Below are 57,671 nucleotides of genomic sequence, written 5' to 3'. Positions count from 1 at the left end.
TGCAATATGATAACGACACGAAAGACTTCGAAAAAGAGAAAGAACAAGTCGTAAAAGATTTACAAAAGATGTCTGGAAAAGGCGAATGGAAAAACCAAGATTTCGGAGCGAGTGGCGGTAGTAACGAAATTAAACTATACGTTTACGGAGATAGCTCGGAAGACATTAAGCCTGTCGTAAAAGATATTCAAAATATCATGAAGAAAAATAAAGACTTAAAGGATGTAGACTCTAGTATTGCAAAAACGTATGCAGAGTACACTTTAGTTGCAGATCAAGAAAAACTAAGTAAGATGGGTCTAACGGCTGCACAAATTGGAATGGGACTTTCTAATCAACATGATCGCCCTGTTCTAACAACAATTAAAAAAGACGGTAAAGATGTCAATGTATATGTAGAAGCTGAAAAACAAAATTATGAAACAATCGACGACTTAACAAATCGAAAGATTACAACACCACTTGGTAATGAAGTGGCTGTGAAAGATGTGATGACTGTAAAAGAAGGAGAAACTTCGAATACAGTGAAACACCGCGATGGCCGTGTTTATGTGGAAGTAAGTGCAAAACTAACATCTGATGATGTTTCAAAAGCATCTGCTGCAGTCCAAAAAGAAGTAGATAAAATGGATCTTCCTTCTGGCGTGGATGTTTCTATGGGCGGCGTTTCAAAAGATATTGAAGAATCATTCAAGCAACTTGGCTTAGCGATGTTAGCTGCGATTGCCATTGTATACTTCGTTCTTGTCGTTACATTTGGCGGTGCTCTTGCACCATTCGCAATTTTATTCTCGCTACCATTTACAATTATCGGAGCTCTTGTTGCCTTACTAATCTCTGGCGAAACGTTAAGTGTCTCTGCAATGATTGGTGCGCTTATGTTAATCGGTATCGTTGTAACAAACGCAATCGTGCTTATCGACCGCGTTATTCATAAAGAAAATGAAGGTCTATCAACACGTGAAGCTTTATTAGAAGCTGGTGCAACACGCCTGCGTCCTATCTTAATGACCGCAATCGCAACAATCGGGGCCCTTATCCCGCTTGCATTAGGATTTGAAGGTAGCGGCTTAATTTCTAAAGGACTTGGTGTAACAGTAATCGGTGGATTAACAAGTTCAACGTTATTAACACTTCTTATTGTTCCAATCGTTTATGAAGCATTAAGCAAATTTAAAAAGAAAAAAGCAAAATAACAAAAAAATAACCTCGCTAACTGCGAGGTTATTTTTTATTTCCAAACAAGATTAGGAAATCACCATAGCCTTCTTTTTCTAATTCCTCTTTTGGAATAAATCGAAGAGCTGCAGAATTAATACAGTAACGAAGGCCATTTGGTCCTGGACCATCCGGAAATACATGCCCAAGATGTGAATCCCCTTCCTTACTTCTCACTTCTGTACGAGTCATATTATGACTCACATCCATTTTTTCTTTCAAACTTGCTGCCATAACTGGTTTTGTAAAACTAGGCCATCCACATCCACTATCAAATTTATCTATAGAAGTAAACAACGGTTCACCTGAAACGATGTCTACATAAAGACCTTCCTGTTGATGGTTCCAATACTCATTTCGAAATGGTGGTTCTGTGCCATTTTCCTGTGTTACATAAAATTGCATCTCATTTAGTTTTTCTTTTAAATGAGCATTATCTTTCGGCCAATGTTGTTTGATAAAAACATCTCGTCCCGAACCTTTACGATATAACTCATAGCGGAATGTATTTTTCTTATGATATCCTTGATGATATTCTTCAGCTGGATAAAATGTAGCAGCTGGCAATATTTTTGTCGCAATTGGCTTTGAAAAGCGGCCACTCTTTGCAAGCTCTTCTTTTGAAGCCTCTGCCTTCTTATGTTGTTCTTCATTATGATAGAAAATCACCGTTTCGTAAGACTGTCCACGGTCGTGGAATTGTCCTCCTATATCAGTCGGATCAATTTGTCTCCAATATATATTTAATAACTCTTCATACGGCATTTTATTTGCGTCAAATGTAATTTGTACTACCTCATAATGTCCCGTCGTTTCCGAACATACTTCTTTATACGTTGGATTCTCTTTATGACCACCTGTATAGCCAGAAACAACCTTTATAATCCCTTCCATCTCTTCAAATGGCGAAACCATACACCAGAAGCACCCTCCAGCAAATGTAGCTAATTCTACCTTTTCATTTACAGCCATTCTTTCACCCCTATTCTATATTCTCCTTACAGTATGGCATAAGAAACATAATGTTATAAAAGAAAAAGCATCGAACACCGATGCTTTTTCTTTACTTCACTTTATTTTGTTCCAACATCCTTCTCCATTTCATCACTTGTCACATCTAAGACATCTAATAAGAAGATGAAGATTGGAATACCGATAATCAGTCCCCATACACCTAAGAAGTGTTCTGAGAAAATTAATACCATAAACGTATAGAAAATCGGTAAATTTGTTTTTTGCGACATAAACTTTGGATTTAATACGTAACTTTCAAGCGCATGAATCACTGTTACGATAATTAAAATATAAACAACGTACATAATACCGCCGATATTGTAAGCAATCATACAAAGTGGGAATAACGAAATGATCACCCCGGCTACTGGAATTAAACCAAGTAAGAAAATCATTAACGCTAAACCTAGTAATTGTGGGAATCCTAATATCCATAGTGCAATAACGGATAAAACACAGTTAACAACTGCGATTAAAAATTGTGCTTCGATTACTTTTCCGAATGAACGTGCAAATTTCTTACCGAAGTACTCAATTTCAGTATAGAAAATTGCAAGTCGGCTTTCTTTAAATTTTGCAGTAAAAGCAACGATACGAGCTTTTTCCAATAAGAAAAATAAACTTAAAATTAAAGAAAGTAACACTTGAAGGCCAAATTTCCCAACATTCGTAATCGATTTATACAGAATGTCAACGCCTTGTCCTACATACTTCGAAAGTTCCATATGATTGACAGCATTAACTGCATACTTAATTAATTCACTATCTGGTGGGTTTCTTAAAAATACGTTAAATTGATAAATCAATTGTGAAATTTGTATCGTTAATACTGGTAAATATTTAAATAGCGTAATAGCAATTCCACCAATTAACATGACATATAGAAATGCTATGATGAGCTTTCGATTAATGGGCATAAAGTGGTCTAATTTGCGGGAAATAAACTTTTGGAATCGATCCATTAAATACGTGAGAATAAACGTAATTAATATTAAATTCAACATACTTTGTAGCCCGTATAACACGAGAGCAAGTATTACTAATACGAGTAACCTCTGAAATCCTTTGCTTTGAAACAGGTTTTTTATTTGCATAATCGACGAGTACTCTCTCCTGTCCTATAAAGTAAAACGTTAATAAGTAGATTTTTCTCTCTTTTCTACTTTTAATTATTCATTCATATTAAGATTTTTATAAGCTCATTATACGCCTACATTAGCAGGTCTATAGTAGCTTACTTCTTATTTTACAATACAATGACCTAATTCAAAATGTATTCTACACAGTATTAATGAAGATTTAAGGAAACTTACATTTTGTTTAAATAGGTCTTACCACTACTGTAACATAAAAAGCAAGCTATCAGTAGAAATCTGTCCTACAAATAGCTTGCTTTTCTCATTTTTTAAGTAAGTTTTACTATCCAATAAATGGCATAAACATCGGTATGACAACTACGGTTACAACCCCAACTACTGTTACAGCAATACTTGCCATAGCTGCCTCTACCTCACCCATTTCAATTCCTACTGCCACTCCTAATGCGTGACCTGCTGTTCCAAGTGCCAGACCTTTCGCAATCGGATGCTTCACTCTAAATGTTTTTAAGAATAATGCTCCTAATGCGTATACGATAACTGCGTTAAAAATAACTGCAAACGATGTAATTGCTGGAATGCCACCAATACTTTCAGAGATTGGTAACGCAATTGCTGTTGTTGCTGCTTGTGGTAACATTGAATTCATTACTGCTGTATCTAAACCAATTGCTTTTGCAACAATGAACACGACAATTACTGAACAAATAGATCCAACTACGATAGCCGATAAAATTTGCCACCAATATTTTTTCAACTTATCAACTTGTTTATATAATGGAATAGCAAAGGCGATTGTTGCTGGTTCTAAGAAGAAGCTAATCATTTTGCCGCCAGTATTATATTCTTCAAAAGTAAAGTTACCTACTTTTAGAAAGACAATCCCTAATACCATCGCTACGAATAATGGTGTGAATAAGAAAAATCCTTTTGAATGCTTAAATAATAATGTTCCGATTCCGTATGCGATTAATGAAACGACGATTCCGAAGTATGGAGTCATTGTGCTTGCCATGTTCATTACCTCCTAACAATATATACTAAATTGGTTACGCAACTTTTCCGTGCTTGCGTCCTTTATTTACTACTTTCAATTCTTTCGTATCTTTTGTTTCTTTGTCATCTTTTCCTAAAATGAATTGTGCAAATAACCCTGTTACAGCTAGTAAAATAATTGTTGCGACAACAATTACAGTTAAAATTTGTACAAAATATTGTCCCATCACACCAAGAGAATTAATAACTGAAATACCTGATGGAACGAAAAGGAATCCGATAATACCTGTTAAAGCTGTTCCGAGTGATTCAACTTGCTCCAATTTAATAACTTTTAAACATAATAAGCTAAATAAAATGACTAATCCGATTACCGATGAGGGCATCGGAATTGGTAAATGTGTTGCAATAATATTAGAAACTAACATAATAGCTGAAAATATGAATGCTTGTGATAAGAAACTATATACTTTTTTCGTACTCATTTTGGCCACCTCTTTCGATTTGGTACCTTTATTGTATAAGATACAAACAAAACTGTAAGCGTTTACACAACAGAACGTCAAATATACAAAATTAGTTACAAAAATAGGCATATGAAATACAAAAAGCTACTTCTTAAATACGAAGCAGCTTTTTGAGTTCTTTTGCATATGTACGGCTAACAGGTACTTTTGATCCTTCTTTCATAATTAAATTATAAGTAGAATTGAACCATGGTTGTATTTCTGTAATATGATTAATATTTGCAACAAAACTGCGATGGACACGCATAAAACTTGCTTGCGGCAACTTCTTTTCCAAAATTACAAGTGTATCATGTGTCACATATGTTTCTCTCGTCGTTTTTACTGTCACTTTTCCGTCCACAAGTCCTACGTATATAATGTCTTCAATATTCACAAGTACAATCGATTCTTCAATTGGTAATGCTAATTTATGCATCTCGGTCGTTACATCTACACTCTTTACTTCTTGTTTCGTTTCTAATTTTATTTGTTTTTGCTTTTTATATTTCTTTAATGTCTGTACAATACGTTCTTCATCAAATGGCTTTAAAATGTAGTCTAACGCATCTACTTCAAATGCTTGCAATGCATATTGATCATAGGCAGTAGCAAACACAATTGCAGGTGGATTTTTCATCTTCTTTAATATATTTGCGATTTCAAATCCGTTATCATCCGATAACTGAATGTCTAAAAAAACAATATCTGGTTTGTTTTTCATTAGCTCTTCTAATGCGTCCTCTACGCAATCCGCCTCACCAATTATCTCAACTTCTTTCGTTCTCTCTAATAAATACTTTAGTTCGTCACGTGCTAACATTTCGTCGTCAACTACTAATACCTTTAACAATCCGCTCTTCCTCCCCTACCTTTTTTGGAATAACAAAAGTAATCTCTGTCCCCTCATTTAATTCACTTTCGATATGAAGCATCGTTTCTTTCCCAAATAACCCGATTAGACGTTCATTAATATTATATAAAGCGGTTCCAGTCCCTTTCTTTGACGGAACTACCATCTTTCCTAATTGTTCTAAACGTTCTTCCTCAATTCCTTGTCCATTGTCTTTTACTTCAAAGTGAACCATGCCCTCTTTTTCAAAAACATGCACTTCCACTTCGCATACTGGTTGTTTCTTCGGAAAAGCATGGCGCAATGCATTTTCAACTAATAGCTGAAGTACAAATGGTGGAACTAAAGTCGTCTTTAACTCTTCCTCAATGTACATCTTCACCTCATACTTATTTGGGAAACGCGCTTGTTCTAATGATAAATATGCATGTACATGGTTTAATTCCTGTTCTAGCGGAATTAACAACTGACGTGCCCCTTGCAAATTACAACGAAAATACACGCTAAGCTGTAATAATAACTTCCTTGCTTTTTCTACATCTGTTCGGCATAAAGCTGATACTGTATTAATCGCATTAAATAAAAAGTGCGGGTTAATTTGTGCTTGTAATGCCTTTATCTCTGCATCTTGTAATAATTTGCTTTGCAACTCAGCTTCACCTAATTCAAGCTGCGTGGAAAATATTTTTGCTAATCCTTCTGCTAGTTGCTCTTCAACACGACTTAACTGGTTAGAGTTCTTGAAATACAGTTTTAATGTCCCTATCGTATTTTCATGTGAAGTTAATGGAATAACAATAGCTGCTTGCAGAGGGCAGCCTTCATGTTGGCAATTAATAATCTCACGTGATTTCGCTTTCATTATTTTCCCTGTATGTAAAACCTCTTTCGATAAACCTGTTATTAAACTGTGTGAAGGAATATGATGATCTGATGCTAATCCAACGTGAGCTAATATTTTCTCTGTATCTGTTAAGGATACCGCATCCGTTCCCGTAAAACGGTGAATAATTTGTGCCACATGTTTACAAGACTCTTCTGTTAATCCTTGGCGAAAATATGGCAATGTCTTATCAGCAATTCGTAATACTTTATGTGTTTGCAGAGCTTTCGCGTTTTCTTCCTGACGCAAAATAGCTTGTATCATAGAAAGTAAAATAAAACTCCCGAAACTATTTACAAGGATCATCGGTATCGCAATTGTTTTCACAATACTAATTCCATCCTCTACAATTAATAGGATCATGATCATTTCTAAAGAAACGATAAACACACTTAAAAACGCTGAAAATTTAGGCGTAATTGTACGATTATATTTTTTAAAAATGTATCCAATATATCCCGTTATAACTCCCGCTAAAATTGACGAGATTGCACAACTTAGCGCTGTCGTTCCACCAAGCATATAACGATGAATACCCGCAATCGATCCTACTCCAATTCCAACGATAGGTCCGCCAAGTAATCCACTAATTCCAACACCCATAATACGTGTATTCGCAATTGTACTCGATGAAGAAACACCTTGTAGCCAATTTTCATTCATAATTGTATTCCCTGCTATTTCAATTCCAGTGTAATTGCTTACAATTGTAAACACTGAAAAAATACCGATAAGCTTAAACTTATCTACATATCCATCTTGTCTATGAAGAAGGCGCCTGAATGTTTTAATATGAGAGAGTAAAAATCCTAAAATAACAATAAGACCAACGCGTTCAATCATCATAAGTACTAAATTTAGCATCTTTGATTCATTCCTTTTTTATATTCGTTAGTTTTATTATGGGAAGATAATGAAGTGGGCGTCAAGAAGAATGACATACCTTTTGAAATATTTTACACATAACAATTCCTTCTTTATTTGACAATCTAATAGAAGAGTGCTAAAAATAAAGTAATATAATACAGTCCTTTAACCCAACCCCGTGAGGTTGAGAAGGAAGTCGGAATATACTATACGTATGGCCTTTTTTAGGAATACGTATGCTTTTTTGGCCTTCTCATCATATCAGGTGAGAAGGCCTTTTGTTATTCTTCCATAGCGACTGTAGAAGAAAATAAGGAGGAGTAATGATGAACGTCACTACTGATGTACAATCAACAACAGAGGAGACGAAAGAGAAAAGATATAAAACATTATTTGGTTCTGCGCTAGGATATGCGGCAGAAGGTTTAGATATGTTGCTCTTATCTTTCGTACTTGTCTACATTTTAAAAGAATTTCATTTAAGCCCTGTTGAAGGTGGAAACTTAACATTAGCTACCACAATAGGAATGCTAATCGGATCTTATTTATTTGGATTTATTGCTGATTTATTTGGGCGTATCCGTACGATGGCCTTCACAATCTTACTATTTTCACTAGCAACCGCACTCATTTATTTCGCAACAGATTATTGGCAATTATTAATTCTGCGCTTTTTAGTTGGAATGGGAGTTGGTGGTGAATTTGGAATTGGAATGGCCATCGTAACTGAAACATGGTCTAAAGAAATGCGCGCTAAGGCAACATCAGTTGTTGCACTTGGATGGCAATTTGGCGTACTAGTCGCTTCACTCCTTCCAGCATTTATCGTCCCGCATTTCGGATGGAGAGCTGTTTTCTTATTTGGACTCATTCCAGCTCTACTAGCTGTCTATGTCCGCAAAAGTTTAAGTGAACCGAAAATATGGGAACAAAAACAACGATACAAAAAAGAATTGTTACAAAAAGAAGCTGAAGGTAATTTAACAACTACTGAAGCAGAACAACTCAAGCAAATAAAAAAGTTCCCACTTCGAAAGTTATTTGCAAATAAAAAGGTAACGATAACAACAATTGGTCTTATTATTATGTCATTCATCCAGAACTTCGGCTATTATGGAATTTTCACATGGATGCCAACTATTTTAGCGAATAAATATAACTACACATTAGCAAAAGCGAGCGGTTGGATGTTCATCTCTACAATCGGCATGCTAATTGGAATTGCAACTTTTGGTATTCTAGCCGATAAAATTGGTCGCCGTAAAACTTTTACAATCTATTATGTCGGTGGTACTATATACTGTCTCATTTACTTCTTCTTATTCACAGACTCAACATTATTGTTATGGGGAAGTGCATTGCTTGGATTCTTTGCAAATGGCATGATGGGAGGATTCGGAGCAATTTTAGCTGAAAACTATCCTGCTGAAGCTCGCTCGACAGCAGAAAACTTTATTTTCGGTACAGGACGTGGGTTAGCTGGATTTGGACCTGTTATTATCGGATTACTTGCTGCAGGTGGTAATTTAATGGGCGCACTATCTCTCATCTTCATTATCTATCCAATAGGTTTAGTTACAATGCTATTATGTGTCCCAGAGACGAAAGATAAAGTATTAGAATAGCTTAAAACTATACGAAATGTTTGTTCGAGTACTATCCCCTTCAGGGAAAGTAGTTGGGTAAATAGAAAAGAGGAAGCATCTCAAATAAAATGCTTCCTCTTTTTATATAAAATAATCTGCTTTATTATAAAATAAAACATACAATCATTTTGTTTATTCTTTATTTTGATTTACTAGCTTTTTGAAACAAGAAGGAAGTTTTATCTTCTTCTTTTACAATACCTTGTTTTAATGCTAATTCCCCTGCAACTTTAGGCGCTAACCATAACATTGGGAATAACAGAATGGATACAGGAACAGCCGTCACTACAATGAAGGATTGTAAGGCGTTAATACTTCCCTCACCCATGTATAAAAGAATCGCTGCAACTGCGCCCATAATAAGCGACCAAAAAACTCGCAAACTAATTCTAGGATCTCCATCTCCAGTCACTGCCATTGAAATGGAATAAGCCATTGAATCTCCTGTTGTCACTACAAATAAAATTGTTAATAAAAGAAACGCAGGTCCAATAATATTAGAAAGTGGCAATTGCTGCGTAATTGCAATCATAGCCGCCGGCATACCCGACTCACTTAATGCCACCGAGATAGAACCAGGATTCATTAACTCATAAAACACACCTGATCCCCCTAGTATAGTAAACCAAAATGTTGTAATAATGGGTGCAATAATTCCAATTGCAACGATGATTTCTCGGATTGTTCTTCCTCTTGAAATTCGGCTCACTAAAATTGCCATCATTGGTCCATATCCAATAAACCATCCCCAGAAAAAGATTGTCCACGATCCTAACCAACCTGTATCCCCACGATATGTGCTCATTGGAATAAATTCATTTATATAAAACCCAAACGAAGAAACAAATGAATCGATAATAAATCCACCTGGTCCAAACAGTAATACAAATACCATTAATAGAACTGCTAACCTAACATTTAAATTACTTATAATTTGAATCCCTTTATCAATTCCTGTTACCGCAGATATAGTAGAAACAGCTACTACACAAACAATAATAGCTAATTGAGTAGTAAACACATCAGGAATGTCAAACAATGCTTGTAATCCATAACTTGCTTGTAGTCCTAAAAATCCAATTGGACCAATTGTCCCTGCAGCTACCGCAATAATTGCAAACACATCGATCATTGTTCCAAGCCAACTCTTTCGCAATTTCTCTCCAAAAATAGGATATAAAAGCGTTCGAGGTTTTAGCGGCATGCCTTTATGATAATGTCCGTACATCATAACTACCGCACTAATTGTACCTAAAATCGTCCAAGCCAGGAAACCCCAGTGCATATAACTTTGTGCTAAAGCAGGCATTACCGCTTCTTTCGTTCCAGCAGATATACCTTCATGTATTGGTGGCACCGTCATCAAGTGGTACATCGGCTCTGCCGCTGCCCAAAAAACGCCACCTCCGGCAAGTAATGTAGACATAATAATAGCGAGCCACTTTGTCGTACTAATCTCAGGTTTTTCTAGCCCCCCAAGTTTAACTCTCCCATATTTCGAGAACGCCATACACATAGCCACAACAAATGTACCAATTAATAAAACTTGCCAAAAGGCACCAAAATATTTAATTGAAGCCGCAAAACTGCTATTAATGACTCCCTCTACGTAACTTTTATTTAAAATAACTGCAATTACAAATAATAAAAGTGAGCCACCACTAATAAGAAATACAGGCCAATCCGTTTTCCGACTCTTCATCCTCATTTACACTTCCTCCTTCCTCAGCAATCTAAAAAAACAACTTTATTATGTTGTATCGTTTACACCCAAAACACAATAATTATATAAGTATAATAATTTATCGATTTTCTACACACTTATGTTGTCCCTAAAAATATGCTAAATCCCTTATTTAAAAGAAAATTTCTATTCCTATTACATAAAACAGCAAAACAAAAGACCTTATATTTCTATAAGGTCTTCGAAACAGAAATTTGATTATAACATAAGGAACTCCTTGGTTCAAAAAGACCCTTCCAAAAATAACCGATAGTAAAGGCTTCCATTTGCTACGTAACAGTAATTAAAAAAAATTATATTTTGCAGAAGAAACCCCTATACTAAATATCATTTATGAAAGAAATTCGGCTTCAAAATTTCATTTAGATACGGTTTATGATAAATATGAGTAGTAGCTGGCGACAACGGCGGAATGAGCCACACCCAATTCCCTGTTACAACCCGTCCACAAGCAGCTTCTTGCTTCTCAAACTGCTGAAATTGTTGTGCAGCCGTATGGTGATCCACAATACTAACTCCTTGTTTTTTAAAGGAATGTAATACAGCAATATTCAACTCAATTAGTGCCTTGTCTTTCCATAACGTACCGTTCCTCGATGTATCTAACTCCATCATCTCTGCAACTGCCGGAAGTAAATTATAACGATCATGATCCGCTAAGTTACGCGCACCAATTTCCGTTCCCATATACCATCCATTGAACGGAGCAGCTGTATAGGAAATACCACCAATTTCTAAGCGCATATCTGAAATCATTGGAACCCCATACCATTTTACTCCAAGCGACGAAATCGGGTATTCTGGATGTTCAATTGGTACTTCTTTCACTTCTTCTTTCGGAATTTCTTTATATATAGGTGCCTTCCCATCTATGGAAAATACAAGTGGCAATACATCGAAATTCGTACCTTCTCCCTGCCAGCCAAGTTCCTGACAAAAATCCGTAAATGTAGTGGAATGGGAGTCACCGATTACTCCCCTTTCTGTTTTATATCCTGCATATCGAATCAATTGGTGATTATAAATTCGTATATTATTTTCTTCACCTTGATATTGCTTAAAAATTGTAATTGTTGGTTTCACTTTTCCGTCGTTCGTTGCATATTTAATATGATGAATTAATGCATTATATACACCTTCCTCATCATCTACTTCACGTGCATCTAATATGTGCATCTTACTCCAAAATAGTCTTCCGATACACCGATTACTATTGCGCCATGCCATTCGCGATCCATGAACAAGTTCTTCAAATGTATGCTCATACGTCCCCGTCTTCTCTATCTCAACTTGAATTTCTTTCACGCGCTCTTCTATGAATTGTTCTTTATTCAGCTCTTTATAGCAAATCGTAATAAAATGACTCGCTTCCTCGATTAATTGTTTCGTTTTACTCATAAACGATCTCCTTCTATTTCAACAAAACGTTACTACTTTACAGTATAAGCAAAAAGGATAGTAGTCACAAATAAAAGTCGAAGTGTTACTTTTATTGTAATATTTTTCAGAAAATTAAAGACATTGCTATTGACTTACATAAAAAATAAGTGTATTTTTGACTCAGGTAAAATATTTTTACCTATACCAACTTTTAATACGAAAGGAGGGAATGTTATGTCTTCATTTCAATTGCCAAAACTTTCATATGACTATGATGGGCTAGAACCATATATCGATAGCAACACACTTTCTATTCATCATGGGAAGCACCATGCGACATACGTAAGTAATTTGAATGCCGCTTTAGAAAACTATACGGAATTACATAATAAATCTTTAGAAGAATTACTATGTAATTTAGAAATTTTACCAAAGGAAATTGTTACAGCTGTCAGAAATAACGGTGGTGGACATTATTGTCATAGTCTTTTTTGGGAAGTAATGAGCCCACGAGGTGGCGGCGAGCCTAATGGAGACGTTGCAAAAGTAATTGATTATTACTTCAATACCTTTGACAACTTAAAAGATCAACTATCCAAAGCAGCAATTAGCCGTTTTGGAAGTGGATATGGATGGCTTGTCCTTGATGGTGAAGAACTTACTGTTATGAGTACACCCAATCAAGATACACCTTTGCAAGAAGGTAAGATTCCATTACTCGTCATCGATGTATGGGAACATGCCTATTATTTAAAGTATCAAAATCGCCGTCCAGAATTTGTTACCAATTGGTGGCATACCGTGAACTGGGACCGGGTAAATGAAAAGTATTTACAAGCAATTCAATCACAAAAACATTAGTCGTACGTATAAGGTAAATTTAGTAATGTAAAATTAGTATTGTCGAAATCCTCCAGAATCCCCCGGATTGCCACCGGGGGATTTATGATTATTTCATTGCATGTATGTAATAACGTAATACTTTTTCTATTTCTATTTTCAACTCTCGGAACGAGAATCCTAATTCATTAGCTTTTCCATTATGTAATGTACAATTAATCACTTCATTATAAGGCGCTACATTATCTCCTACTTCTTGAACGAGTGCTTTTATTCCCGTGTTTTCTTCTATGAAATGAATAACTTCTCGAGTAGAAACTGCCCCGTTGCTACAAGCATTAATTGGCCCTTCTATGTCCTTCATCCCGCACCAAGCTAAAAATTCTCCTGCTTCTTCTTCATGTATAAATGACAACTCTCCATCTAGATGATTCACGGCGACAAATTTTTGCCTCATAATATGTTCAACGTAAAATTGTAACCTTTTCGTATAATCGTTTTCTCCAATAACAACTGGAAAACGCACTGCAACAACTGGGAATGTTGCCTGTTGAAATACAACTGCTTCGACTAATCGCTTACCTTCACTATAACTGAAGTCAGTTCTATCTCCATACGCGATTTCATACTCGTACGGATTAAAGTCCTCTTCTAACAAGCCTAGTGCTGGCTCATAAACAGCCATTGAAGATGTCATAATGTATTTCTTCGTTTTTCCTCGTAACACTTCACATATTATCTTCGCTGCATTCGAGCTATAGCATAAATTATCGTATACGATATCATAACTTTTATCTTCTAGACGCTCTGCTAATTGTTTTTCGTCTTCTCTATCTACAACAAATCTTTTTACTGCACAGCCAAAAGAATCTTCCGTAATTCCTCTCGTCGCAATCGTTACATCGTGTCCATCTTGCAAAAGTGCTTCTACTAAATGTTTACCAAAAAATCTTGTTCCCCCTAGTACCAATACTTTTTTCAACTTCATCATCCCCATTGTGATAAATTGTAAAATACTACCTCTCTATTATAAATGCTAATATATAAAAAGCATGGAATTAGTTTAACGATTCCATGCTTTTCTACAGAAAATATATTAACGTACTCGATATTTATAAATACAATAACAGAAGTATAAAATAGAAATTACGGATACATAAACCCATAGCTCATATACGAATCCCTCTCCCCATACTCCCATAAAATAAAAGAGTGAAGGCAACGTCAATGTTACCCATGATTGTACGAAGGCAATCCTTCCAAGATATTGATTGATATTCTTTTTTTGTGTATTTAATACAAAGAATAAATACCAAAGTAATGCCCACATAAACCACGTTAACGCATTAACAACATCGTGGAATTGAACAAATGAAACAACCATATAAAATAGAGCAATGATTGCTACCCAAATACAAAACCACCCTAGACCGCTACTATCCATTCCTTTTATAAAGGTAACACCTACATATAAATAGGTTAATCCAAATAAGAAAGTAGCTGCATATGAATACACTGTCCAATTGCTTTGGTCAGAAATCATGATTAAATAGAACGGGATAATAATTTGTAGTGCACCCACAAATAAATTAAAAACACCCGCACTTTTCATCTCTGCTTTTCCTAATATAACAAGACTATTTAAAAACAAAGCTGCACCCGAAAGTAATAATCCTACATAACCCATATATTCTCATGTGAAAACCTTACATTTCCACACTGTCCCTCCCCATCTTGTAAAAATTATATTATTCCTTATTCTCCTTCTTACTTCCAACTCCATACAAAGTTCTTTCGAAAATAAGTCAGACTTCCTACCTTAAAAAACGATAAAAAAATCCCTTTGATACATGTCATACAGTAATCATGTCCATCGCAATGTATCACATAATAAAAACGCTTTCAATAATGCGTAATGCAATTAGAAAGCTAATAGGATTATTTGATTATAAACGCACTTTACCAATGATACAAGTATTGGAATATTATTCAACATTACATTTTTTATTTCTATAAAAAATTAATAGAATGATACTTTTTCCCTATTTCATTCTATCAATGATCTGCATAGAATATTGTAAAATCATATTAAATTAGAAAGGTCTGATATTTATGCCTCCTCATTATCCACATCAAGCTGTTATTCATTCAACAGGTGTATTAACAAGAGAGCCTGCAACAGTTTCAGCAGTAATAAACATTGTAAATTTAGATGCATATTATGCACACTATATAAATATAGAGGTTTGGGATTGGTCTAACTATTCTAGTCCTGTAAAATTACCTGTATTTATTGGTGAAGATACAGTTGTAGAATTTCCATACCTTTTACAAGGCAACAATCTAGCAGTATTTTATGCTAATTTAGATGAAGCTATTAATTTGTATGAAATTCGTATTTCTTATCCTACTCACTCCAATATTATTGCAAATTGTTTCGGACGAAGCGTACCGCCTTATACAAGCCAAGAAGGTAATACGGTGTATCATAAACAACTTGTTCGCATTCATTAATAGTTCTTTCCTCTATCTAAAATTGATATAGAACAAATTGCTGTTCAAACGCTATGATCAGTAATATGTTCTCTTTCCTAAAGTGAACATATTACTGATCTCAAGTAGTATAATAAAGAATACAATTTATTATATACATAAAATATCCTACAAAATAATAAGAGAATACTTTACTAACTACCTTAAATCATTTGATAGCCATTTTTATTATTTACTTGCCATCTCCAAGAATCTACACACATCTCTTCTAACCCATATTCCGCTTCCCATCCTAATTCTCGTTTCGCTTTAGATACATCAGCAAAACATATTGCTACATCACCAGGACGACGCCCTATCACTTTATAAGGTATTTTTTCACCCGAAACCTTCTCAAAAGCCTTTACCATCTCCAATACACTATACCCTTTACCTGTGCCAAGATTATATGCCTCGATTCCTTTCGTCTCAAGTACTTTCTCAAGTGCCTTCACATGTCCTTTTGCAAGGTCAACAACGTGAATATAATCACGGACACCTGTCCCATCTTTTGTTGGATAATCGTTTCCGAATATATTTAACTCCTTTAACTTACCTACCGCCACCTGCGTTACATATGGCATTAAATTATTCGGAATCCCATTTGGATCTTCTCCAATACGGCCACTTTTATGTGCTCCAAATGGATTGAAATAACGGAGTAACGCAACACTCCATTCATCATCAGCTTTTGCTACATCACGCATAATTTGCTCAATCATTAGTTTTGTTTGCCCATACGGATTTGTCACACTCAGCGGAAATTCTTCTGTAATTGGTGATGTTTTTGGAATTCCATATACAGTTGCAGATGAACTAAAAATAAATTTTTTAACATTATGTTTCTGCATCACATCACATAGTACGATTGTACTTATTATATTATTATAATAATATGCAAGAGGAATTGTAGTCGATTCCCCCACTGCTTTAAATCCAGCAAAATGTATAACCGCTTCAATATTATTTTTCAAAAAAATCTCATTCATTTTTTCACGATTTAAAACACTTTCTTTATAAAATTCAAATTGTTTCCCTGTTATTTCTTTTACTCGGTTTAAAGACTCGATTGAACTATTTGAAAGATTATCTACGACTATAATTTTATAATTATTATTTAATAATTCTATACATGTATGACTACCAATATATCCTGCTCCACCCGTTATAAGTATCGCCATATATAGTCCCCCACTGATTATTAATTATAAAATTTTATAACCTCAATACACATCTATCCTACCACGAATAGACTGATAATTCTAAAAATATTTTTAATTATTATTTATAAAAAAAGAGCCACATAACCTTTAAGTTATGCAACTCTTCAACATACATATGTGTCTATATCTTTTTTTATTAATCAAGAAGAATAAAAATCACTTGGAAATTTTATATTGTTAAATTACGTAGCAATATACACTTAAAAAGTGGGCAAGGCTTCCCAATAACACGAACACGTGAAAAATTTCATGATGCCCCATATGTTTAAACTCTAACCACTTTAGCTTTGTTCCATAAATAAATCCACCAATTGTATAAAAAATGCCTCCAAGCACTAAGAGCACTATACCTCCTGCACTTAAGTTAGCAGCTAACGGTGCAAAGAACAGAACAATTAACCAGCCCATTGTAATATAAATTGCTGTTGATAACCATCTCGGGCAACTAAACCAAAACATTTTAAAAACAATACCACAAACGGCAGTTGCATAGACTAAACAAAATAATAATAAACCGTTTGCGGAATGTAATGTAATTAAACAAAATGGTGCATATGTACCTGCAATCAATATAAAAATCATAGAGTGATCGAGCTTCCTAAAGAAATAAATAACACGTTCACTGGCTACAACACTATGATATACAGCTGATGCTGTATACAGAACCATCATTCCGATCCCAAACAACATAACAGCTGTAATTGCCGCAAAAGATGGCATCTTAACAGAAACTTTTACAAGCATAGCTAATAATGCAACAAATGATAATACAGCTCCTCCCAAGTGGGTAAAAGCATTAACCGGTTCTCTTATATACGCATTCATATAAACACCCCTCATATAATTACATGTAGTTTTGATAACTACATGTAATTATATACGCATTATTATTAGAGGTCAACATTTACAATTCATTTGTTTCGTAATACCATATTTAGAGATAAACTAAACATTATGCTCCACTAAGTTATAAAAGTGAGGGGTTCTACGTGGAAAATATAAATAAATTGCTTGAAACATTACATTTAGAAAAAAATATTACACTCGAGGATATTCCAAATGTCGACTTGTATGTAGACCAGGTTGTCCAACTATTTGAAAATACTTATGCGGATACAACAAGAACTGATGATGAAAAAGTATTAACAAAAACAATGATTAACAATTATGCAAAAGGGAAATTGTTTATTCCAATCAAAAATAAAAAATACTCAAAAGAGCATATGATTTTAATCAGCTTAATTTATCAATTAAAAGGGGCTCTTTCCATTAATGACATAAAAAGCTCCTTAGAAAATATAAATGAATCCTTATTAAGCGATGATTCATTCGAATTAAATATGCTATATAAAGATTATCTTTCTCTTACCGAAAACAACGTCCAAAGCTTTAAACAAGAAGTAAATAACCGTATTTCAGAAGTAAGTGAGATTTCTTCCTTAGAAGATCAAAACTTAGAGAAGTTTTTATTACTAACATCATTCGTGTCGATGAGTAATATGTATAGACGCTTAGCTGAGAAGTTAATTGACGATTTAAAAGAATCCTAATAACCATAAAACGCTACCTACTTTTAGGTAGCGTTTTATTAACTTCAACTATCTGAATGATTGTAGTATTTTAGAAATTATGCTTCTAAGTATCTTCTCATCTTTGATTTTTCTATTGGAATTTTACTCTTTCAATAAAAAAAGTACATTCTGCATATTAGCAAAATGTACCTCCCCTAAAATTATAATTTTTACTGCTTCTTTATTAACAATTCAAAGCGATCATAATACTCTTTTACTAATAATTTACACATAGCATAAAAAATGAAAACATTAATAATAACAATAAACATTCCCATATTTGTATTAAAGCCCGCGTACAGAACCATTACTATATTTAAAAAGATTGTTAACGTTAATCCTAAAGCTATTCCTGTCCACTTCATTTCATATAGTAGTAAAAAGATGACAAATACTAACGCTGGGAAAGCGTATCTCTCATGTATTTGCGTAGGTAACATAAAGAACGCAAAACTTATAAAGGTCGCAGCTTTTAATAGAACCGCTGTATTCATGTGACGATGGAAAAAGATATACAGACAAGTCAACGCTGCCGCAATAGACAAGAGTATTAATCCAACTGTTTTCAATGTAATATGCGGTAAAATTTGAATCGTATCCACTGTATTAGGATCCGTACCAATTGCGTAATACCAAATGTTCATAGCAAATACAGTTACTGTTGGGAACGTACCTACCGCATTTAAATATGCTTGTTTTAACATCGTGATAAATGTTCCATACGCTGCGAAATAAAGACCGAATAGTAATAAAGGAATACAGAACCCGATTACAAATTTGGTTAATTGCTTGCCTTCTTTTTTTTCCCAAATGATTTTTAAGAAATACATAGCAAAAACAGGGGCAATTACGATTGATTGAAATTTAGCTAGTAGTGCTATAGCGTAAATAGCACCAGACCAAGTTGGCTTAGACATTAATAATAAAATTGAACTAACCATCAATATGCTATGTAGCATATCTACTTGCCCCCAAATAGTTCCATCCACTATAACGGCTGGACTAAAGGCAAAAAATGTTACTAATGCTGCTCTCATAATCGAATTGTCTATTCTTTTAGAAACTATAGCAAAAATAATAATAGCTACTACTTCAAATACAATGGACGGGATTCGAATTAAAACACCCGCAGCTTCCACATGTATATTTAAAAATGACAATATATCTCCATAAATACCTAAAAGAGCTAAGAAAAATGGCGGATAGTTTACTAAATCCCCATGTGCATACACATCACCTAGTCCATATTTACCTACAGTATTCATCCAATCCACGAAAAATAGTTGATCTCGTTCGTATCCTTCTAAATGAAATGCTAAATATATACGTAATAAAAGAGAAGCAAAAATTGCTAAGAACAAATAAAAATGAAGCCAATTCAAATTTCGCTTATCCCCAATCAAATTCATCAATGAAACACCGTCCTTACTTCTATATATCTTTAAATTACATTATTAAAATTATACCTGATTTTCACATTCGTTATTGAAAAAAATCAAATGAAAATACTATTATGTTTTAAAAAAATCGTCAATAGAGATTATTCAAGCTCATTATGAATTACTCTCTCTATTGGTTACCTTCAAATATAATTAATTTATTAGCTAATTTCCCTATGAAAACAATTGGCTATTATACCTCTATATGAATAATAAAAAACTATCCACCTTTATAGTGGATAGTTACCCTCACTTAATTGCCTCATGAACTTTTAATTGTTTACCTTTTATCGTCGTATTCTTCATGACCTTTAAAACAAGTGGCCCTTTTCCGTTTAATATTTCAACATATGAAACATTGTCTTGTATTGTAATAATACCTATATCTTCAGCGGAAACACCTTGAATTTTAGCAATTGTACCGACGAAATCTACCGCCCTAATTTTCTTTTTCTTTCCGCCATTAAAGTACAATTTCATAATTCCTTTGTTTATATCTGCATTTTTATCTTTCTTTATAATTGGTTTAGCATATATCTTTTCCTCAAATACTGCTTTCCCTTTTATAACTTCTTCTTTTGAAGGGGCCAGTTCTTTTGGAATTTCAAACCCAATATATTCCTCAATCTCTTCTAAAAATCTATTTTCATAAGGCGTTATAAATGTAATAGCTTTTCCATTATTACCAGCTCGTCCTGTTCTTCCAGTACGATGTACATAACTTTCTTTTTCTAATGGAATATCATAATTAATAACATGTGTAATATTATCAATATCAATTCCTCTCGCAGCTACATCAGTTGCTACTAAATAACGGAATTTTCCTTTTCTAAAATCATCCATAACTTCAAAACGATCTTCTTGTACCATACCACCATGTATTTTGTCACAAGGATAATTAACTCGTTTTAGCTGTCTATATACATGGTCTACGTTTTCTTGTGTACGACAAAAAATAATGCAACTATCTGGATTCTCAATCGTTGTTACATCTTTAAGAAGTGAAAGCTTCTCTTCTTCTCTCACTTCAAAAAGTCTATGTTCAATTTTATCTGTTGTAATCCCAGCCGCTTTAATTTCAATATGAGTTGGTGCATTCATATATGTACGGGATAACTTTTCAACATCTTCCGGTAAGGTTGCTGAAAATAGCATTGTCATTCTTTTTGTAGGTAATTCATCAATAATTGCCTCTACTTGATCGATAAAACCCATGTTTAGCATTTCATCTGCTTCATCAATCACTAAATATTTCAATCGATCTAAAGAAAGAGTCCCTTTTTCAATATGATCCAACACACGTCCTGGAGTCCCTACTACAATATGCGTCTTTTGTTTTAACTCTAATTTTTGACGCGCAAATGGAGATTTACCATAGATTGCAGCAGCTTTAATTCTTTTGAATCGCCCTATATTCGTAATATCTTCTTTCACTTGAACAGCAAGTTCCCTTGTTGGTGTTAAAACTAATGCTTGTGGTTTATTTTCTTCCCACTCTACCATTTCACAAAGTGGTATACCGAACGAAGCCGTTTTTCCACTTCCCGTTTGTGACTTTACAACAAGGTCCTTCTTTTGCAACGCAACTGGAATAACCTCTCCTTGCACTTCTGTTGGATGCTCATATCCTAAACCAGTAAGTGCTCGTCTTACTTCTTTACTTAATGCATAATTACTAAAGCTTTTTTTACTCATATATTAACCTCATTTGATTTTATATTTAACCTATTATGTTCTTCATGCCTCACTTTAGACTATAGTAAGATACTATATTAATCCACTGTTTTTAATTCGTTTAAACCTAAATTTATCTAAATATAATTTTAAAATAGTAAAGGGCAGCCTTAATAATAAGTCTGCCCTATCTATACCATATTCATTTTTTACGGAACTAGTTTTTTCACAACTGGTATTCTTTGCAATACTAACGTAATTGCCATACTAAGAACAATTGTAATCGTTACATTAATAGGTATTGCCAATATTGCATGCACACGCTCATTTACCTTAGGGAAAACCATATACAACAAGTTATTTAATAAGAAGAAGTGAAGAATATAGATTCCAAGGCTTGCTTGATTTATAAAACGGAATAACAATGGTAATTCTCTTTCTGATTTTTGGAAAGCATATTTGAAAAATACAAATAATCCAATTGCCATCAGTACAACGCCTGGCGCAAAGTATCCGTACCAAAACTGCTCTAACTGTCCATTTGCTTTTACTGTATAGTAATAAGTAATAAAGAATGTACTAATAAATCCTACAAATCCTCCAATGTAAGAAATATTTCTCCATTTTTTCGAAATATCAAAATTAGATAAATAATAACCAAGTAGGAAATACCCTACATAATTTGTAACGTAAAATAATTCAATATTAAAGTTGATCGGATAATAATATTTCGCTAAATTGACTACAACAGATGCATATAGCCATAAAATTAAAAAGTATTCTATTTCTCTTTTTTTAGCGTTCTTCACAAAGATTTTCAGTAGAGGTGTAATCAAGTATATCCCTACAATCATGTATAAGAACCACAAATGTCCCCCAATAGTATCTGTTAAAAAGTGCTTGATCCCTTGCTTTAAAGATACTGGGAAATATCCTGCATATGCTCCATATGCATAAAATATAGCGCTCCAAGCTACAAAAGGTATAATCACTTTACTTGCACGCTTCTGTAAAAATTCCCCGACTGAAATATCTTTTGTCCCCTTTAACAATAAAGCTCCACTAATCATTACAAAAATCGGAACACTCGCACGTGAAATCGATTCAAATAGATTACCAGCCATCCAGCGTGAAACATTATTGGCATCTAAAACGGCAACATAACCAGCAGAAACGTGAATTGTAACAACTGCGATTGTCGCTAATACTCGCAACCAGTCCATATACATTAATCGCTTCATTAAAATCTCTCCCAAATTTGTATATTTAATTTTTTCTTTGCCTCACATAATTCTATATCAGAAAATCCTATATTAAAACATTTTTTGACAATACAAACCTATAATCAACTTAAATAGACTCAATTTGTAAATATAAACATCAAAACCTTTGACTTATGAGTGAAAATAATGTAAATTATCTTTTGGACGAACATTTTTAAATGAAATGAATAAAATATTCGTATTTTAGGGGTGTAAATGATGGAAAACGTATTCGACTATGAAGATATTCAATTAATTCCTGCAAAATGTATTGTAAACAGCCGATCTGAATGTGATACAACTGTCACTTTAGGTAAACATAAATTTAAATTACCTGTCGTACCTGCAAATATGCAAACGATTATTGATGAAAGAATTGCAACTTATTTAGCTGAAAATAATTACTTCTATATCATGCATCGTTTCCAACCAGAGAAACGAATCTCATTCATTAGAGATATGCAATCACGTGGATTAATCGCTTCTATTAGCGTTGGTGTAAAAGAGGACGAGTATGAGTTCGTACAACAATTAGCTGCTGAGCAACTTACACCTGAATACATCACGATTGATATCGCTCACGGACATTCTAATGCTGTGATCAACATGATTCAACATATTAAAAAGCATTTACCAGAAAGCTTCGTTATCGCTGGAAACGTTGGAACTCCAGAAGCGGTAAGAGAATTAGAAAACGCTGGTGCTGACGCAACAAAAGTTGGTATTGGACCTGGTAAAGTTTGTATTACTAAAATTAAAACAGGCTTTGGAACTGGCGGTTGGCAACTAGCTGCACTTCGCTGGTGTGCAAAAGCTGCAAGTAAGCCAATTATCGCTGACGGTGGTATTCGTACACACGGCGACGTAGCTAAATCTATTCGATTTGGAGCGACTATGGTTATGATTGGTTCTCTATTCGCTGGTCATGAAGAGTCTCCAGGGGAAACAATCGAAAAAGACGGCAAACTTTATAAAGAGTACTTCGGTTCTGCTTCTGAATTCCAAAAAGGAGAGAAGAAAAACGTTGAAGGTAAGAAAATGTTCGTTGAGCATAAAGGTTCTTTAGAAGACACTTTAATCGAAATGGAACAAGATCTTCAATCTTCTATCTCTTACGCTGGCGGAACAAAATTAGACTCAATTCGTACTGTAGATTATGTAGTCGTGAAAAACTCTATTTTCAACGGTGATAAAGTATATTAATTTTTAAATTTAACTCGAAGGACAAGTATTTTTATGCTTGTCCTTCTTTTTATGTATAAAAATGTTAAATATTTTCATTTAACTGAATTTTCTAGTATCATGTTTTTATATACTTATAATAAGGGGGATATAATAAATGAAAGATGTAATTGAGAAACGCCATATTCGCGCAGAAGTTCCTACTGAACTAACATGGGACCTCTCTGATTTATACGAATCTGATAAAGAGTGGGAAACTGCATTACGTGTATTAACAGATGATATAAAAAAACTTGATGCATTTAAAGGACAATTACATACTAGCCCTACTACCTTATTACATTGCCTACTTTTAGAAGAAGAGCTTTTAATGAAGTTAACAAAACTATACTCCTATGCAAATTTAAAAGAATCTACTGATCGTACAAATCCAGTTATTCAAGCGAACTCTTCCAAAATTGCCGCTTTATGGACGAAAGTACATACGGCACTATCCTTTATTCATAATGAAATCCTCTCATTCGATGAAGGTACAATTGAAAAATATTTAACTGAAGAAACACAGCTTGAACCTTTCCGTAAATCATTACTAGACATACTACAAAAAAGGTCGCACACGCTCTCTCCTGAAACAGAAGAAGCTCTTGCTGCGCTTGGCGAAGTACATAGTTCTCCATACAAAATTTACGGTATGACTAAATTAGCCGATATGGATTTTACCTCCATACAGGACGAACAAGGAAACGAACTCCCTGTCTCATTTGCATTATTTGAGAGCAAATATGAGTTTTCTCCAAGCGTAGACATACGCAGAAAAGCATACTCATCATTTGTTTCCACCTTGAAACGATATAAAAATACAGTGGCAACAACATATGCTACTGAAGTAAAAAAACAAGTAACACTTTCTCGTTTACGCAAGTTTGAATCTGTTACGCATATGCTTTTAGAACCACAAAAAGTCCCACTTGAAATGTATAACAATCAACTTGATATTATTTATAACGAATTAGCGCCTCATATGCGCCGTTTTGCAGATTTAAAAAAGAAAGTATTAGGACTCGATCAAATGCTGTTCTGCGACTTACATGCACCTTTAGATCCTGAATTTAATCCGACAATTACTTACGAAGAAGCTGGAAAACTTATTCAAGACTCTTTACAAGTACTCGGCAATGAATATAGTTCCATTATCAAAAAAGGATTCAAAGAAAGATGGGTCGATCTTGCAGATAATGTAGGGAAATCGACAGGTGCATTTTGTTCAAGTCCATATGGTTCTCATCCATACATTTTAATTACATGGCAAAATACGATGCGTGGATGCTTCACATTAGCCCATGAATTTGGGCATGCTGGTCATTTTTATTTAGCAAATAAAAACCAGCGTATTATGAATGTACGTCCATCTATGTACTTTGTAGAAGCACCGTCTACGATGAACGAATTACTATTAGCCCAGCATTTATTAGCGACTACTGACGATAAGAGAATGCACAGATGGGTCATTCTGCAACTACTCGGCACGTATTATCATAACTTTGTTACTCACTTACTTGAGGGAGAATATCAAAGAAGAGTATACACTCTAGCAGAAAAAGGCGAAGCACTTACAGCTACAACTTTAACTGAAATAAAAACAAATGTACTTTCTACATTCTGGGGAGATTCCGTAGAAATTGACGAAGGCGCTGGCTTAACTTGGATGCGTCAACCTCATTATTATATGGGCTTATATTCTTACACCTATTCCGCAGGCCTCACTGCATCTACTGCGGTAGCCCAAATGATTAAAGAAGAAGGACAACCTGCCGTTGATCGCTGGTTAGATGTACTTCGCGCTGGTGGTACGATGAAACCACTTGAATTAATGAAACACGCCGGAGTAGATATGTCCAAACCAGATGCAATCCGTAAAGCTGTTTCTTACGTCGGTTCCTTAATTGATGAATTAGAGCGCTCTTATCAAGAATAAAAAATAAGCCCTCGCTTTATGAGGGCTTATTTCATATTTACTTTCCAAATCTTTTACGGTATCCACATTTCCTGCATAGCTCTTCGACTGCAACTCTTTTCGAAAATCCATCGACAATGTTTGTTGCTCTTTCACCTTCTATAATGTTAGAAAATGAGTCATTATTAATATTCCCAAGGTTAATAATTCCCTCACCATCTAAACAGCAAGGAATAACCGTTCCGTTCGCTAAAATTCCAGCCTGATTACGAAGACCGTGACAGAATCCTTTTCCATCATCCTCTTCTTCATGTAATGCCGGCCACTGGAATTCATAGTCTTGATTAATAAAGACACGGTCCGCAATTTTTATACCTTTTCCTGGTGTAAGCTTCTCTTCAATTTGATAAGATAGATCAAACTCATTTTCAATGATGGATAATAAATCTCTATTTTTCTGGATTTCAGCATTTGTTTTATTATCCTGAGTTAAATTCCATAACCTTAGCGAAACAATTAAATCCGATTGACTTGTCGCTTCCCTAATAAAGGAAAGTATACTTCTTACATAGCCCTCTTTATCTTGCGAGCCTGGGTGTCCATCAAAACTGTGCAGTGAAAAATTCATTTGTCTTAACGCAGGCTTATTTAACAGTCTATGCCTTCTCTTATTAATTAACGTTCCGTTCGTTGTAATATTAACTTTAAACCCTTTTTCATGGCTTAAATCTAACAGCTGATCTATTTTCGGATGAAGCAACGGCTCACCCTTCACGTGCAAATAAATGTAGTCTGTGTGAGGTTTAATTTGGTCTAATCTTTTAGCAAAATCCTCCACAGAAATGAATTGCTTCTGCCTTTCCGTCGGCGGACAAAAGCTGCACGCAAGATTACATACACTCGTAATCTCCAAGTAAAACTTTTTAAACTTCTTCACCTTTAATTCCTCACTTCTATGACTACTTATACTTTTTTCCTCTTCATATTACATCACACTTTTTTAGAAATAGAAACATACTTATTTTAGGAAACCTATATACCATCTATTAATGTTTAAAAGACCATCGGTAATTTTTGTCCAATGGTCCTTTTTACTCTTGTTATATATAAAAGTAGTTTTATTTATGATACGGTTCACCACGATTAATCCGAAATGCTCTATACACTTGCTCAAGCAATACTAATCGCATTAATTGGTGTGGTAATGTCATCTTTGAAAAAGAAAGAGATTCGTTTGAACGCTTCATTACTTCTGAACTTAGTCCAAGGGATCCACCAATTACAAAGGCAACTTTACTCTTTCCATATGTAGCAAGACGATCTAAGCTTATCGCAAATTCTTCTGATGATTTTTGCTTTCCTTCTATCGCTAACGCAATCACGTGCGTATCATCAGAAATTTTATCCAGTATACGTATACCTTCTTTTTCTTTTACAATTAACATTTCTGCTTCACTTAAATTTTCTGGTGCCTTTTCATCTGGCAATTCAATTACTTCTACTTTTGCGTATGCAGATAATCGTTTTAAATATTCTGCTATACCTTGTTTTAAATATTTTTCTTTTAATTTCCCAATTGAAATAATCGAGATATTCACACGTATTCCCCACCTTACAAACATGTTATCCACAGGACTTATCCACATATCCACAAATGTTACCCACATATTGTGTGAGAATCTGTGTTCGATACAACATATGTCGCCTCATTTTGACAAAATTCACATGTTTTTTTCTCTTTTTCTGAGTTATCCACATTGTTGATAACTGGTGCAACTTCACACTCATCCACAATAATATCTAAAGCTAATTCAACATGTTCTAAACAACAAGGTAAATTCATATTCTTCACCTCACTTTTCTACAATAGAAAACAGGAGGTAGGCCCTCCTGTTTTTAATACTTTTGAATGCCTAGTTTAACCGTTGTTGTTGCTCGTTTTGTACCACGATAAAACGTAAGAGTCATTTTATCATTAATTTTTTTATCATATAAGGCCGTACGGAATCCGATAATATCGCGAACCGGTTTTCCATCTACTGCTACAATTACATCGTGTTCTCGTAAACCAGCATCTGTACCTGGCGAAGGACTTTTCACATCTAAAATGCAAACTCCCTCTGTTACATTGCCTGGTAAATGCAATGTTTTTGACCAATAGTAGTTTGGAATCTCATTTAATGATCTCAGTTCAATTCCAACATACGGTCTTCTTACTTTTCCATACTTCTCTAATTCATTCATAATTGGAACAGCTCTAGTAACAGGAATAGCTAGCCCAATTCCTTCTACTTCTTTTGCAGCAATTTTCATTGAGTTAATACCAATTAATTGACCTGCTGCGTTTACAAGCGCACCACCACTATTACCTGGATTAATTGCTGCGTCTGTTTGCAATACTTCTACTTGCCAATCATAATGTCCATCTTGATCTAAGTCTACAGGGACAATACGCTCATTAGCCGAAATAATGCCTTGTGTGACGGTTCCAGAAAATTGTAGCCCTAGTGGGTTTCCAATCGCAATGACTGGTTCTCCTCTTCGAACAGTATTAGAATCGCCAATCTCAATTACTTTTTTCACATGCTTTGCATCTATCTCTAGTACAGCCAAATCTGTGACTACATCGGTTCCTAATACCTTTCCTGAAACCTTCTTACCGTCACTTAAACTTACTTCAATACGATTTGCTCCAGCAACAACATGATTATTCGTTACAATATAAGCTTGACCATCTGTCTTCTTATAAATTACACCTGATCCCGTACCTGCTTCTGAATCTGCCTCTGAAAAATTATCTCGTTGAATATTAATAACTCCAACAACAGCTTCAGACGCACGATCAACAGCATCCACAAAGCTAATCTGTTTAATTCCTTGAGCTTCGGCCATATTACTTCCACTTGCTTCAGCTTGCGGAAACGCGTCCGTATCATTTGAAAATAAAGGAGCTCCAAATGCAAATAATGAAGCTCCTACAATTGTTCCTGCTATGCTAGAAATAACAATACCTTTATGCTTCTTTTTCCTTGCACGTTTCATACGGTAATTTTCTTCATCAATAAAGGACATATTTGTTCACCTATCTTCCTGAAAACAACTATATTCACCTTTATTGTTTACTAAAATGAAGAATTATACGTATTGAATTTTTGTAGGCATTTTCGGATCTGTATCGTGAATTTCAAAAGCTTCTCCCACTCCAAATCCTTTTTCCTCTAATACTTGTGATACTGACATACGTGCTAGTTCTTTCATGTTATTATCTAAACTTAAATGGGCTAAATAAATATGTTTTGTCTCATCTGTAATTACATCCGCCATCGCTAATGCAGCATCCTCATTACATACGTGCCCAACATCACTTAAAATACGTCGCTTAATACTCCATGGATAACGTCCCATACGAAGCATTTCCACGTCATGATTACTTTCAAATACGAAAGCATTAGCTCCCTTAATAACACCTTTCATACGGTCACTCACGTACCCCGTATCTGTAATAAGGGCTAACTTTCTATTATTATTATGAAAAGCATAAAACATCGGCTCTGCAGCATCATGAGAAACTCCAAATGATTCGACCTCAATATCGCCGAATGTTTTTACATCCCCAACTGAGAAAATAAATTTTTGCTCAGTTGGGATATTTCCTATTAAATGTTCCATTGCATTCCATGTTTTCTCATTTGCATAAACAGGCAAATCATATTTACGTGCCAATACACCTAATCCTTTAATATGGTCACTATGTTCATGTGTTACAAGAATACCTGATACATCATTTATATTTAGTTCTGCCTGTTTAAATAAAGCCTCTGTTGCTTTACCACTTAAACCTGCATCGACGAGTAATTTTTTTTCATCCGTTCCTACATATAGCATATTCCCTGTACTTCCACTTGCAAGCACGCTAAAATGCAAACCCATTCTTTCTCACTCCAGTATGTTCATCAACCACTTGATTTTCCCTTTCCCCTAGTTCCATAACTTGTCCTTCAATTGCATTTACAAAGAAGTCCTGTTTCTGCTCCGTTTTTAAATTCCATGTTGGAGCGAGTACTTGGTTATTAGAAGTAGATGCGGTAAGGGTGGCATAACCAATTTGTGCTTCTTTTACATGTGTATTCCCATGAACTTTATTTTTTAAATACAGATTTTCTAAAGCCGTTTGGGCAGTAATAATTTCTTGCTGTTTCGTTTTTTCACTTTCGCCCATTTCTTTTAAATCAGTTAGCATCGTCTGCGTATACGACACAAGTTCATTTTTTTCATTTAATTCCACAACAATCATTGCCTGATCGTTATAGAAAATAGGCTTATCTTTATATTTTTGGAAGAAGTAAATTTTAGAGTCTTTCATCGCGCCAAACTCATACTTTTGTCCATCCAATACATAGTTCTTCAAAAAATCACTATACTTGTCTTTAGATAATGATTTTGTATTTAAAAAGGGCTCTTTTAGCTTACTTTCTATCTTGTACATATTTTGTATATGCGCCGTTTGATTTTTTAAAGACTGTACATCTTCTTCTTTAAATGCCTTGTTTTCCGCCCTAATAAATGACTCTTTTTTCGGTTCTTTAGGGAAATTACCCATAGTAATTTTGTTTGCTTTTAATTCTTGATCTATCTTTGTTTCTGCAATAAGCTCCAATTGATTACTATCTTGCTTTTGAATGAATTGAAAAATGAGAAAGAGGTCCAAAACAAAAAAGGTCACAATAAATATGGTTTTAATCCGATCCCAATCCATTTAGTCCTCCCTCACTCCACTCATATATTTTTTGTTTGCCAGCTTCATCTTCAACAAACTTTACATACCAGATTGGCTGTAGTCGAGCCACTTGCCCATCTAGTGATAATTTGTATCCAATACCAATGTCTTTAATGAATCGTTTATCTACCGCGGCATTATTTTCTAAAGATGCTATCACAACGTGACCTGATGGAAGAGTAACCTTCTGTTCTATACCTTTCGTATTTAAAGACAACAATGGTCTTTCATATTCCATTACTTCTTCTGATCCCCATACTTGTCTCAATTCAGCTAATCCATCTGTATTGAATACGGAATATCCATCTTCATGTAAACGGAATACTGTCTGTCCTTTATTCATATAGTCCAAACGATATGAATCCAAACTCCCACTGTGACCATTTACAAAATCAAAGCTTTTTTGTAAAAGCATTAAATTATCTGTCGTTTTCTCACTTGAAACAGAAGAATTCTTATACTTTAGCATATGATAATCGTTTTCAATCTCCATGGATCTAATACCATCTGTAAATGTCTCTTTCGATTTCTCGGTAATTGGGCTTAAATAACGTGGGTCACTAAAAAGAGCATTCTTAAATGTATCAACTGCTAAATTAGATGAAATATATGTTATATTATTTAATTCTGTCGTTCCATCTGGTAAAAATAGCTTCTTCATATCATTAATTTGATAATCAAAGTAAGGTTTCGCCGATACTATAAATTGATTTTGTGCGTTTACAACATCTTTTAAATACACACCACTTAATTTTGCTTCATATATTCTAGAGTTATCACTATCAGAAACAAAATTAATTTTAATTTCTTGATCTCTACTTCTAGAAGGATCAAGAATAATTCGATTAAAATGTTTCGGCTTATCTATACTTTTTTCTTTCATATTAAACATAGATTTAACTGCATCAAATGGGACGTTGGTAGGAAAAACAAGCTCAATTTTCCCTTCACCATGCACATAAGAAAGGAAATCAGCCTTAGCAATCGATATCTCTCTGAAATCATGTAATTCCCCTGCTTCCAAAGGTTTATAGATTGATTCTATATCTCCCTCTCTTTTGCTCCCGTAATGATTTTTATCTTTATGCACGATGATAGAAGTAGGGCGGACAACATCAGCGATTTTAGTTTGAGTAGTTCCTTCGTTCCCCTGCACAAATTTTGCGTTTTGCATAGATGTGGAATCTGGCACATACGTCCATAAGTTAAAAGTAAGAAATAGGCTAATTACAACTAAATTAATTAAAACTATCGTTTTAACATTTTCCATACTCATTCCCAATCGTCCTCTTCATCCGCTGCCATTGGCAATGTGAAATAAATAGTTGTCCCTTTTCCTTCCTCACTCTTCGCCCAAATCGAGCCACCATGTGCCTCAATCATTTCTTTCGCAATTGCTAATCCAAGTCCTGTACCACCCATTTGTCTGGAACGTGCTTTATCTACGCGATAAAAACGTTCAAAGATTTTATCGACGTTTTCTTTCGGAATACCCATTCCTTGGTCGCTTACACTAATCTCTAATAATTCCCCGCGATCACGTAAGCGATATGTTACCGTTCCACCTTCTGGTGAATACTTTAATGCATTCGAAATAATGTTATACAAAACTTGCGTAATTTTATCCGTATCCATATCAATAAATCGGGATTTTTTAGAGAAAGATCGTTTAAAACTTACGTTTTGCTCTTTAGACATTTCAAAACGATCAATAATGTTATTAAAGAAGTCAGTAAAGTCGACCCATTCTTTCATTAAACGATGTTCTGTACTATCAAGTTTAGATAGTTGCAATAACGCATTTACAAGTCTAATCATTCTTTCTGTTTCTTCTTGTGTAACTGTTAAAAATTGCGGTGCAATATTCGGATCTTGCCACGCACCGTCTGTAAGTGCCTCTAAATAACTGCGCATTGTTGTTAATGGCGTTCTTAATTCATGAGAAACGTTTGCTACAAACTCACGGCGTTCCCTTTCTATACGCTCCTGCTCAGTTACATCATATAATACGGCAATTAAACCATTTGCTTTCCCTGTCTCTTTTTGAATAACAGAGAAACTAGCGCGTAAAATATATGGCTCATTTCTTGTACTAAAATCTAATAAAACAGAATCCGGCTCTTCATATAAATGATCAAGTGTAAATTCTTCTTGTATCCCTAATACTTCTAAAACAGACTGATCGAGCGCCGTTTCACGCGAAACATTTAGCATCTTTTCCGCAGGATCATTTAATAAAATAATGTCCCCTTTTCGGTCAGTAGCAATTACTCCATCTGTCATATGTGATAAAACAGATGATAATTTACGTCTTTCACTTTCCGTTGAAGAACGAGCTTGTTGTAATTTTTTTGATAAATTATTGAAAGATAATGCTAATTGTCCAATTTCATCATGGCTATGCACTTTTACTTTCCTTGAATAGTTTCCTTTTGCCATTTCAATCGCTTGTCTTCGCATATCTGAGATTGGTCTCGTAATCGTTTGAGCTAACAAAATTCCAAGTACAGCTGTTACGAGTAATGCAATTACAGTTCCAGTCGCAAAAATTTGATTAATATCCTTCATCTGTTTATAAACATCTTCCATAGATGCAACAATGTAAATAACACCAAGTGCATCTTTGCCGTTATCATCTAGAATCGGAGTAAGCATAACTTGTACGCGATGGCCCGTACGGCCATCCTTCTCAATTTTCACTTCTGGCTTTTTTTGTACCAATACCCGCTGAACAGCTATATCAGTTGATGTTCTATTTACCTTATTTTGCTTTGACTCATCTGAAATAGCGAGTAACTTTCTATGCGAATCAAATACACTTACCTCTTGAATATCTTTCTTTCGATCAGAGGCAAATTTTCGAATTGACGTTTTAATCGTCTCATCTGTTGACTCTGTTTCTGCTTTTGTATAACTTTTTTTAAACTCTTGTTTCAAGTTATACGCTAATAAGTTCGTTTGCTGCGTTAAAGAATCTCTAAAGCCTTGCACAAGGCTCTTTTCTAACTCTCTTACGAAATATACTCCAATAACTTGCATAGCTATTAATATTAATAGCATATATATGAGTACAAATTTTAAATGAATAGATTGAAAAAAACCGACTTTCTTCATATACTATTCCTGCTCTGGGTCACGCAAGTAATACCCTACTCCACGTCTAGTTACAATTAAAGTAGGATGACTTGGATTATCTTCAATTTTTTCACGTAAACGACGCACTGTTACATCCACTGTACGTACATCTCCAAAATAGTCATAACCCCAAACTGTTTGCAATAAATGTTCGCGTGTCATAACTTGTCCTAAATGTTTTGCTAAATAATGTAGTAGCTCAAATTCACGATGTGTAAGTTCAATATTTTCCTCACGTTTCGTTACACTATACGCATTTGGATTGATAACAATTGGTCCAATAACCATTTCCGTATTTTCTTCTTTTTCTGCAGCACCACCTTGTTGATGACGACGTAAATTCGCCTTCACGCGAGCAAGTAATTCCCTCGTACTAAATGGCTTCGTTACATAATCATCTGCCCCAAGCTCAAGCCCTAATACTTTATCGATTTCAGAGTCCTTTGCTGTAAGCATAATAATCGGCATTTCTGAGCTTTTACGTATTTCACGGCAAACCTCTAAACCATCTTTACCTGGTAGCATAATATCTAATAAAACCATATCTGGCTGTTCTTCATTCGCTTTCTCAATTGCTTCATCACCATCATGCGCCATTACAATTTCAAAACCCTCTTTTTCTAGGTTGAACTTCAAAATGTCCGCAATCGGCTTTTCATCATCAACTACTAAAATTTTCTTTCCCATCATCGTCTATTTCCTCCTCATAAAAATATGGTCAATGATTCTTAAATATATTGATGTTTCTATAGTATATCCCTATATGACAGCAACCTTTATTTAAGTGTTCTCTCCTCTATTCTCATAGACTCATGTATGATCCACCTTTACACGGAATCCTATACGATCTACAGAAAAACCTCTAGCTTCAACTGCTAGAGGCTCCTCATCCTATTGTAAAATAACTACACACATTTGTAAAACTACACAAAATAAAAAGGATATTAAGTGGGCCCACTTAATATCCTGAGAGTGGCTCGGGACGGAATCGAACCGCCGACACGAGGATTTTCAGTCCTCTGCTCTACCGACTGAGCTACCGAGCCAAAACTATATATAAAACCACTAATGGTGGTATAAACAAAAGTGGCGGTCCCGACCGGGGTCGAACCGGCGATCTCCTGCGTGACAGGCAGGCATGTTAACCACTACACCACGGGACCAAAAATGAAAATAAAAAAAACATGACCCGTACGGGATTCGAACCCGTGTTACCGCCGTGAAAGGGCGGTGTCTTAACCACTTGACCAACGGGCCACGAAAAATAAAATGGTGAGCCATGAAGGATTCGAACCTTCGACCCTCTGATTAAAAGTCAGATGCTCTACCAACTGAGCTAATGGCTCATACTCACCAACGTCATATTTTCGTGACGACAAGATGTATCATAACATATCTTCTTTATTTTTTGCAACATCTTTTTTTATTTTTTTATAAAAGATAAGAAAAAACTCATGCGGACATGAGTTTTTTCTCAAAAATATCAATTAAGCTTCGTATACGTTACGAACGATATTTGTTTGGTTACGATCTGGTCCAACTGAGAACATAGATAATTGAATTCCTGTTAACTCAGAAACACGTTCTACGTATTTTCGTGCATTTTCAGGAAGCTCGTCTAATGATTTTACACCAGTAATATCTTCTTCCCAACCTGGAAGTTCTTCGTATACAGGCTCACATTTCGCTAAAATGTTTAAGTTTGCTGGAACTTCATCGATAACTTCGCCATTGTATTTGTAAGCAACACAAATTTTAAGAGTTGGAATACCTGTTAGAACGTCGATAGAATTTAATGATAGATCTGTTAAACCACTAACACGACGTGCATGTCTTACAACAACACTATCAAACCAACCTACGCGGCGTGGTCGACCAGTTGTCGTTCCATACTCACGACCAACTTCACGAATTTGATGACCAATTTCATCATTAAGCTCAGTAGGGAACGGGCCATCACCTACGCGGCTTGTATATGCTTTACATACACCTACAACGCGAGTAACTTTCGCAGGACCAACTCCAGTTCCAACTGTTACACCACCAGCAATCGGGTTAGAAGATGTAACGAACGGGTACGTACCGTGGTCGATATCAAGCATAACACCTTGTGCACCTTCAAATAATACACGTTGATCGTTATCTAGTGCATCATTTAATACAACAGACGTATCACATACATATTGCGCGATTTGTTGTCCGTACTCGAAGTACTCTTCAAAGATTTCTTCTACACTGAAACCTTCTGTATCGTACATTTTTTCAAATAAACGATTTTTTTCTACTAAATTGCGCTCAAGCTTTTCTTTAAATGCTTCACGGTCTAAAAGATCAGCCATACGAATACCAATACGAGCAGCTTTATCCATATATGCAGGACCGATACCTTTTTTCGTTGTACCGATTTTGTTATCACCTTTACTCGCTTCTTCTAACTCATCTTGTTTTAAGTGATAAGGTAAAATAACATGCGCACGGTTACTTACGCGTAAATTATCAGTACTTACACCACGATCGTGTAAGTATTTTAACTCTTCAAGTAATGCTTTCGGATCTACTACTAAGCCGTTTCCGATTACACAAATTTTCTCTTTATAGAAAATACCAGATGGAATTAAGTGTAATTTATATTTAACTCCGCCGAAAACAATTGTATGTCCCGCGTTATTTCCACCTTGATATCTTGCAACTACTTCCGCATGCTCAGAAAGAAAATCAGTGATTTTACCTTTTCCTTCGTCGCCCCATTGTGTTCCTACAACTACTACTGAAGACATTATTAAAGCACCTCCGCAATTTTCAAACGATCTATTCAAACAATATAATTGTACCAAAACCGAAAAAGAAGTCAACCAAAAAGCGAACATTTTTTTATAAAAAAACATTTTCGTTCGTAAGAATTATATTTTCACATTATGAAAGCCTTATCTTTCCTATAAAAAAAAAGAAACACATCTTATTATAAGAAATGTGTTTCTTTTTTATACTATCTTTATGCAGGCGGCGCATGTCCATCCTCGAAGCGACGTTCTAAGTTAACGAACTTATTGAACTCTTTAACGAATGCGAGCTCTACTGAGCCTACTGGACCGTTACGCTGCTTTGCAATAATAATTTCAATCGTATTTTTATTTTCCGTTTCTCGGTCGTAGTAATCTTCACGATATAAGAAGGCTACAATATCAGCATCCTGCTCAATACTTCCCGATTCACGAATATCAGACATCATCGGACGTTTATCTTGACGAGATTCTACACCACGAGATAACTGTGACAAGGCAATAACAGGCACTTGCAATTCACGTGCAATCCCTTTTAGTGTACGAGAAATCTCAGATACTTCCTGCTGACGGTTTTCTCCTGATTTCCCGCTTCCTTGAATAAGCTGTAAATAGTCAATCAAAACCATCCCAAGACCTTGTTCTTGCTTTAATCTACGACATTTCGCTCGAATCTCATTTACTTTAATCCCTGGTGTATCATCAATATATATACCAGCATTAGAAAGGCTACCCATCGCCATCGTTAATTTCGCCCAATCATCAGAAGTTAATGATCCGGTACGAAGTCTTTGCGCATCAATATTTCCTTCTGCACAAAGCATACGCATAACAAGCTGATCAGAGCCCATCTCCAAACTAAAAATCGCTACATTTTCATCCGTTTTCGTCGCTACGTTTTGTGCGATATTTAATGAAAATGCGGTTTTCCCTACTGATGGACGTGCCGCTACGATAATTAAATCATTTCGCTGGAAACCTGCGGTCATCTTATCTAATTCAGTAAATCCAGTTGGTATCCCAGTAACTTCACCTTTTTGATTATGCAAAAGTTCAATTTTATCATAAGCATCTACAAGAACATCTTTAATGTTTTGGAATGCTTTTGCATTTGTTTGGTGAGATACTTCTAATATTTTTTTCTCAGCCTCATTTAGAAGGCCGTCCACGTCATCTTCTCTCTCGTATCCATCTGACACAATATGAGTCGCTGTTCGAATTAAACGACGTAAAAGTGCCTTTTCAGCGATGATACGTGCATAATATTCTACGTTAGCAGCCGTTGGAACAACTTCTGCTAACTCTGCTAGATAAGAAACTCCACCAACTTCTTCTAATAATCCTTGATCAGCCATCGCTGATGTCATGATTACTAAGTCAATCGGTTCTCCTTTATCAGATAACCCAAGCATGACTTCAAAAATCTTTTGATGTTTCGTTCGATAGAATGAGTCAGGTACTAATAGTTCCGATGCTGACGTTAACGCATCCTGATCAATCAATATAGCACCCAAGACTGCCTGCTCAGCTTCTATATTATGCGGAGGGGTACGATCAGCCATTACATCACTCATACGCAATCCTCCTTGCTTAACTTATTTTTATTGTTCACTAACATGAACTTTTACTGTTGCTGTTACTTGCGGATGCAATTTCACAGTAACATTTGTATAGCCTAATGCACGAATTGCATCATCCATTTCAAATTTACGCTTATCAAGTTTAATCTTGTGTGATTTTTGCATTGCATCTACGATTTGTTTGCTCGTAATAGAACCGAATAAACGGCCACCTTCTCCAGATTTTGCCTTTACTTCTACAGTTAGTTTCTCTAATGTTTCTTTCAATTCTTTTGCATTTTCAACCTCTGCTGCTGCATCTTTTTCCTCTTTGCGCTTTTGAGCTTCTAAAGTTTTCATACTGCTATTTGTTGCTTCAGCAGCTAATCCTTGTTTTAATAAGAAGTTATTTGCATAACCATCTGGTACGTTTTTTACTTCTCCTTTTTTCCCTTTACCTTTTACGTCTTTTAGAAAAATTACTTTCATGATTGTGTGCCTCCCTGTAAATAGTCATCAATAACAAATCGAAGCTTCTCCTCAGCTTCATCTACTGTAACATTTTTCATTTGTGTGGCTGCATTCGTTAAATGCCCACCACCGCCTAAATTTTCCATAATTAGCTGCACATTCACTTCACCTAAAGACCTGCCGCTAATTCCAATGAAATTCTCGCCACGTTTTGCAATAACAAATGACGCAATAATTCCTGTCATTGTTAATAATGTGTCCGCCGATTGCGCAATAAGCACTTGATCGTAGTAATCATCACTATCAACTTTTGCAATCGCAATTCCATTTGTATAAATGTACGCATTTTTAATAGCTTTTGCAACCCGTAAATACTGATCCATATCTTCTTTTAAAAGCTCTTGTACAAGTACAGTATCTGCACCATGTGAGCGTAAATAAGAAGCAGCATCAAACGTACGAGCACCCGTCCGGAATGTAAAGCTTTTCGTATCAACAATAATACCCGCTAACAATGCTGTCGCTTCTAACATTGTCATTTTTAAATTTTTCGGTTGGTATTCAAGTAATTCTGTAACAAGTTCTGCCGTAGAAGAAGCATATGGCTCCATGTAAACAAGCAATGGATCTTCAATAAAATCTTCTCCTCGGCGATGATGGTCAATAACAACTACATTTTCAATTTTGCGTAAAAGCTTTTCTTCCATCACCATTGAAGGTTTATGCGTATCAACAACTACAAGTAAAGAATCATCATTTGCAAATTCCATCGCTTGTCCTGGTGTAATAAAGTGTGACCATAATTCTTCGTTTTGTTTCACTTTATCCATCAAACGCTTAATTCCCTTATCAGAATCATTTTCATCTAGCACAATATATCCTTTGCGCTCATTTAATTGCGCTACCTTTAAAATACCAATCGCAGCACCAATTGCGTCCATATCAGGAGCCCTGTGCCCCATTATAATGACATTGCTACTTTCTAATACTAAATCCTTTAATGCATGCGAAATAACTCTGGCACGTACACGAGTACGTTTTTCAACCGGATTTGTCTTACCACCATAAAACTTAACTTTACCTGTTGCCTGTTTAATAGCTACTTGATCTCCACCACGGCCAAGCGCAAGGTCTAAACCGGACTGCGCCATCGCCCCAAGCTCTGATAAAGGTAAATCACCTGATCCAACACCCACACTTAAAGTAAGTGGTATATTCCTTTTGGAAGTTTCTTCACGCACCTGATCTAAAATGCTAAATTTCCCTTTCTCCATCTGTGCTAAAATACTTTCATTTAGTACAACGAAGAATCTTTCTGAAGATGCACGTTTTAAATATGCCCCATACTTAACGGCCCATTCATTTAGTCGTGAAGTTACAAGACTTGTTATATTCGTACGTAATTGATCATCTAAACCTTGTGTAACTTCATCATAATTATCTAAATAAATGACAGCCAAAACAGTACGTTGATCCTCGTACATCTTTTCGATCTCTGTTTGTTCCGTTACATCAAAGAAATAAATTAACTTTTCTTCTTTCCTTACAAAAACACGAAACTTTCGATTATTTAAAGAGACTATATCATCGGAAGTTTCTCCCTTAATAAAAAGAAGTAACGTTTCTGATACATCATAAAGGTGCCATCCAGCTAACGCATGCTGTCCCAGACATGAAGATAAATAAGGATTCGCCCAATCAATCCCATAATCCTTATTGTATAACAAAATACCGATCGGCATTTGGTTAAATGCCTCATTACTCACTTTCTTTACCCTTGTAATCATATCTGTCGTATGTTTTTCAAAATTCTTTTGAAAGGTAAGTTCAAATCGTACAACAACAAAAAGGACGATACAAAAAATAAAAAAGGCGGCTATCCCCATCATTAAATGAAAATAACAGAGGATCGAAATGAGCACAAACACGAAAAATGCCAATACATAAACAGGATATAAAAACCACTGTTTCTTATAAAATTCAGGCATGTATACAACTCCTATAAAGTAAAACTAACTCACCTTCCAGTTAGTTAAACAGATTAAAATAGTATAAGGAATATTACTTTATCCTCCTATTTTAGAACGCAATGAAATCCCTAAATCAATTATACCTAAGATTGTCACAAGAGGAAACAGCATCGGAATAAACATGCAGACAATAAAACTAATAATAGGAACACCTTTCGTAAAACCTTTTCTATGCGCTAAAAAAGCAATAAATGTCAGACCTTGCAGTACGAGTAATAATGCAAATATGACATTTAGGTTAGAAAATACCATATGTAAATATGATGTCGGTTCTACTTTTATAAAAGTTGATAGCAAAATAAATATAACGTAATACCAAACAATACTCTTTGGTAATTGTATATCTTTAAATTTAGGCCAAGGTATAACATCATGTTTTAACTTTCTCAAAACACTGCCCGATAATATTACTGTGATCCAAGAAAAACATGCAGAAACGAGCACAAGTATACTTGGAAATAACGTTTGTAACATATCATTCATTTGTGCAAATAACTCTTTTTGTTCTTTACTAATCGGCATACCAGCAGCACTGACTATCTTTTCGCTTTGCGTCATACTTTCATTGAACATATTTTGCATTTGCTTCATTAAATCTATGTTAAAAAACTTTATACTCGCAACATAAATGAGCATAATACCAATTAAGTATGCAAGCGTCCCCGCTATCAAAATTTCTACCGGCTTTTTTTGTTTTTTATACATATATCCTAAAACGATACCTATCAATCCAAACATAGTTGTCTTCACTAGGTTCATCGGCTGACTGACAATAACAGTAATAAAAAGCGCCGCCGTAAAAATTACAAAGGCATTAGATAATTTATATCTAATCGTTAGCAATATAAATGGCAATGGCAACGCAAACGTTACAACCGTACCTAAAATCGGAACATACATAGATATAAGCAATAACATTGCATATATTGCTAACAACGCTGCACCCTCAGTAATAAATTTCGTATTTTTCATCCTCTAACCTCTCTTTCAAAAAAGAAAAGCATAGCAAAATGCACAGTAGAGTCCGACTCTACTGTGCATTTCATACGCTATTATTCACCAACATATGGTAAAAGTGCCATTTGACGAGCACGTTTAATTGCAACTGTAAGTTTGCGTTGGTATTTCGCGCTTGTTCCTGTTACACGACGAGGTAAAATTTTACCACGCTCAGAAACGAAACGTTTTAATAAATCAACATCTTTATAGTCAATGCGAGTGATGCCGTTAGCTGTGAAGAAACACACCTTACGACGTTTCGCACGTCCACCTTTGCGTCCTGCCATATCTATTTCCCTCCATTCTTTGTTAAAACTAACAAATTTACTGTATTAGAACGGTAAATCGTCGTCGGAAATGTCGATCGGTTGACCTACATTTGAAAATGGATCGTCATTCTTCGTAAATCCAGAGTTACCTTGGTTACCTTGGTTACCCGGATTACTAGATTGACCAAATGGGTTAGAGCCTTGGTTACCGAAACCAGCTCCTGATGGTTGCTGATTAAATGAACCACGTTGCTCCCCACCGCCATTACGCGGCTCTAAAAATTGTACGCTTTCCGCAAGAACTTCTGTTACGTATACACGTTTACCATCTTGTCCATCGTAATTACGAGTTTGAAGACGTCCGTCTACGCCTGCTAAGCTACCTTTTTTCAAATAATTTGCTACGTTTTCTGCTTGTTTACGCCATATTACACAATTAATAAAGTCAGCTTCACGCTCACCTTGTTGATTGGCAAATGCGCGATTCACAGCTAACGTAAAAGTAGCTACTGCAACACCATTGGGCGTGTAACGTAAGTCAGGGTCCTTAGTTAAACGACCAACGAGGATAACACGATTCATCAATCGAACCACTCTCCCTTATATATCAATTATTTTTCTTCTTCTTTAACAACGATATGACGAAGGATATCTTCGTTGATCTTAGCTAAACGGTCGAATTCGTTAATCGCTTCTGCGTTAGAGTTCACGTTTAAGATCATGTAGAAACCTTCACGTAAGTCGTTGATTTCGTAAGCTAAACGACGCTTACCCCACTCTTTCGTGTTAATGATTTCTGCACCATTGTTTGTTAAAACACCTGCAAAACGTTCAACTAAAGCTTTTTGAGCTTCTTCTTCAACGCCAGGACGAATGATGTACATAATTTCGTACTTTCTCATTACACTTTCACCTCCTTTTGGTCTAAACGGCCCATAATGGGCAAGGAGCAATTAATTTATAGTAATTACTCACGAGTTTAGATTATATCATAGTAAGTTGGATGAATCAACTCACCCATACATAAAAAGCTTGGCAAACACATAATATATTTGCCAAGCTCATATCTTTATTTTTCCTAGGAAATATTAAATTAAACGTTGAAGCGGAAGTGCATAACGTCTCCGTCTTTTACGATATACTCTTTTCCTTCTAAACGTACTTTTCCAGCTTCTTTTGCAGCTGTCATAGAACCGTTTGTCATTAAATCATCATAAGAAACTGTTTCTGCACGAATAAATCCACGCTCAAAGTCTGTATGAATTACACCAGCACATTGTGGTGCTTTCATACCTTGTTTAAACGTCCATGCACGTACTTCTTGCACACCAGCTGTGAAGTATGTAGCAAGTCCTAATAAATCATATGCAGCACGAATTAATTGATCTAAACCAGATTCTTCAATGCCTAGTTCTTCAAGGAATACCTTTTTCTCTTCCTCGTCTAACTCAGCGATTTCTGATTCGATTTTTGCACATACAACGATTACTTGAGAATTTTCATTTGCAGCAAATTCTTTTACCATTTGTACGTATTTGTTTTCAGAAGGATCCATAATATCATCTTCACTTACGTTTGCTACGTATAACATTTCTTTCGTTGTAAGTAAATGAAGGCCCTTCACAATCTTCATTTGCTCTTCTGTAAATTCAACAGTACGAGCCGGTTTTCCCTCTTCGAAAGCTTCTTTTAAACGCACTAAAATTTCATGCTCATATACTGCTTCTTTATCTTTTTGTCTTGCTAATTTTGCAACACGCTCGATACGTTTATCAACAGATTCTAAATCTGCTAAGATTAGCTCTAAGTTGATTGTTTCAATATCATCGATTGGATCTACTTTCCCTGAAACGTGCGTAATATTTTCGTCTTCAAAACAACGAACAACTTGGCAAATTGCATCTACTTGGCGAATATGAGATAAGAATTTATTTCCTAAACCTTCACCTTTACTAGCACCTTTTACGATACCTGCAATATCAGTAAACTCAAATACAGTCGGAACAGTTTTTTTCGGTTCTACTAATTCCGTTAATTTATTTAAACGCTCATCTGGTACTTCTACAATTCCTACGTTTGGATCAATTGTACAGAATGGATAGTTTGCAGATTCTGCTCCTGCTTGTGTAATTGCATTAAATAAAGTGGACTTCCCTACGTTAGGTAATCCAACAATCCCAGCCGTTAATCCCATATTTTTCACTCCTATGTCTCAATCTTTCATCATTATAGATAGTAACGAAAAAAATGACAAGTTTCCTCCAAACGAAAAAAAGTAACAGCTACCCATTGCAACTGTTACTTTCTCTCTATTCTTCGTGCTTCACAAGTATTTTTTTCACCTTACGATCAAACTCTCTTCGAGGAATCATTACTGAATGGTCACATCCCTCGCACTTAATGCGGATATCCATTCCCATACGAATAATCTTCCAACGATTCTCACCACATGGGTGGGCTTTCTTCATTTCCACAACATCGTACAAGTTATACTGCTTTTGCTCCATTCTCCAAACCCCTCTCCATACTAAATTGCTTTTCCACTCACCAATTCTTCACGATTATATAAAACCATACGTGGATATGGAATTTCAATACCATGTAAATCTAGACGATTTTTAATTTCTTTACGAAGTGCTCTTGCAACAACCGCATGTTGCATCGGCTCTACTTCCGCAATAACACGTAATATAACTTCCGATGCAGCCAATGTTTGCACACCTAATAACTGAGGCGTTGTTACCATTTGCGCATACTGTGCAGGTAATTCTTCTAATAACTCTTCAATGACTTGCTCCGCCTTCGCTATGTCAGCCTCATACGAAATAGATACATCAACAAATGCAACACTGTTACTAACTGAATAGTTCGTAACTTGAATAATACTTCCGTTTGGTAAAGTATGAATTTCGCCTGTCCAACTCTTTACTTTTGTTGTACGAAGTCCAATTTCTAAAACGACTCCCTCAAACTGACCAATTTTTACATAGTCACCGACTGAAAATTGATCTTCTAACAAAATAAATAATCCTGTAATGACATCTTTTACCAAACTTTGAGCACCAAATCCGACCGCTAAACCAATTACCCCGGCACCTGCTAATAAACCAGATGCATTAATATTAAACACACCTAAAATCGCAATTAACATAATGAACATAACAACGTATGCCACAATATTTTCAAGTAACTTCGCTACTGTAACTGTACGACGTTCTGAAATTTGAATTGGTGAACGGCTTCCCATGCGAAACGCATTTCGTACAATTGCACGCGCAACTCGTACCACAACTGCACCGATTATTAAAATAATACATATTTTCAATGTCGCCGTTCCAATATCAGCCCAACGATCAGCATTTAATAAATACTGTTTCGTGGCATTAAACCACTGTGTTAATAAATCCATGTACCTCTACCTCTCCAGCCAAAATTTCTTTTTAGTTATCCTTCTTATTGTATCAGAAGTCTCCTAATTGCTGAAAAATTTTTATGACTTTAATTGCATTTGTTAACTTCCATACAGGTATAAAATGGAATGAATATATATATACTAGTACTATTATTTCCGTTTCCACTCAAGTTTTACAGGAATTACGCACTTATAGTTTTCCATTTTACTCACCATATAACATATTTTGAAAATTTATTAAAAGGATGGATGCTTCATGAATATTGGAAGTTTTCGCTTACCTTTTTTCGAAAAAGAAACTCAAAATGTTATGCACCAAGACGTAGAAGCCTCCGAGACAATTAGTAACTTCTTACTTGCCCACATCCCTATTAAAACGAATATACCGGTTATTCTCATTTGTATCGGCACAGATCGTTCTACAGGCGATGCACTCGGTCCGTTAGTCGGTACGAAACTAGAACAAGTAGGAATTAAAAACTTCCAAGTTTTCGGCACACTAGATGAGCCAGTACACGCGCTAAATTTAGAAGAGAAAATTCAGAATATACAGAAAGATAATCCTACTTCATTTATCATTGCGGTTGATGCCTGTTTAGGAAAGTCTCAAAGTATTGGTTCCATCACTACCGGAATGGGGCCTAGTAAGCCTGGAGCTGCAATGAATAAAAAATTACCTGCAGTTGGTGATTTACATATTCATGGCATCGTAAACCTAAATGGTTTTATGGAGTTTTTCGTCCTGCAAAATACAAGACTAAGTTTAGTCATGAAAATGGCTGATGTAATTGCGCAGAGTATAAAAGAAACCGACCAAAAACTATCTGTATTAAAAAAAGCAAACCATCTATAAATAATAAGATGGTTTGCTTTTTAGTTTTTCTGTGCTAACAATTCTAAAATACGATTTAAATCTTCTTTATTAAAAAATTCAATTTCGATTTTACCTTTTTCTCTTTTCGTTTCTTTAATTTTCACATCTGTACCAAACTTTTCTCTTAAGAACGTTTCGCGTTCTACGAAAAATATGTTTCTCTCTTTTTTCACTTGTTTTGTTTCACGTGAAACGCGTTGATTAATCTCCTGAACAATTTTCTCTAATTGACGAACATTTAATCCTTCTTTTTCGATTCGTTTTAATAAAGAATTTAATTGTTCTTCATCTTTTATCGTAAGCAAAGTTCTCCCATGAGCCATTGAAAGCTGACCATTTGCAATCATATCTTGCACAAAAGAGGGGAGGCTTAATAACCGCGTATAATTTGCAATGTAAGGTCTGCTCTTACCAAGACGTTTCGCTAATTGTTCTTGCGTTACATTTAGCTCATTCATTAACATTTGATATGCCATTGCTTCTTCCATTGGATTTAAATCTTCTCGTTGTAAGTTTTCAAGCAATGCAAACTCCATCATTTGTTGCTCACTTAATTGTCTTACAACAGCAGGTACCTTCTCGAGTCCTGCCTCTTTGGCAGCACGATATCTTCTTTCACCTGCAACAATTTCATATCCTTTAATACTCTTTCTAGCAATTAACGGTTGCAATATACCGTGTTCCTTAATAGAAGCCGCTAATTCCTGAATCGCCTCTTTATTAAAGTGTTTACGTGGTTGATATGGATTCGGTCTTAATTCAGTTATCACAACCTCCTGAATTGTCTCTTCTTCTTTCACATCTAAATCAGGAAAAAACACATTGATTCCTCTTCCTAATCCTTTAGCCACCTGCAATCACTTCCTCTGCTAAATCTATATATACTTCTGCCCCTCTTGATTTAGCGTCATACTGCATAATTGGTTTCCCATGACTTGGTGCTTCACTTAAACGAACATTACGAGGAATAATCGAACGGTATACTTTATCCCTAAAGTATTTTTTCACTTCATCTATAACCTGAATCCCTAAATTTGTACGGGCATCCAACATCGTTAGCAATACACCTTGAATTGCTAGATTTTTATTTAAGTGCTTTTGCACAAGTCGAACTGTATTTAATAGCTGACTTAATCCTTCTAGTGCGTAATATTCGCATTGAACAGGAATAATAACAGAATCTGCTGCTGTTAATGCATTAATCGTTAATAACCCTAAGGACGGGGGACAGTCGATAATAATATAATCATATTCATCACGAACTGACTGTAATGCCCTTTGCAAACGTACTTCCCGGGAAATAGTCGGTACCAATTCAATTTCAGCACCTGCCAATTGAATTGTAGCGGGTAGAACATCTAAGTTTTCAGTTGCGGTTTTCCGTACAACCCCTTGAACATCTGCATCTTCCACAAGAACGTTGTAAATACATTGATCTAATTCGGATTTTTCAATTCCCACACCAGTCGTTGCATTTCCTTGAGCATCAATATCTACAAGAAGGACCTTCTTACCTACTTGTGCCAATCCAGCCCCTAAATTAACAGATGTTGTTGTTTTCCCAACGCCACCTTTTTGATTGGCAATAGCAATGATTTTTCCCATGATGTCACCTACTTTCAACCTTTCTATCTTATTCTAGTAACAATTACGTTTATTGTAACATGAAATAAAAGTTTTTCTTTTACGTCCTTATTAAACTTCAAAATTTATTTCTAAACTCCTTCTTCATCTAACAAGAAAATATAGTAAAAGAGACCTATCCAATAGGATAAGGTCTCTAACATGCCATTATTATTTTTTCTTCGGAATTTTAATTGTAATTTGATAGTACTCATCAAATTCTTCTTCCTCAGAATTAACATTTAAACCACTGTCAGCAACCATTTGTAATGACTGCCTAATTGTATTCATGGCGATTCTCGTATCTCGACTTACTGCTTTTTGCTTCGCCTTACGCTTCGGTTTTGCTTCCTCTAGTAATTTCGCAATTCGTTCCTCTGTTTGCTTTACATTCAGTTGTTTCTCCACAATTTCCTGTAAAACCTTCAGTTGTAATTCCTCATTCTTTAAAGGAATGAGCGCACGGGCATGGCGTTCTGTAATACTTTTTTCTAATAACGCACCTTTTATTTCTTCAGGCAACTTTAACAATCGCAACTTATTTGCGATTGTGGATTGTCCTTTTCCAAGTCGTTGTGCCAATGCTTCTTGTGTTAAATTATGTAACTCAATTAGCTTTTGATATGCCACAGCTTCCTCGATTGCTGTTAGTTCCTCACGCTGCAAGTTTTCAATTAAAGCTACAGAAGCTGTCTCTGTATCATTTAAGTTCTTTATAATTGCAGGTACCTTTTCCCACCCTAACTTTGTTGCCGCACGGAAACGCCTTTCTCCAGCGATAATCTCGTACTTATCATCCTCATATTGCCTCACAACAATTGGCTGAATCAGTCCGTGTGTACGAATCGTTAATGCTAGCTCTTCAATACGCGCATCATCAAAAACTGTTCGTGGTTGATAACGGTTAGGGGTAATATTTACTATCGGAATTTCCTGTATTTCTTCATATACCTTTTTATCTATTTCTTCATGGCTTTCGTCTTGTAATTCGAATTCGCTCTCTTTATCTCCAAAGCCAAATAAACGAGAAAACGTATTTTTCATACATATTCCACCACCTTTTAGGCCTATTGACTATTCTCCATAAAATGTTTCCTATGAAACATTTACGTTTTCATTTATATAATTTAATCTTACGTCTAATAAGATTTATTTTTCAATAGGTAATTTATTGGGTGTTCCCGGTTTGCGTGGATATTTCTTTGGTGTCTTGCGCTTTTTCTCGATTAATAAAATATTACGTTCACTTTCTTCAAACGGTAATTGGAACGTAGACATTTCTTTTAAATTCCCGCCTAGCACCTCTAAAGCATACTTGCCATTTTCAATTTCTTCATTTGCTGCGGCACCTTTCATTGCAATGAATGTTCCCCCAACTTTTACAAGTGGTAAACATAATTCACTTAATACCGAAAGACGCGCAACTGCACGTGCCATTACAATATCGTACGATTCACGTACACCTTCTTTTTTCCCAAATGTTTCAGCACGATCGTGACAAAACGCAACGTCACTTAATCCCAATTTTTGTGCTAAATGATTTAAGAAGTTAATACGTTTTTGCAATGAATCTACAATTGTCACTTTTAAGTGCGGGAAACAGATTTTTAAAGGAATACTTGGGAAGCCAGCTCCTGCACCAACATCACAAATTGAGAATGGTTTTGAAAAATCATAATAGAAAGCAGCGGTAATGGAATCAAAAAAGTGTTTTAAATATACTTCTTCTTTCTCCGTAATAGCCGTTAAGTTCATTTTTTCATTCCACTCTACTAATGTTTCGAAGTAGATTTCGAACTGCTCTAACTGTCTAGAAGAGAGGATGATACCCTTCTCTTCTAGCATAGATTGAAATTGTTCTATGTTCATCTAACAATATCTCCTTACTATTTATTGGTTCGATACTCGCGCAATTTTTCCTTGTTCAATATACACAAGCAAGATGGAAACATCCGCTGGATTTACGCCAGAAATACGTGAAGCCTGACCCATTGAAAGTGGACGAACATCTTTCAATTTCTGTCTAGCTTCTGAGGCAAGACTAGAAATTGCATCATAATCAATATCCACAGGGATTTTTTTGTTTTCCATTTTCTTCATACGCTCTACTTGCTGTAAAGATTTTTCGATATATCCTTCGTACTTAATCTGAATTTCAACTTGTTCTGTAATTTCATCACTTAATTCTACTTCACTTGGTACTAAAAGATGAATATGCTCATATGTCATCTCTGGACGACGTAATAAATCACTTGCACGTATTCCATCTTTCAATTCACTTCCGCCAATACTACGAATTAATTCTTGAACTTCAGGACGTGGTTTAATAATAATGCTTCCTAAACGTTCCTTTTCCTGTTCAATTTGTAATTTTTTATTTGTAAATCGCTCGTAGCGCTCTTCTTTAATTAATCCAATTTCACGACCAACTTCAGTTAAACGTAGATCAGCATTATCGTGGCGTAATAATAGGCGATATTCTGCACGAGACGTTAATAAACGATATGGTTCATTTGTACCTTTCGTTACAAGATCATCAATTAAGACACCAATATAAGCATCTGCGCGACCTAAAATAACTTCTTTTTTACCTAAAGAACGACATGCTGCATTAATCCCAGCCATAAGCCCTTGTCCTGCCGCCTCTTCGTAACCAGAAGTTCCGTTAATTTGTCCTGCTGTATATAAATTTTTGATTTTTTTCGTTTCAAGTGTCGGCCATAGTTGTGTTGGCACGATTGCATCATATTCAATTGCATAACCTGTACGCATCATTTCAACGTTTTCTAGGCCAGGTATTGTTCTAAGCATATCACGTTGCACATCTTCTGGTAAGCTTGTGGATAAACCTTGTACATACACTTCTTGTGTATTACGTCCTTCTGGCTCTAAGAAAATTTGATGACGTGGTTTATCATTAAACCTTACTACTTTGTCTTCAATCGAAGGACAATATCTAGGTCCTGTTCCCTTAATCATACCAGAATACATAGCTGAGCGATGTAAGTTTTCATCTATTAAACGATGTGTTTCCGTACTTGTATACGTCAACCAACATGGAATTTGATCCATAATAAATTTTGTCGTTTCAAAAGAGAAAGCTCGTGGTTTATCATCACCTGGCTGAATTTCTGTTTTACTGTAATCAATCGTATTACTATTTACACGCGGAGGTGTACCTGTTTTAAATCTAACAAGATCAAATCCAAGCTCCTCTAAATGTTCAGATAAAGTAATAGATGGTTGTTGATTATTCGGACCGCTCGAATATTTTAAATCTCCCATAATAATCTCACCACGTAAAAATGTTCCAGTCGTAATTACAACAGTTTTTGCTGTATATTCAGCACCAGCTTGCGTAATTACCCCTTTACATTCGCCATCTTCAACGATTAAACGCTCTACCATTCCTTGGAACAACGTTAAGTTTGGTGTTTCTTCAATTGTTTTCTTTAATTCATGCTGGTAAGAGAACTTATCTGCTTGTGCTCGAAGTGCACGTACAGCTGGTCCTTTACCTGTATTTAACATACGCATTTGAATATATGTTTTATCAATGTTGCGTCCCATTTCTCCGCCTAATGCATCAATTTCACGAACAACAATCCCTTTTGCTGGTCCACCAACAGAAGGGTTACATGGCATAAACGCTACCATATCTAAGTTAATTGTTAACATTAATGTTTTGGAGCCCATTCGTGCTGCCGCAAGACCAGCTTCACATCCTGCATGACCTGCACCGATTACTATGACATCGTATGAACCGGCATTGTATCCCATTGTTTATTCCTCCTAATAATCTCTATCTTTCTAAAACATCTCTATATTATTTTCCTAAACAAAATTGAGAGAACAACTGGTCAATTAGGCTCTCATGGACTGTGTCACCAGTAATTTCACCAAGTATTTCCCACGTTCTTGTTAAATCAATTTGCACCATATCAATTGGAACACCATTTTCTATCGCCTCAATTGCATCTCCAATTGTTTTTCCTGCTTGTGTTAATAATCCAATATGTCTCGCGTTAGAAACATATGTCACATCTGCAGAATCAATTGTTCCTTCAAAGAATAAATCAGCTATTGCCTGTTCAAGTTCATCTATTCCTTGTTCCTCAATTAACGATGTTGTAATAACACGATTTCCCGCTGCCAATTCTGTAATACGTTCCATATTGATTGCTTGCGGTAAATCTGTCTTATTTACAATAACAATGAAATCTTTTCCTTGTACAGCACGGAATAGATCTTCATCCTCATTCGTTAAAGCTTCGCTATAATTAACGACAACTAACACTAAATCAGCTTGGCTCATCATTTCTTTTGAGCGCTCTACACCAATTCGTTCCACAACATCTTCTGTTTCACGAATTCCGGCTGTATCTATAAGTTTAAGTGGTACACCACGCACATTAACGTACTCTTCAATAACATCACGAGTTGTTCCTGCAATATCGGTTACAATTGCCTTTTTCTCCTGAACGAGACTATTCAATAGCGATGATTTCCCAACGTTAGGTCTACCGATGATTGCAGTAGCAATACCTTCACGTAAAATCTTTCCTTGCTTCGATGTTTCTAATATTTTTGCAATTTCAGTACGAACATGTGTAGCTTTCTCAATTAAAATATTATGTGTCATTTCTTCCACATCATCATATTCTGGGTAATCTATGTTTACCTCAACATGAGCTAACGTTTCTAATATGTCCTGACGCAGACGGCCAATTAATTTAGATAAACGCCCTTCCATTTGATTAATCGCTACGTTCATTGCACGATCTGTTTTTGCGCGGATTAAGTCCATAACAGCCTCTGCTTGTGATAAATCAATACGACCATTTAAAAAAGCACGTTTCGTAAATTCACCAGGCTCCGCTAATCGTACTCCTTGCGCTAAAATAAGTTGCAATACTTTATTTACTGAAACAAGTCCGCCATGACAGTTAATTTCTACTATATTTTCACGTGTAAAAGTCCTTGGTGCACGCATAATAGACACCATCACTTCTTCAATAACCTGATTTGTATCTAAATCAACGATATGACCATAATGAATTGTGTGCGAAGGAACCTCTGTTAAATCCTTCCCTTTAAAAATACGATTAACTTTTTCAACCGCATCATCCCCACTTACTCGAACAATGGCAATTGCACCCTCTCCAAGCGCCGTGGAAATCGCAGCAATTGTATCAAATTCCATGTCCTTTCACCTCACTTGCTTATTTATCTCTATTTCAACATGATTATTTTCTTCACTAAATTATTAGAATACCATAACGAACCTATCTACAAAAGAATAATAACTCATTTTATTATGTCCTCATGTGAAAAACACTAAACTTATTCACAGTGGATAAGTTTAGTGTTTTTTAGTTATCCACATCTATTTTTCCCTCAAAAAAACCGGCACTCAATTGAGTAACCGGTCACTTGGAAGATATTACAACATGTCGATGTGGTTCTTTTCCTTCAGAAGTTGTAATGATATTTTGATGATTAGATAATGCTTGGTGGATAATCTTTCGTTCAAAAGATGGCATAGGCTCCAATACAACTCTTTTTTTCGTACTTACTACTTGTTTTGCTAATCGATAAGAAAGTGCTTCTAATGTACCTTTTCTTTTACTACGATAATTCTCAGCATCTAGTGTGATACCAATATACTGCTTCGTATTACGATTCGCCACAAGTTTTGTTAAATACTGTAAAGAATTCAAGGTGTTTCCTCTTTTTCCAATCAAAACACCTATATTTTCGCCAGAAATTGTAAATTCAACTTCGCGTCCTTTTACAATTTTACTAATCTCAGTTTCCACACCCATATCGTGAATAACATTTTTTAAATATTCTTCACATTCTTGAATTGGATCTTTCTTCAATACAACTTCTACTACTGCAGGTCGATTCCCAAATAAACCTAAGAACCCTCTTTTACCCCCATCGATAATATTTATATCTACTCGGTCTTTTGAAACATTTAGTTGCCTTAAAGCATCTTGTACTGCCAGCTCGACTGTTTGTCCTTTAGCAGTAATTATACTCACTTGCTTGATCCTCCTGCCTTACTAGCCTTAATTTCTGGCCCCTTGATCAAGTACATTTGAGCGATACCAAAGATATTACCAACAACCCAGTAAAGTGATAATGCAGCTGGGAAGTTAATTGCAAAGACTAAAATCATAATTGGCATAAGCCAAATCATCATTGCCATTTGCGGGTTTTGACCAGCTGTTCCTGCCATTGCAAGCTTTTGCTGAATAAATGTCGTAATTGCCGCAACAACCGGTAAGATATAGTACGGATCTGCCTGTCCTAAGTCGAACCATAAAAATGTATGCTTACTAATTTCTGCTGTTCTCATAATCGCATGGTAAAACGCGAATAAAATAGGCATCTGAACAAAGATTGGTAAACATCCTGCTAATGGGTTTACACCATTTTTTTGATATAACTGCATCATTTCTTGTTGTAGTTTCTGCTGTGTTGCTTGATCTTTAGAGCTATATTTCTCTTTTAACTTCACCATTTCTGGTTGTAACGCTTGCATTGCTTTCGTACTCTTTGTTTGTTTAATCATTAATGGTAATAATGCAAAACGAATAATAAGAGTCGTAACAACGATTGCTAAACCGTAATTACTACCAAATAAGTTGGCAAAATACGTAATTAACTGAGAAAGCGGGTATACGAAGTATTCATTCCAAATTCCAGTGCTTTTTGGTGTAATTGGCTGTTTTACTTCACTACAGCCAGCAGTAATCGCCATTAATGCAATAACCATGGCTAGTAAACCTAATTTCTTTTTCAAAGCCTACTCCTCCTTGTATCGGTATGTATATAGTGTAATTCATTTCCTTACGCTACTTTTTTATTCTTTTCATACCAGAGCGTTTAAAGACATGAATTAAGCTTTTCTTTAATTCTTCATATGTCATCTCTGCACAAGGCTTCCTTGCTATTATAACAAAATCTTTTCCAGAATCTATCTCATCTTTTAATTCTGTGATCGACTGGCGAATCATACGTTTAATTCGGTTACGCACTACTGCATTTCCTATTTTCTTGCTGACAGAAAGGCCAATACGAAAGTTTGGCTGTCCTTCTTTATCTAGTTGATAGACAACAAGCTGACGATTCGCATAAGATTTTCCTTTTTGAAAAACCGTCTGGAATTCATCATTCTTTTTTATACGATGTTTTTTCTTCATATCAATTGACACTCCTGTAGTTCATCAGCGGAAATTCACTATTATTAGAAAAAAAGACCACTGAACGATCAGTGGTCTACGCAGATAATACTTTTCTTCCTTTACGACGACGAGCTGCTAGCACTTTACGTCCGTTCGCTGTGCTCATACGGCTGCGGAAACCATGTACTTTGCTGCGCTTACGTTTATTTGGTTGGTAAGTTCTTTTCATTATATGACACCTCCCTGAGGAATATCTGTTAAAGACAGTCTTATAAATTATAGTTAATCAACTAGGAAAATGTCAATGGTTCTTGAAATTTTCATCAAATATTCATTTTGAACCTATTCACATACTTTTTCACAGACCCCATATTTCCTTGTGGATAAATGTTTTTTCTTGTTTTTTATATCCACAAACTCTTTTCGTACTTTTACACAGTATATCGTGTTGTGGACAAGTTTATTCCACAAGGTATTGATTTTGTGGATAACTTTCTTAATTTCATTGCTATAGCTACTTTTTTTTGATATTATAGTTGTGTTTTCACTTTGAATAAGTTTTCCACATCTTTATCTTATCCACAATTTGTGTATAACATGTGGACAGTTTTAATCACATGTGGGTAAATGATTATCCACATTTACTTTTTTTGTCGAAAACCCTATCTCATATACAAACGACGTTTTTAGGTTTTAAAATACGTTTCGTATAAATATACATTTTATATTTATTTAGGTTGTACATTTGTTGCGCAACCTTATTCTTTTACCATCTTAGTAAAGGAGGGACACCTTTGGAAAACATCTCTGATTTATGGAACAGCGCCTTAAAAGAACTAGAAAAAAAGGTCAGTAAACCTAGTTATGAAACATGGTTAAAATCAACAACCGCACATAATTTAAAGAAAGACGTATTAACAATTACAGCTCCAAATGAATTCGCTCGTGATTGGTTAGAATCTCATTATTCAGAGCTAATTTCGGAAACACTTTATGATTTAACAGGGGCAAAGTTAGCTATTCGCTTTATTATTCCCCAAAGTCAAACTGAAGAGGAGATTGATCTTCCTCCTTCTAAACCAAATTCAGCACAGGATGATTCTAATCATTTACCACAGAGTATGCTAAATCCAAAATATACGTTTGATACATTTGTTATTGGCTCTGGTAACCGTTTTGCCCACGCTGCTTCATTGGCCGTAGCCGAAGCGCCAGCTAAAGCATATAATCCCCTCTTTATTTATGGGGGAGTTGGACTTGGAAAGACCCATTTAATGCATGCAATTGGTCATTATGTAATTGAACATAACCCAAACGCGAAGGTTGTATATTTATCATCAGAAAAATTTACAAATGAGTTCATTAATTCTATTCGTGATAATAAAGCGGTCGATTTTCGTAATAAATACCGCAATGTAGATGTTTTATTGATAGATGATATTCAATTTCTAGCAGGAAAAGAACAAACTCAAGAAGAGTTTTTCCATACATTCAATGCATTACACGAAGAAAGTAAACAAATTGTAATTTCAAGTGATCGGCCACCAAAAGAAATTCCAACTTTAGAAGATCGTCTTCGTTCTCGCTTTGAATGGGGACTCATTACGGATATTACGCCACCAGATTTAGAAACACGAATTGCAATTTTACGTAAAAAAGCAAAGGCTGAAGGACTCGATATACCAAATGAGGTTATGCTTTATATTGCAAATCAAATCGATTCAAATATTCGTGAACTAGAAGGTGCACTCATCCGAGTTGTAGCTTATTCATCTTTAATTAACAAAGATATTAATGCTGATTTAGCTGCTGAGGCACTTAAAGATATTATTCCAAATTCTAAACCAAAAATTATCTCTATTTATGATATTCAAAAGGCTGTCGGGGATGTTTACCAAATAAAACTGGAAGATTTCAAGGCGAAAAAGCGAACAAAATCAGTTGCCTTCCCTCGCCAAATTGCAATGTATTTATCACGCGAACTTACAGACTCCTCCTTACCTAAAATAGGTGAAGAATTCGGTGGACGTGATCATACAACAGTTATCCATGCCCATGAAAAAATTTCTAAGCTGCTTAAAACAGATACGCAATTACAAAAGCAAGTTGAAGAAATTAACGATATTTTAAAGTAGTAGCTGAATAGTGTGAATAACTTTCCTTGTTTTACGCACAGTCTATCCACATGTAGATAGACTGTTTTTACATCCTTCAACGGAGTTATCCACATATCCACAAGCCCTACTACTATTACTACTATTTTTTTATCTTTATTAATTAAATAAAATCTTATACTTACCGGAGGTTTTTCTTTATGCGTTTTACAATACAAAAAGACTATCTTGTAAGAAGTGTACAAGATGTAATGAAGGCAGTTTCTTCTCGTACAACAATTCCGATCCTTACAGGAATTAAAGTTGTCGCTACGGAAGAAGGAGTTACGTTAACAGGAAGCGATGCGGATATTTCTATCGAATCTTTTATCCCAGTTGAAGAAGATGGAAAAGAAATCGTAGAAGTAGCACAATCAGGCAGTATTGTTTTACAAGCAAAATATTTTAGTGAGATTGTAAAAAAATTACCTAAAGAGACTGTCGAAATTTCAGTGGAAAATCATTTTATGACAAAAATAACTTCTGGAAAGTCAGAGTTTAATTTAAATGGTTTA

General features: G+C 35.3%; 54 protein-coding genes, 4 tRNA genes and 1 pseudogene (1 of these 59 running past the window's edge). 10 read left to right on the top strand and 49 right to left on the bottom strand.

Annotation, left to right across the window (positions count from 1 at the left end; all coding sequences use genetic code 11):
* Positions 1 to 1,196 carry the 3' end of an efflux RND transporter permease subunit gene (locus QCI44_RS00295; protein WP_016085376.1) on the top strand. 1,921 nt of this gene lie to the left of the window's left edge, so the window shows 1,196 of its 3,117 coding nt (coding positions 1,922-3,117); the start codon falls outside the window, past its left edge; its stop codon occupies positions 1,194 to 1,196.
* 28 nt (positions 1,197 to 1,224) lie between these two features.
* Here QCI44_RS00295 and msrB read toward each other — a convergent pair whose 3' ends face one another.
* From msrB to lytS, 6 genes are all read right to left on the bottom strand, one after another.
* Entirely contained in the window at positions 1,225 to 2,190 is a 966-nt protein-coding gene (msrB, locus tag QCI44_RS00290) for a peptide-methionine (R)-S-oxide reductase MsrB (RefSeq protein ID WP_016085375.1), read from the bottom strand.
* 101 nt (positions 2,191 to 2,291) lie between these two features.
* Positions 2,292 to 3,326, bottom strand: coding sequence for an AI-2E family transporter (locus QCI44_RS00285; protein WP_016085374.1), 1,035 nt, complete (start codon positions 3,324 to 3,326; stop codon positions 2,292 to 2,294).
* A gap of 325 nt (positions 3,327 to 3,651) precedes the next feature.
* On the bottom strand, positions 3,652 to 4,344 hold the full coding sequence (gene lrgB, locus QCI44_RS00280; RefSeq protein ID WP_000168869.1) for an antiholin-like protein LrgB: 693 nt from the start codon (positions 4,342 to 4,344) through the stop codon (positions 3,652 to 3,654).
* A 34-nt stretch (positions 4,345 to 4,378) separates the two neighbouring features.
* On the bottom strand, positions 4,379 to 4,810 hold the full coding sequence (gene lrgA, locus QCI44_RS00275) for an antiholin-like murein hydrolase modulator LrgA (RefSeq protein WP_016085373.1): 432 nt from the start codon (positions 4,808 to 4,810) through the stop codon (positions 4,379 to 4,381).
* A gap of 133 nt (positions 4,811 to 4,943) precedes the next feature.
* A complete protein-coding gene (locus QCI44_RS00270) occupies positions 4,944 to 5,684 on the bottom strand; it encodes a LytR/AlgR family response regulator transcription factor (RefSeq protein ID WP_016085372.1) in 741 nt (246 codons plus the stop codon).
* Complete coding sequence (gene lytS / locus QCI44_RS00265) at positions 5,662 to 7,431, bottom strand: two-component system sensor histidine kinase LytS (protein ID WP_088084639.1); 1,770 nt, start codon at positions 7,429 to 7,431, stop codon at positions 5,662 to 5,664. The genes QCI44_RS00270 and lytS overlap by 23 nt, the downstream gene beginning before the upstream one ends.
* A 329-nt stretch (positions 7,432 to 7,760) precedes the next feature.
* Here lytS and QCI44_RS00260 point away from each other — a divergent pair, with 329 nt between their 5' ends.
* The gene (locus QCI44_RS00260; protein ID WP_016136949.1) at positions 7,761 to 9,059 is read left to right on the top strand and encodes an MFS transporter; all 1,299 of its coding nucleotides are present in this window, start codon (positions 7,761 to 7,763) and stop codon (positions 9,057 to 9,059) included.
* Between the two features lie 160 nt (positions 9,060 to 9,219).
* Here QCI44_RS00260 and QCI44_RS00255 read toward each other — a convergent pair whose 3' ends face one another.
* Positions 9,220 to 10,788, bottom strand: coding sequence for a BCCT family transporter (locus QCI44_RS00255; protein WP_016085369.1), 1,569 nt, complete (start codon positions 10,786 to 10,788; stop codon positions 9,220 to 9,222).
* 363 nt (positions 10,789 to 11,151) lie between these two features.
* A complete protein-coding gene (locus QCI44_RS00250) occupies positions 11,152 to 12,222 on the bottom strand; it encodes a nitric oxide synthase oxygenase (RefSeq protein ID WP_016085368.1) in 1,071 nt (356 codons plus the stop codon).
* Between the two features lie 216 nt (positions 12,223 to 12,438).
* Here QCI44_RS00250 and sodA point away from each other — a divergent pair, with 216 nt between their 5' ends.
* Entirely contained in the window at positions 12,439 to 13,065 is a 627-nt protein-coding gene (sodA, locus tag QCI44_RS00245) for a superoxide dismutase [Mn] (protein WP_016085367.1), read from the top strand.
* A gap of 88 nt (positions 13,066 to 13,153) precedes the next feature.
* Here sodA and QCI44_RS00240 read toward each other — a convergent pair whose 3' ends face one another.
* Both QCI44_RS00240 and QCI44_RS00235 read right to left on the bottom strand, forming a co-directional pair.
* Complete coding sequence (locus QCI44_RS00240) at positions 13,154 to 14,035, bottom strand: NAD-dependent epimerase/dehydratase family protein (RefSeq protein WP_082181541.1); 882 nt, start codon at positions 14,033 to 14,035, stop codon at positions 13,154 to 13,156.
* Positions 14,036 to 14,140: 105 nt separating this feature from the next.
* Entirely contained in the window at positions 14,141 to 14,731 is a 591-nt protein-coding gene (locus QCI44_RS00235; RefSeq protein ID WP_000542569.1) for an AmiS/UreI family transporter, read from the bottom strand.
* A gap of 425 nt (positions 14,732 to 15,156) precedes the next feature.
* Here QCI44_RS00235 and QCI44_RS00230 point away from each other — a divergent pair, with 425 nt between their 5' ends.
* The gene (locus QCI44_RS00230; protein WP_016085364.1) at positions 15,157 to 15,558 is read left to right on the top strand and encodes a hypothetical protein; all 402 of its coding nucleotides are present in this window, start codon (positions 15,157 to 15,159) and stop codon (positions 15,556 to 15,558) included.
* 182 nt (positions 15,559 to 15,740) lie between these two features.
* Here QCI44_RS00230 and galE read toward each other — a convergent pair whose 3' ends face one another.
* On the bottom strand, positions 15,741 to 16,757 hold the full coding sequence (galE, locus tag QCI44_RS00225; protein ID WP_016136140.1) for a UDP-glucose 4-epimerase GalE: 1,017 nt from the start codon (positions 16,755 to 16,757) through the stop codon (positions 15,741 to 15,743).
* A 219-nt stretch (positions 16,758 to 16,976) separates the two neighbouring features.
* The gene (gene trhA, locus QCI44_RS00220; protein WP_016136141.1) at positions 16,977 to 17,624 is read right to left on the bottom strand and encodes a PAQR family membrane homeostasis protein TrhA; all 648 of its coding nucleotides are present in this window, start codon (positions 17,622 to 17,624) and stop codon (positions 16,977 to 16,979) included.
* 164 nt (positions 17,625 to 17,788) lie between these two features.
* Between trhA and QCI44_RS00215 the strand changes: the two genes are divergently transcribed.
* Complete coding sequence (locus QCI44_RS00215; RefSeq protein ID WP_016136142.1) at positions 17,789 to 18,349, top strand: DUF1836 domain-containing protein; 561 nt, start codon at positions 17,789 to 17,791, stop codon at positions 18,347 to 18,349.
* Between the two features lie 191 nt (positions 18,350 to 18,540).
* Here QCI44_RS00215 and QCI44_RS00210 read toward each other — a convergent pair whose 3' ends face one another.
* The 3 genes from QCI44_RS00210 to QCI44_RS00200 form a co-directional block, all read right to left on the bottom strand.
* A complete protein-coding gene (locus QCI44_RS00210) occupies positions 18,541 to 19,779 on the bottom strand; it encodes a hypothetical protein (RefSeq protein WP_033659980.1) in 1,239 nt (412 codons plus the stop codon).
* A 279-nt stretch (positions 19,780 to 20,058) separates the two neighbouring features.
* A complete protein-coding gene (gene dbpA, locus QCI44_RS00205) occupies positions 20,059 to 21,504 on the bottom strand; it encodes an ATP-dependent RNA helicase DbpA (protein ID WP_016136144.1) in 1,446 nt (481 codons plus the stop codon).
* A 188-nt stretch (positions 21,505 to 21,692) separates the two neighbouring features.
* Entirely contained in the window at positions 21,693 to 22,724 is a 1,032-nt protein-coding gene (locus QCI44_RS00200; protein ID WP_016085358.1) for an acyltransferase, read from the bottom strand.
* A gap of 240 nt (positions 22,725 to 22,964) precedes the next feature.
* On the opposite strand from QCI44_RS00200, the gene guaC reads away from it, so the two are divergent.
* Together guaC and pepF are read left to right on the top strand one after the other, a co-directional pair.
* Complete coding sequence (gene guaC / locus QCI44_RS00195; protein WP_000432444.1) at positions 22,965 to 23,948, top strand: GMP reductase; 984 nt, start codon at positions 22,965 to 22,967, stop codon at positions 23,946 to 23,948.
* 136 nt (positions 23,949 to 24,084) lie between these two features.
* Positions 24,085 to 25,902, top strand: coding sequence for an oligoendopeptidase F (pepF, locus tag QCI44_RS00190; protein ID WP_098985808.1), 1,818 nt, complete (start codon positions 24,085 to 24,087; stop codon positions 25,900 to 25,902).
* Positions 25,903 to 25,939: 37 nt separating this feature from the next.
* On the opposite strand, the gene QCI44_RS00185 is transcribed toward pepF, so the two are convergent.
* The 24 genes from QCI44_RS00185 to QCI44_RS00070 all read right to left on the bottom strand — a co-directional run bounded on the left by QCI44_RS00185 (position 25,940) and on the right by QCI44_RS00070 (position 45,310).
* The gene (locus tag QCI44_RS00185; protein ID WP_016085356.1) at positions 25,940 to 26,818 is read right to left on the bottom strand and encodes a radical SAM/SPASM domain-containing protein; all 879 of its coding nucleotides are present in this window, start codon (positions 26,816 to 26,818) and stop codon (positions 25,940 to 25,942) included.
* 181 nt (positions 26,819 to 26,999) lie between these two features.
* Positions 27,000 to 27,479 carry a 23S rRNA (pseudouridine(1915)-N(3))-methyltransferase RlmH gene (gene rlmH / locus QCI44_RS00180; RefSeq protein WP_001027000.1) on the bottom strand — a complete coding sequence of 160 codons (480 nt, stop codon included), beginning with the start codon at positions 27,477 to 27,479 and terminating at the stop codon, positions 27,000 to 27,002.
* Between the two features lie 59 nt (positions 27,480 to 27,538).
* Positions 27,539 to 27,724 carry a CxxH/CxxC protein gene (locus QCI44_RS00175; RefSeq protein ID WP_001052827.1) on the bottom strand — a complete coding sequence of 62 codons (186 nt, stop codon included), beginning with the start codon at positions 27,722 to 27,724 and terminating at the stop codon, positions 27,539 to 27,541.
* 53 nt (positions 27,725 to 27,777) lie between these two features.
* A complete protein-coding gene (locus tag QCI44_RS00170; RefSeq protein WP_016136146.1) occupies positions 27,778 to 28,953 on the bottom strand; it encodes a S1C family serine protease in 1,176 nt (391 codons plus the stop codon).
* A gap of 63 nt (positions 28,954 to 29,016) precedes the next feature.
* The gene (locus tag QCI44_RS00165) at positions 29,017 to 29,811 is read right to left on the bottom strand and encodes an MBL fold metallo-hydrolase (protein ID WP_000522836.1); all 795 of its coding nucleotides are present in this window, start codon (positions 29,809 to 29,811) and stop codon (positions 29,017 to 29,019) included.
* Positions 29,795 to 30,637, bottom strand: coding sequence for a two-component system regulatory protein YycI (locus QCI44_RS00160; protein ID WP_016085354.1), 843 nt, complete (start codon positions 30,635 to 30,637; stop codon positions 29,795 to 29,797). Before QCI44_RS00160 ends, QCI44_RS00165 begins: the two co-directional genes overlap by 17 nt.
* Entirely contained in the window at positions 30,618 to 31,934 is a 1,317-nt protein-coding gene (locus QCI44_RS00155) for a YycH family regulatory protein (protein ID WP_098985807.1), read from the bottom strand. Before QCI44_RS00155 ends, QCI44_RS00160 begins: the two co-directional genes overlap by 20 nt.
* Positions 31,931 to 33,772, bottom strand: a complete 1,842-nt coding sequence (walK, locus tag QCI44_RS00150) for a cell wall metabolism sensor histidine kinase WalK (protein ID WP_000755363.1) — start codon at positions 33,770 to 33,772, stop codon at positions 31,931 to 31,933. The genes QCI44_RS00155 and walK overlap by 4 nt, the downstream gene beginning before the upstream one ends.
* A 3-nt stretch (positions 33,773 to 33,775) precedes the next feature.
* Positions 33,776 to 34,483, bottom strand: coding sequence for a cell wall metabolism DNA-binding response regulator WalR (gene walR, locus QCI44_RS00145; protein ID WP_000971865.1), 708 nt, complete (start codon positions 34,481 to 34,483; stop codon positions 33,776 to 33,778).
* A 283-nt stretch (positions 34,484 to 34,766) separates the two neighbouring features.
* Positions 34,767 to 34,839 (bottom strand) — tRNA-Phe (locus QCI44_RS00140).
* A gap of 41 nt (positions 34,840 to 34,880) precedes the next feature.
* Positions 34,881 to 34,956 (bottom strand) — tRNA-Asp (locus QCI44_RS00135).
* A gap of 22 nt (positions 34,957 to 34,978) precedes the next feature.
* Positions 34,979 to 35,050, bottom strand: a tRNA-Glu gene (locus tag QCI44_RS00130).
* Between the two features lie 13 nt (positions 35,051 to 35,063).
* Positions 35,064 to 35,139 (bottom strand) — tRNA-Lys (locus QCI44_RS00125).
* 141 nt (positions 35,140 to 35,280) lie between these two features.
* Complete coding sequence (locus tag QCI44_RS00120; protein ID WP_016085352.1) at positions 35,281 to 36,570, bottom strand: adenylosuccinate synthase; 1,290 nt, start codon at positions 36,568 to 36,570, stop codon at positions 35,281 to 35,283.
* A gap of 215 nt (positions 36,571 to 36,785) precedes the next feature.
* Positions 36,786 to 38,147, bottom strand: coding sequence for a replicative DNA helicase (gene dnaB, locus QCI44_RS00115; RefSeq protein WP_001286242.1), 1,362 nt, complete (start codon positions 38,145 to 38,147; stop codon positions 36,786 to 36,788).
* A gap of 27 nt (positions 38,148 to 38,174) precedes the next feature.
* A complete protein-coding gene (gene rplI, locus QCI44_RS00110) occupies positions 38,175 to 38,621 on the bottom strand; it encodes a 50S ribosomal protein L9 (protein ID WP_000864237.1) in 447 nt (148 codons plus the stop codon).
* Entirely contained in the window at positions 38,618 to 40,591 is a 1,974-nt protein-coding gene (locus tag QCI44_RS00105; protein WP_016085351.1) for a DHH family phosphoesterase, read from the bottom strand. Before QCI44_RS00105 ends, rplI begins: the two co-directional genes overlap by 4 nt.
* Positions 40,592 to 40,669: 78 nt before the next feature.
* Positions 40,670 to 41,605 carry a YybS family protein gene (locus QCI44_RS00100; protein WP_116363704.1) on the bottom strand — a complete coding sequence of 312 codons (936 nt, stop codon included), beginning with the start codon at positions 41,603 to 41,605 and terminating at the stop codon, positions 40,670 to 40,672.
* Between the two features lie 80 nt (positions 41,606 to 41,685).
* A complete protein-coding gene (gene rpsR, locus QCI44_RS00095) occupies positions 41,686 to 41,919 on the bottom strand; it encodes a 30S ribosomal protein S18 (RefSeq protein WP_000918873.1) in 234 nt (77 codons plus the stop codon).
* Positions 41,920 to 41,964: 45 nt separating this feature from the next.
* Positions 41,965 to 42,486 carry a single-stranded DNA-binding protein gene (gene ssb / locus QCI44_RS00090; RefSeq protein ID WP_016136148.1) on the bottom strand — a complete coding sequence of 174 codons (522 nt, stop codon included), beginning with the start codon at positions 42,484 to 42,486 and terminating at the stop codon, positions 41,965 to 41,967.
* 26 nt (positions 42,487 to 42,512) lie between these two features.
* On the bottom strand, positions 42,513 to 42,803 hold the full coding sequence (rpsF, locus tag QCI44_RS00085; protein ID WP_001233781.1) for a 30S ribosomal protein S6: 291 nt from the start codon (positions 42,801 to 42,803) through the stop codon (positions 42,513 to 42,515).
* Between the two features lie 191 nt (positions 42,804 to 42,994).
* Positions 42,995 to 44,095, bottom strand: coding sequence for a redox-regulated ATPase YchF (gene ychF / locus QCI44_RS00080; RefSeq protein WP_000524664.1), 1,101 nt, complete (start codon positions 44,093 to 44,095; stop codon positions 42,995 to 42,997).
* Between the two features lie 115 nt (positions 44,096 to 44,210).
* Positions 44,211 to 44,408 (bottom strand): DUF951 domain-containing protein, encoded by a 198-nt coding sequence (locus QCI44_RS00075; protein WP_000436051.1) that lies wholly within the window; start codon positions 44,406 to 44,408, stop codon positions 44,211 to 44,213.
* Between the two features lie 20 nt (positions 44,409 to 44,428).
* Positions 44,429 to 45,310: a mechanosensitive ion channel family protein gene (locus QCI44_RS00070; protein WP_016085348.1), complete on the bottom strand. Its 882-nt coding sequence runs from the start codon at positions 45,308 to 45,310 to the stop codon at positions 44,429 to 44,431.
* Between the two features lie 259 nt (positions 45,311 to 45,569).
* Between QCI44_RS00070 and yyaC the strand changes: the two genes are divergently transcribed.
* Positions 45,570 to 46,166 carry a spore protease YyaC gene (yyaC, locus tag QCI44_RS00065; protein ID WP_016085347.1) on the top strand — a complete coding sequence of 199 codons (597 nt, stop codon included), beginning with the start codon at positions 45,570 to 45,572 and terminating at the stop codon, positions 46,164 to 46,166.
* Positions 46,167 to 46,186: 20 nt separating this feature from the next.
* Here the strand turns inward: yyaC and spo0J are convergent, their stop codons facing one another.
* The 10 genes from spo0J to rpmH all read right to left on the bottom strand — a co-directional run bounded on the left by spo0J (position 46,187) and on the right by rpmH (position 55,232).
* Complete coding sequence (spo0J, locus tag QCI44_RS00060) at positions 46,187 to 47,038, bottom strand: stage 0 sporulation protein Spo0J (protein WP_080117787.1); 852 nt, start codon at positions 47,036 to 47,038, stop codon at positions 46,187 to 46,189.
* Entirely contained in the window at positions 47,031 to 47,792 is a 762-nt protein-coding gene (gene soj, locus QCI44_RS00055) for a sporulation initiation inhibitor protein Soj (protein WP_016085345.1), read from the bottom strand. Before soj ends, spo0J begins: the two co-directional genes overlap by 8 nt.
* 189 nt (positions 47,793 to 47,981) lie before the next feature.
* Positions 47,982 to 48,854, bottom strand: a complete 873-nt coding sequence (gene noc / locus QCI44_RS00050; protein ID WP_016085344.1) for a nucleoid occlusion protein — start codon at positions 48,852 to 48,854, stop codon at positions 47,982 to 47,984.
* Between the two features lie 105 nt (positions 48,855 to 48,959).
* Positions 48,960 to 49,679, bottom strand: a complete 720-nt coding sequence (rsmG, locus tag QCI44_RS00045) for a 16S rRNA (guanine(527)-N(7))-methyltransferase RsmG (RefSeq protein ID WP_016085343.1) — start codon at positions 49,677 to 49,679, stop codon at positions 48,960 to 48,962.
* A 21-nt stretch (positions 49,680 to 49,700) separates the two neighbouring features.
* Positions 49,701 to 51,590: a tRNA uridine-5-carboxymethylaminomethyl(34) synthesis enzyme MnmG gene (gene mnmG / locus QCI44_RS00040; RefSeq protein WP_016085342.1), complete on the bottom strand. Its 1,890-nt coding sequence runs from the start codon at positions 51,588 to 51,590 to the stop codon at positions 49,701 to 49,703.
* Positions 51,591 to 51,636: 46 nt separating this feature from the next.
* The gene (gene mnmE, locus QCI44_RS00035; RefSeq protein ID WP_016085341.1) at positions 51,637 to 53,013 is read right to left on the bottom strand and encodes a tRNA uridine-5-carboxymethylaminomethyl(34) synthesis GTPase MnmE; all 1,377 of its coding nucleotides are present in this window, start codon (positions 53,011 to 53,013) and stop codon (positions 51,637 to 51,639) included.
* Between the two features lie 226 nt (positions 53,014 to 53,239).
* Positions 53,240 to 53,857 carry an RNA-binding cell elongation regulator Jag/EloR gene (gene jag / locus QCI44_RS00030; RefSeq protein WP_098985802.1) on the bottom strand — a complete coding sequence of 206 codons (618 nt, stop codon included), beginning with the start codon at positions 53,855 to 53,857 and terminating at the stop codon, positions 53,240 to 53,242.
* Positions 53,854 to 54,621 carry a YidC family membrane integrase SpoIIIJ gene (gene spoIIIJ, locus QCI44_RS00025; protein ID WP_016085339.1) on the bottom strand — a complete coding sequence of 256 codons (768 nt, stop codon included), beginning with the start codon at positions 54,619 to 54,621 and terminating at the stop codon, positions 53,854 to 53,856. Before spoIIIJ ends, jag begins: the two co-directional genes overlap by 4 nt.
* Before the next feature lie 52 nt (positions 54,622 to 54,673).
* Positions 54,674 to 55,021, bottom strand: a complete 348-nt coding sequence (gene rnpA, locus QCI44_RS00020) for a ribonuclease P protein component (protein ID WP_016085338.1) — start codon at positions 55,019 to 55,021, stop codon at positions 54,674 to 54,676.
* Positions 55,022 to 55,097: 76 nt separating this feature from the next.
* Positions 55,098 to 55,232 (bottom strand): 50S ribosomal protein L34, encoded by a 135-nt coding sequence (rpmH, locus tag QCI44_RS00015; RefSeq protein WP_000831901.1) that lies wholly within the window; start codon positions 55,230 to 55,232, stop codon positions 55,098 to 55,100.
* Positions 55,233 to 55,797: 565 nt separating this feature from the next.
* Between rpmH and dnaA the strand changes: the two genes are divergently transcribed.
* Both dnaA and QCI44_RS00005 read left to right on the top strand, forming a co-directional pair.
* A complete protein-coding gene (gene dnaA / locus QCI44_RS00010) occupies positions 55,798 to 57,138 on the top strand; it encodes a chromosomal replication initiator protein DnaA (RefSeq protein ID WP_098985801.1) in 1,341 nt (446 codons plus the stop codon).
* A 179-nt stretch (positions 57,139 to 57,317) separates the two neighbouring features.
* Positions 57,318 to 57,671 (top strand): annotated as a pseudogene (locus QCI44_RS00005) (DNA polymerase III subunit beta); the annotation flags it as partial.

This window comes from Bacillus cereus group sp. RP37 (assembly GCF_040459695.1).
In the GTDB taxonomy this organism is placed as follows: Bacteria; Bacillota; Bacilli; order Bacillales; family Bacillaceae_G; genus Bacillus_A.
The sequence above is the reverse complement of the archived record's forward strand: the minus strand, read 5'-3'. Positions and strand labels throughout refer to the sequence as shown.

Coding starts and splice junctions, on each gene's coding strand:
- QCI44_RS00250 (WP_016085368.1), bottom strand. CDS start 12,222: ATGAGTAAAACGAAACAATTAATCGAGGAAGCGAGTCATTTTATTACG.
- QCI44_RS00240 (WP_082181541.1), bottom strand. CDS start 14,035: ATGATGAAGTTGAAAAAAGTATTGGTACTAGGGGGAACAAGATTTTTT.
- walK (WP_000755363.1), bottom strand. CDS start 33,772: ATGAAGAAAGTCGGTTTTTTTCAATCTATTCATTTAAAATTTGTACTC.
- QCI44_RS00175 (WP_001052827.1), bottom strand. CDS start 27,724: ATGAATTTACCTTGTTGTTTAGAACATGTTGAATTAGCTTTAGATATT.
- rnpA (WP_016085338.1), bottom strand. CDS start 55,021: ATGAAGAAAAAACATCGTATAAAAAAGAATGATGAATTCCAGACGGTT.
- lytS (WP_088084639.1), bottom strand. CDS start 7,431: ATGCTAAATTTAGTACTTATGATGATTGAACGCGTTGGTCTTATTGTT.
- QCI44_RS00260 (WP_016136949.1), top strand. CDS start 7,761: ATGAACGTCACTACTGATGTACAATCAACAACAGAGGAGACGAAAGAG.
- QCI44_RS00210 (WP_033659980.1), bottom strand. CDS start 19,779: ATGAATTTGATTGGGGATAAGCGAAATTTGAATTGGCTTCATTTTTAT.
- msrB (WP_016085375.1), bottom strand. CDS start 2,190: ATGGCTGTAAATGAAAAGGTAGAATTAGCTACATTTGCTGGAGGGTGC.
- QCI44_RS00120 (WP_016085352.1), bottom strand. CDS start 36,570: ATGTCTTCAGTAGTAGTTGTAGGAACACAATGGGGCGACGAAGGAAAA.
- sodA (WP_016085367.1), top strand. CDS start 12,439: ATGTCTTCATTTCAATTGCCAAAACTTTCATATGACTATGATGGGCTA.
- QCI44_RS00230 (WP_016085364.1), top strand. CDS start 15,157: ATGCCTCCTCATTATCCACATCAAGCTGTTATTCATTCAACAGGTGTA.
- trhA (WP_016136141.1), bottom strand. CDS start 17,624: ATGAATGCGTATATAAGAGAACCGGTTAATGCTTTTACCCACTTGGGA.
- galE (WP_016136140.1), bottom strand. CDS start 16,757: ATGGCGATACTTATAACGGGTGGAGCAGGATATATTGGTAGTCATACA.
- QCI44_RS00075 (WP_000436051.1), bottom strand. CDS start 44,408: ATGGAGCAAAAGCAGTATAACTTGTACGATGTTGTGGAAATGAAGAAA.
- rpsF (WP_001233781.1), bottom strand. CDS start 42,803: ATGAGAAAGTACGAAATTATGTACATCATTCGTCCTGGCGTTGAAGAA.
- yyaC (WP_016085347.1), top strand. CDS start 45,570: ATGAATATTGGAAGTTTTCGCTTACCTTTTTTCGAAAAAGAAACTCAA.
- QCI44_RS00235 (WP_000542569.1), bottom strand. CDS start 14,731: ATGGGTTATGTAGGATTATTACTTTCGGGTGCAGCTTTGTTTTTAAAT.
- guaC (WP_000432444.1), top strand. CDS start 22,965: ATGGAAAACGTATTCGACTATGAAGATATTCAATTAATTCCTGCAAAA.
- QCI44_RS00285 (WP_016085374.1), bottom strand. CDS start 3,326: ATGCAAATAAAAAACCTGTTTCAAAGCAAAGGATTTCAGAGGTTACTC.
- dnaB (WP_001286242.1), bottom strand. CDS start 38,147: ATGAGTGATGTAATGGCTGATCGTACCCCTCCGCATAATATAGAAGCT.
- pepF (WP_098985808.1), top strand. CDS start 24,085: ATGAAAGATGTAATTGAGAAACGCCATATTCGCGCAGAAGTTCCTACT.
- ychF (WP_000524664.1), bottom strand. CDS start 44,095: ATGGGATTAACGGCTGGGATTGTTGGATTACCTAACGTAGGGAAGTCC.
- QCI44_RS00100 (WP_116363704.1), bottom strand. CDS start 41,605: ATGAAAAATACGAAATTTATTACTGAGGGTGCAGCGTTGTTAGCAATA.
- rpsR (WP_000918873.1), bottom strand. CDS start 41,919: ATGGCAGGACGCAAAGGTGGACGTGCGAAACGTCGTAAGGTGTGTTTC.
- QCI44_RS00155 (WP_098985807.1), bottom strand. CDS start 31,934: ATGAGTATGGAAAATGTTAAAACGATAGTTTTAATTAATTTAGTTGTA.
- lrgA (WP_016085373.1), bottom strand. CDS start 4,810: ATGAGTACGAAAAAAGTATATAGTTTCTTATCACAAGCATTCATATTT.
- noc (WP_016085344.1), bottom strand. CDS start 48,854: ATGAAAAATACGTTTTCTCGTTTATTTGGCTTTGGAGATAAAGAGAGC.
- rpmH (WP_000831901.1), bottom strand. CDS start 55,232: ATGAAAAGAACTTACCAACCAAATAAACGTAAGCGCAGCAAAGTACAT.
- walR (WP_000971865.1), bottom strand. CDS start 34,483: ATGATGGGAAAGAAAATTTTAGTAGTTGATGATGAAAAGCCGATTGCG.
- QCI44_RS00255 (WP_016085369.1), bottom strand. CDS start 10,788: ATGAGGATGAAGAGTCGGAAAACGGATTGGCCTGTATTTCTTATTAGT.
- rsmG (WP_016085343.1), bottom strand. CDS start 49,679: ATGAACATAGAACAATTTCAATCTATGCTAGAAGAGAAGGGTATCATC.
- soj (WP_016085345.1), bottom strand. CDS start 47,792: ATGGGAAAAATCATTGCTATTGCCAATCAAAAAGGTGGCGTTGGGAAA.
- mnmG (WP_016085342.1), bottom strand. CDS start 51,590: ATGGGATACAATGCCGGTTCATACGATGTCATAGTAATCGGTGCAGGT.
- QCI44_RS00160 (WP_016085354.1), bottom strand. CDS start 30,637: ATGGATTGGGATCGGATTAAAACCATATTTATTGTGACCTTTTTTGTT.
- QCI44_RS00105 (WP_016085351.1), bottom strand. CDS start 40,591: ATGCCTGAATTTTATAAGAAACAGTGGTTTTTATATCCTGTTTATGTA.
- dbpA (WP_016136144.1), bottom strand. CDS start 21,504: ATGAGTAAAAAAAGCTTTAGTAATTATGCATTAAGTAAAGAAGTAAGA.
- mnmE (WP_016085341.1), bottom strand. CDS start 53,013: ATGGAATTTGATACAATTGCTGCGATTTCCACGGCGCTTGGAGAGGGT.
- QCI44_RS00170 (WP_016136146.1), bottom strand. CDS start 28,953: ATGTCCTTTATTGATGAAGAAAATTACCGTATGAAACGTGCAAGGAAA.
- lrgB (WP_000168869.1), bottom strand. CDS start 4,344: ATGGCAAGCACAATGACTCCATACTTCGGAATCGTCGTTTCATTAATC.
- QCI44_RS00200 (WP_016085358.1), bottom strand. CDS start 22,724: ATGAAGCGATTAATGTATATGGACTGGTTGCGAGTATTAGCGACAATC.
- rplI (WP_000864237.1), bottom strand. CDS start 38,621: ATGAAAGTAATTTTTCTAAAAGACGTAAAAGGTAAAGGGAAAAAAGGA.
- QCI44_RS00165 (WP_000522836.1), bottom strand. CDS start 29,811: ATGGGTTTGCATTTTAGCGTGCTTGCAAGTGGAAGTACAGGGAATATG.
- QCI44_RS00070 (WP_016085348.1), bottom strand. CDS start 45,310: ATGGATTTATTAACACAGTGGTTTAATGCCACGAAACAGTATTTATTA.